Source organism: Streptomyces sp. NPDC001502 (assembly GCF_042894785.1).
Lineage (GTDB): Bacteria > Actinomycetota > Actinomycetes > Streptomycetales > Streptomycetaceae > Streptomyces > Streptomyces kutzneri.
Genome location: NZ_JBIAVW010000022.1, coordinates 1 through 53,616 on the forward strand (window position 1 = coordinate 1; position 53,616 = coordinate 53,616).

Here is a 53,616-nt window from a genome sequence, read left to right on the forward strand (position 1 = left end):
CGCACCGCGGAGTACGAGCCCGCGAACCCGATCCCCGCGATGACCACGGCACCCGCGACCACCACGCCTATGAGAATCCGGTGCGTACGAGTCAGTTGCATCGCGGCCACCCGCGATCCCCTCCCCTTGTCGAGCACATACCGAGCGCAGCGTGCTGGTGCTCAGTACTGGGTACTTACCGCGCCTTTACCGAGCTGCGGCAGGCACAGCGTACGGGTGACTCGATGTCAGCGCCCCAGGAGGCCCCGCCCCGCACCCGTCCCTGCCGGCCCCCGCGCCCATCCCTACTGGGGCTGCGGGGACTGCGGCTGCTCCGCCGGCGCCTTGTTGGCCGCGTCCACCGAGGTCACAGCCTCCTTGGCCGCCGCGATCGCGTCCTGGAGCAGCTTCCCGTGGTCCGGCGCACCGGCCCCCTCGTACGCGGCACCGTTGTAGTCGAGCCGGATGACCACGTTCTGGGCGCGCGCCACGATCGAGGTGTTGAAGGAGTCGACATCCTTCTTCGCCTTGTAGATCACCGACGTCGCCTGGTCGCCGATCCCGGCCACCGCCTCCGTCTGCGGGTCCTGCGCGCCCTCCTCGGTCTTCGCCGTCCCGACCTCCTTGTTGTACTGCTCCTCCGCACGCTTGTTGGCGTCACCGAGGGTGGCGTGGGAGTCGTAGCGGAAGAAGGAGAGCGAGAGCCAGCGGTACTGCGAGCCCTTCAGACCGTCCTCGTCCAGACCGTTCCAGGAACAGCTGGCACGGGTGGCCAGGTCGTTCGACTTCGTCGCCGTCCCGTTCTTGTCCTTCGCCTCCGGGACGAGCGTGTCTATCGTCGCCGTCGCCAGCGCCTTGCAGGGGTCCGGCAGCGTGGCGAACGCCGCCTTCTCCAGAACCTTGGAGGACTTCGGGTTGGGCTTGGCCGACGAGGACGAACCGGACTTCTTCTCGCCGTTCGAGCTCGTGTCCTTGCCCGAGTCGGACGAACACCCGGCGACGGTGAGGATCACCGGGACGGCTGCGCAGGCGAGAACGCGGGTGAGGCGCGAGGCTGATCGGTGCATGGTTCCTTCAGTACGTTTGTCGGTTGTTCTTCGGACGCGGGACCCGGGCAACGGTAGCCCGACCGGGTACCCGCCTGCTGTGCGCGCCGTCACGCGAGACCACGGCGCGCACCGCTCATTCGCTGAAACGCTCCGCCAGGGCCTGCGCCAACTGCCGCGCCTTGGCCTGGGTTTCGGTGCTCGGCGGGACCGTGCCGGGCAGTGCGGGCTGCACGCTGTACTCGATGGTGACGATGACGTTCGAGGTACGGAACACAATGCGCACGGTGCGGGACTGCGCGGCGCTGGCCCCGGCGGGACTGAGCTTGTCCTCCAGGAAGGCGTCGCTGGCGAGGTCCTCCAGGACGCGCGATCCGAGCTCGACCGGCGCCGACGGGCTCGCTGCGGGTGACGCCGGCGTCCCGGAGGCGGGCGCGCCCTGGACCGGGGCCGCCGGGGCCGCCGGTGTCGGCGCGGCGGGGGTGGGAGCCGCCGGGGTGGGCGCTGCCGGGGTGGGGCTCGCGGTCGGGCCGGGGAAGGGCAGCTTCGCGTCGGTGAGCCGGCGTACGTAGACCTGCTTGGCCTTGTCGTCGTCGCTGGCGGTGGTCCGGTCGTACGAGACCACGCGCTCGAAGCCGACCGACAGCAGCCGCGTCTCCTCGGGGCTCTGCCCGCTCCAGCGGCAGCCGACGTGCCGGTCGCCGTCGTACGAGGCGTCCGCGACACCGGCGTACATCTGGTCGCGCTGCTCGGGGGTGAGGCTGTCCCCGGCCGGGAGCATGCCCTTGAGCTTCTTGCTGTCGGCGCCGGCCTTGCAGGGCGCGGGCAGACTGCGGTACTTCCCCGGTTGGGCGGGCGCGGCGGAGCTGCCGCCGGCCTTCGAGTCGCTGGTGCTTCGGCCTTCGCTCCCGCTGGTGCACCCGGTCAGGCCGGCCGCCCCGGCCGCGAGCGCGGTGAGCATCGCGATGCCTGGCAGGACTCGCCGCCGTACCGCCTTGCGCTGCACGTCCACTGGCTCCCTTCGACCGGCGGACCCCCGACGGTCAGGAAAATGCGTTGCCGCGACTTGGGCGCGGCTGGACACAATGTCTATCGCACACGCTGGTGCTGGCGCCGGTCCCCTGTCGTATTTGGGATCAAGAGCGAGGCTTTTGCGCATTCTGACTTTTCTGTAGTTTTCGGGGGATTGATTCCTTATGTCGTATGTAGAGGTACCCGGGGCGAAGGTCCCGATCCGGATGTGGACCGACCCGGCGTCGGTCGAGGACAGCGCGATGCAGCAGCTGCACAACGTCGCCACCCTCCCCTGGATCAAGGGCCTGGCCGTCATGCCGGACGTCCACTACGGCAAGGGAGCCACCGTCGGCTCGGTGATCGCCATGAAGGACGCGGTCTGCCCGGCGGCGGTGGGCGTGGACATCGGCTGCGGAATGTCGGCGGTGAAGACGTCCCTGACGGCGAACGACCTGCCGGGGGACCTGTCGGGGCTGCGGTCGAAGATCGAGCGGGCGATTCCGGTGGGGGCGGGCATGCACCGCGAGGCGGTGGACCCGTCGCGGCTGTACGGGTTCGGGGAGGCGGGCTTCGGGGATCTGTGGGAGCGCTTCGACTACGTCACGGATGCGGTGAAGTTCCGGCGGGACCGGGCTATGCGGCAAATGGGCAGCTTGGGCGGAGGCAATCATTTTTGGGAGCTTTGTATTGATATGTCCGATTCCGTGTGGATCATGTTGCACTCCGGATCGCGGAACATCGGCAATGAGCTGGCGGATTTCCATATCAACGTTGCTCGGGGGCTCTCGCACAACCAGAACCTTGTCGACCGTGACCTCGCGGTCTTCCTCGCGGCTACACCGGAGATGCAGGCGTACCGCAATGACCTCTTTTGGGCGCAGGAGTACGCACGGTTCAACCGCGCCGCGATGATGAGCCTCTCCCAGGAAGTCATCCGCAAGGAGTTCCGGAAGGCGAAGGTCTCCTTCGGCAGCGAGATCAGCTGCCACCACAACTACGTGGCGGAGGAGCGGTACGACGGTATGGACCTGCTGGTCACGCGTAAGGGCGCGATCCGCGCCGGCAGCGGTGACTACGGGATCATCCCGGGCTCCATGGGCACGGGCTCGTACATCGTGAAGGGACTCGGCAACGCGAAGTCCTTCAATTCGGCCTCGCACGGGGCGGGCCGCAAGATGAGCCGGACGGCGGCGAAGAAGCGGTTCTCGACGCGCGACCTGGCGGAGCAGACCAAGGGTGTCGAGTGCCGCAAGGACTCGGGCGTCGTGGACGAGATCCCGGGCGCGTACAAGTCCATCGAGCAGGTCATCGACCAGCAGGCCGACCTCGTGCAGGTCGTGGCCAAGCTCAAGCAGGTCATCTGCATCAAGGGCTGAGGCCCGGGCGCGGATGTCGGGGGAATGCGGGAGCCCGGACCGATGGCGATCGGTCCGGGCTCCCGCGTGTTGCTACTTACTGATCGTTTCAGAATGGGGTCGGGGCGGTCATTCTTCGTCGAGTCGCTGGAGGACCTGCGTGAGAGCACTGGAGTCGAGCAGGCCGACGAGCACTTGAGTCATGTTGCCGATGTCGGCGTCCCGAACGATCAGGCCGTCGGAACACCAGGGGTAGAGCCCGCCCAGCTCTTCGTCCGTTCGAGACCAACGCTTCATCAGGCGATCGACCTCAGCAAGGGTAAACACGGTCGCACTCCAGCGTGCGTCATCCGCTGTCAGCCGCACCTCGACGTCGACGTTGCGGACGGTGCCCAGATCCTCGACCGCACAGGGCAAGAACGACGCCATGAACCGGTCTGTGCGAACGCGGTACCAGGGAACGTCCCAGCCTTGCTCAGCGGTTTCGGCTCCGGTGTTGGTCATCCGGGGAGTATGTCGACCCAGCCCGGTGTGCTCAACCAGGTTCTTTGGCAAGCTTCAGCGTCGTGGCCATGAACCTTGTACCCGACGAGCTGCGGGATCGGATAGCCCCGCTGTTGCCGGTGCGGCCAACGCGCTGGCACCGCCATCCCGGACGGCTCCCGGTCCCGGACAGGGTCGCCCTGGCCGGCATCGTCTACGTCCTGCGTAAGGGCGTGGCCTGGCGCGACGTGCCACGCGAGGTCGTGGGCTGCTCCGGGGTGACGGCCTGGCGTCGGCTGCGGGACTGGACCGAAGCCGGAGTCCGGCCCCGTCTGCACGCCGCCCTGCTGACCGAGCTGCGTGGCGCGGTCCTGCTGGACTTGGACGACTGCGCCGTGGACGGTTCGCACGTCCGGGCCCTCAAAGGAGGGAATCACGTCGGCCCGTCGCCGGTCGACCGCGCCCGCCCCGGCTCCAAGCATCACCTGATCGTCGATCGTCATGGAACCCCGCTCGCGGTCACGCTCACCGGCGGAAACCGACACGACGTCACCCAGCTCGTGCCGCTGCTGGATGCGGTCCCACCGGTTCGAGGGCGCCGGGGACGTCCTCGAACCAAGCCGCGGCGCCTGTACGCCGACCGGGGCTATGACTTCGACAAGTACCGCCGTCTGCTGTGGAAGCGCGGCATCAAGCCGATGATCGCCCGCCGGGGCGTCGCCCACGGGTCTGGTCTCGGCAGGGTGCGCTGGGTGGTCGAGCGTTCGTTCGCCTGGCTGCACCAGTTCAAGCGCCTGCGGATCCGCTACGAACACCGCGCTGACCTGCATCAGGGGCTTGTGCAACTCGCGTGCTGCATCATCTGCCTGCGCCGCCTCTCCAAGGGGCGCCACCGCACCTCGCCCATCGAAGGAGAAACCAGTCAGTGACCTCCGCCGAGCCGTTCACCCATATCAAGATTCGCGTAGCCGCAGCCCTGTTCAACGGCGACGAGATCGCCCTCATCCGCCGCACGAAGAACGGCCAGGACCAGCACACCCTGCCAGGTGGCAACGTCGAACCTGGCGAACCCATCCATCAAGCCCTCGCACGTGAACTCGACGAAGAATTGGGCCTGGACCTCGCAGAGGCGAGCAGCGTTCCACAGTTGACCTGGATCCAGGACGCCATGGTCACCCGCCCCGGCAGCACCCCACCCCGCAAACTCCACCTCGTCTTCCGCGTCCACATCGACAACACCACCCGCGCTCGTCTGCGCACCATTGAGCACGATGACACTGCTGGCGCCGGCCACCTCACCTGGCACCACTACGAGGACACGGCCGACAAGGCGCTGTTCCCACCGGTCCCACTCGCCGCACTCGTTACTCCCACGGCGCCGCTCGATGCTGCCCGGGCACTGCTACCGACCATGGACGACAGCAATTACCACTGGATCTGATCCGCCGCCGTGCCCCACGCGACCCCTTTCTGAAACCACCTATTAGGCCTTGCCGGTGCGCAGGCGCCAAAGGCGCATGGAGCAGCTCTGCTCGGTGCGGTTGAGGGCGACTCCGGCCGCCGCGGGGTCGTTCAACTGCAGAAGGATCTCGTCGTCCTTCGGGGTCCAGCGCCGACGGGGCGGAGCGCCCCGCATGTCCGCCGGCCGGATCCAGCCTCGGATTTCGGCTGCCTTGGCCTTCTTGCGCTCCAGGCCCAGGCAGCCGTCGTAGTAGAGGTGCGCGGCCAGCTCCACCGCCGCTTCCTTCGTGTAGAGGATGTTGTAGATCGCGTCCCGGGCGTTGCGCTTGATGGTCCGCTGTGCCCCGGTGACCTTCTTGGTGAAGTGGCACAGGTATGCACCCACTGCCGTGCTGGCGGTGGTGAGCGAGACGAACGGAAGGCCCTTGCCCGTGTAGCCGACGGACCCGTCGGCGTCGATGACCCCTCGGAGGTAGTCGCGGCGCGAGAACTCCACGCGGGGCGGCTTGATCGTCATCGACTTGCGTCCATAGGGCATTCCGAGCCTGTTGATCGCGCTCCGGGCTTCGAGCGAGCAGAGGGTCCACGTCGCAGAAGTGTGGGACTCGGCGAAGTTAGTTGCCCTCGTGCGCTGGGTGATGGAGCTGTGGTACGGGGTGAGGGCTTGGAAGTCGCGCAGGATGTGGATGTCCCGCTCGCTGATCTCGATACTCAGGTGCCCTTTCTGCCCTGCGCCCTGTGCGAGGTGCCCGTCGGCCTGGAGGAAGCCGAACATGTAGGCGTGGCGGGGGTCGGTGAGGTCCATGAAGCGTGCGGCGGCGCTAGGGTCCTGTTCAGCCATGAGGAAGTCCTTTCTTCCCTGTTGGTGAGGCCCTCGTCCGGGACTGCGATCCCGGGCGGGGGCCGTTCGTGCTGCGGCTGAACTTAGGTGCGGAATCCTGGCGGGATTGGCCGGTCCCCCGATGATCGCTCGAACGTGTGACGGAATTTCACATTGCGCCGCGCACGTCCGTCCGCGCTCTTCGCCGTCGTGGGGCTCCAGGGATACGGGGCGCGAACTTCCGCTTGAGGCAAGGGGGTTGACCAGCGGAATGGTCTAGACCAAGGTGTGCCGCATGTGGAGATCTCGCGTGCTGACCGCCGCGCTCGCGTCGTTGTCACTCGCCCTCGGGGCCGCCGGGTCCGCCCAGGCGAGGACGGGGCTGCCGCCCGTCGTGTCGCATGTGCCGACCCGGGAGAAGGTCGTCTTCATCACCATCGACGACGGCTGGAACCACGATCCGGCCGCGGCCCGGATCCTGTTGGAGAAGCGGGTGCCCGCCTCGTTGTTCCTGCTGCCCGGGGCGGCCTCGTACGACACCGGGTACTTCACCCGGCTCACGGAGGAAGGGCGGGCCGGCGTCGAGAACCACACCGTCAACCACCCGGACCTCACGGCGCTCGACGCCGCCGGCAAGGACGCCGAGGTCTGCGGGGCGGGGGAGCGGCTCCAGGCGGCTTTCGGGCGGACGCCGAAGCTGCTGCGGCCGCCCTACGGGGCGGTGAACGACGACGTGCGGCTCGCGGCCAAGGCGTGCGGGGTGAAGGCGCTGATCACCTGGACGCACGATTTCACCAGCTGGGGCGAGACGCCGCCCACGCCGCGGCTGCAGGCCGGGGTCATCGTGCTGCTGCACTTCACGCCGACGCTGGCGGCGGACCTCCAGCGGGCCCTGGACGCGGCGAGGGCCGCCGGGCTGAAGCCGGCGGCCCTCATGCCGCACCTGAAGGCGGCGGGGGTTCTCTAGAGCTCGCGGTGGACCTTGGTGTTCGAGGCCTGGGCGCGGGGGCGGACCACCAGGAGGTCGATGTTGACGTGGCTGGGGCGGGTCACGGCCCAGGTGATGGTGTCGGCCACGTCGTCGGCGGAGAGGGGTTCGGCGACGCCCGCGTAGACCTTCTCGGCCTTCTCCGCGTCGCCGCGGAAGCGGGTCTTCGCGAACTCCTCGGTCTTGACCATGCCCGGGGCGATCTCGATGACGCGTACGGGCTGGCCGACGATCTCCAGGCGCAGGGTCTCGGCGAGGACGCGGGCGCCGTTCTTGGCGGCGACGTAGCCGGCTCCGCCCTCGTACGTGGAGTGGCCGGCGGTGGAGGAGAGGACCACGACGGTGCCGTCGCCGGAGGCGGTGAGGGCGGGGAGCAGGGCCTGGGTGATGTGGAGGGTGCCGATGACGTTGACCTCGTACATCGTGCGCCAGTCGGCGGGGTCGCCGGTGGCGACGGGCTCCGCACCGATGGCGCCGCCGGCGTTGTTCACGAGTACGTCGCAGCGGGCCAGGGAGGCGGCGAAGGCGTCGACGGCGGTGCGGTCGGTGACGTCGAGGGCGTGCGCGGTGGCCTGGTGGCCGGCTTCGGTGAGCTCGGCGGCGAGGGCTTCGATGCGGTCCTTGCGGCGGGCGGTGAGGACGACGTGGTAGCCGGCTGCGGCGAGCTGTCGGGCGGTGGCCGCGCCGATGCCGCTGCTCGCGCCGGTGACTACGGCGGTTCGGGTGGCGGCCGTGCTCATGTGCGGGCTCCTCGGTCGTTCGTACGGGCGATTACCCGCCAGCATAGGCGGGGCTCAGCGGCCGCGCGGGGCGTACATGATCACGGCCATGCCGGCGAGGCAGACCAGGGCTCCGGTGATGTCCCAGCGGTCGGGGCGGTAGCCGTCGGCGACGACGCCCCATACGAGGGATCCGGCGACGAAGACTCCGCCGTAGGCGGCGAGGACGCGGGCGAAGTCGCCCTGGGGCTGGAGGGTGGCGACGAAGCCGTAGAGCCCGAGGGCGATCATCCCGGCGCCGATCCAGGCCCAGCCCTTGTGGGCGCGGACGCCCTGCCAGACGAGCCAGGCGCCGCCGATCTCCAGGAGTGCGGCGAGGAGGAAGAGGGCGGCGGAGCGGGCCAGGAGGGTGATCGGCATGGCTCAAAGGTACGCACGGCAGATGGGGGTGGGCGCGCCCTCGTTCGTGTGATGGTCCGACCGGCCGGGGGTGCCGGTGGCTAGCCTCCGCGCGAGGAGGTGGTGTCGGTGCGCCGTGGTGCCGTACGAAGTGTGGTGGTGGCGGGTTTGCTGGCGCTCGGCGCGGGTGTTCCCGGGTCGGCGCAGGCGTCGGCGGGGGACGGGCCGGAGGCCGATGTGGCCTACCACGGCCGGGTGGCCCTGTCCGGGGCGCGGCTGCGGATCTGGCTGGTCCCGGAGAACGACGGGCCCGCCGCGCTGCCGAACGCGACGGTGCGGGTGCGGCTGTCGGCGGAGCTCGCGGACCGGCAGGAGCTGGCGGAGGGTTGTGCGCGGGCGGGTCTGCGCGAGGTGGTGTGCGAGACGGGACCGCTGCCGCTGCACGGGCGGGGGCGGCACATCGGGCTGATGCTGGAGTTGCGGGAGCGGGCGCCGGAGGTGGCGGTGCGGGTCGACACGTGGTGGAACGGTGGGGCGACGGACCGGAACCACGCCAACAACGAGCACGTGGTGCTGGCGCTGGACACGGGCGACGCCTACGCGTTCTAGGCGCGCAGGGTCCGAAGGCTCGGGCCCGGGCCGGGCCGACCGGTCCGGGCCGGCTGGCCGGCCCGCCCGCCCGGACACGGCTCAGGCGCTGCCGAATTCCACGAGGGCCTCGTCGACGATCCGTTCCAGGCGGGCGTGGTGGGCGCCGCGCCAGTAGACGCGCTCGCACTCGGTGCACTGCGCGAACACGTCGTAGGAGCGGTGCGTGCCGTGTTCCAGGCGGTCGCCGACGCTCTCCTTGTCGGCCTCGTGGAGCGGGCCGTTGCAGGCGGTGCAGCGGGTCCACGGTGCGAGGGCGGGCGCGAACCGGCCCAGTACGTCGCGCAGTTGCTCGTCGGGGTTGTCGCTGTAGACGTACGCGCCGGCGAACAGCTCGCGGCGGCGCAGCAGTCCGCGGTCGCGGGAGAGCAGGACGCGCCGTTCGGCCGCGGAGCGGGTGGCGAGGGCGGGGTCGCCGATGTCCTCGTTCTCGTAGGCGGCGTCGACGCCGAGCAGGCGCAGGCGGCGGGCGAGGGTGCCGAGGTGGACGTCGAGGAGGAAGCGGAGCGGGGCGCCGGGGACCTGTTGGGGCCGCTCGACGCCGTACACCTCGACGTTCTGGCCGTCCTGGGGCACGTAGGAGACGGGTACCTCGTGGCCGTCGACGAGGAGGCGGCCGACTTCGGTGAGCGGGACGCCGGCCGATTCGACGACGTGGCCGAGGCTGGAGGCGCCGTCGGTGGTGGTCGGTACGCGTTCGGCGCGCCGGCTGGGCGGGGCGAAGAGGCGCAGTTCGGGGGCGAGGGTGAGCTGAATGCCGGGTCCGTTCACCTGCTCAGCATGCCATTTCCGGGGCGGTGGCCGCGGCCGAATTATGACGTCGTGGTGGCCTGGTCGTAGGTGGTGCGGTGGGTGCTGACCTCGTCGAAGTGGTTTTCGGCCCAGAGCTTCACGGAGGACAGGAGGCAGCCGAGGCTGCTGCCGAGGTCGGTGAGCCGGTAGTCGACGCGGGCGGGGACGGTGGGGGTGACGGTGCGGGTGACGAGGCCGTCGCGTTCGAGGGAGCGGAGGGTCTGGGTGAGCATCTTCTGGCTGACGCCGGGGATCTTGCGGCCGAGGTCGCTGTAGCGCATGGAGCGGTTCTCGGCCTGGCCGAGGGCGCTGACGATGAGGCCGACCCACTTGTCGCTGATGCGGGCCAGGAGCTGGCCGGTGGGGCACTCCTTGAGGAAGGCGTCGTAGGCGAAACGGGCTTCCTCGCGGCGGGCCGCGGCGGTGCTGGTGGCCATGGGTGCCCCACTTCCGGGTTGGGTACGCACCTTCGAGTGCGTACTTACGAAAAGAGAGTACCTCTCCCTAAGTTAGTGCTCATCGGAAGCGCGCGAACACGTGAACACGCGAACGAATGAGCGGGCGAACGAGCGCATCGGCGAACGGGAGAGATGAAGATGAGCGAGCAGACGATGCTGGCGGCCGTGGTGACCGGGTTCGGTGGCCCGGAGCAGGTCGAACTGGCCGAGGTCCCGGTGCCCCGCCCCGCGGCCGGCCAGGTCCGTGTCAAGGTCACCGCCGCCGGGCTCAACCCGGTGGACGGCGCGGTCCGTGCCGGGATCTTCGGCGGCGCCGGGCAGCGGCTCGGCCTCGGCTGGGACGTGTCGGGGGAGATCGACGAGATCGGCGCCGGCGTGACCGGCCTGCGCACCGGCGACCGGGTCGTGGGCCTGCACTACGGGCAGGTGAAGCCGCTGGGCACGCACGCGCAGTACGTGGTGCTCGACGCCGCCGCCGTCGCGTCCGCCCCGGTCGCCGTGGACGCGGTGGCCGCGGCCGGGCTCCCGCTGGCCGGCCTCACCGCCGCCCGCGCCGTGGACCTGCTGGGGCTCGCCCCCGGTTCCTCGGTGCTGATCACCGGAGCCGCGGGCGTCGTCGGCGGCCTGGCCGTCCAGCTCGCCGTGCGGGCGGGCCTGGCGGTGACGGCCCTGGCGGGCGCCGAGGACGAGGAGTTCGTACGGTCCCTGGGCGCCACCGGGTTCGTCCCGCGCGGCGAGGTTCCGGCCGGGCCCGTGGACGGGGTCCTGGACGCGGCGGTGCTGGGCGGGGCCGTGCTGGGCTCCGTACGCGACGGCGGGGTCTACGTGGGCCTGATCCCGAACCACGCCCCGGCGGCGGAGCGCGGCGTCCGGGTCGTGGAGCAGGAGGTCGCGGCGGACGGAGCGCACCTGGCCCGCCTGGTGGCCCTGGTCGACGCGGGTGCGCTGACCCTGCGGGTCGCGGACACCTTCCCGCTCGGCGAGGTCGCGAAGGCGCACGCCCACCTCGGCACGCCCGGGGTCCGCGGCCGCATCATCCTGACGGCGTGAGGCCGCCCTGCGGACGCCCCACCCGGTAGCGCCAGTCGCAGCTCGGGTGGGGCACACCGGGCGGGTACTCGAAGTCGACGTCGCCCAGGTACTCGAAGCCGGCCCGCCGGCACACCGCGTTGGACGCCGGGTGGTCGGTGCCGGGGAAGGCGTGGACGCTGCCGCGGGAGCCGTGGGCGCGGACGTACGCCAGGAGTTCCGTGAGGGCCGCCGCGGCCAGTCCGTGGCCCTGGAACTCGGGCAGGATGCCCCAGCCGGACTCGTAGACCGGCTCGCCCTGCCACTCCCGCTCCCAGAAGCCGACGGATCCGACGCTCTCGGTGCGTCCGCCGGCGGCGGGGCCCTCCCCGTCCGGGGTCCACACGACGCGGAACATCCGGCCTGCGGCCGGCTCCCGCGCGCTCAGGGCCTCGTAGCGCCGCTGTCGGTCGACGAGCTTCGCGGCCGGCTCGGGGCCGCCCAGGAAACGGGTCATGGCCGGCTCGTTTTTGCGCTCCAGCAGCCAGAAGTCTCCGGCGGACCAGGGCTCCAGCCGTACGTGCGTCTCCATCGGGCCACCCTACGGAGGGGGCGCGTGGCCACTCCACGGGTTTCGGCCTTCCGGGCGTGCCGCGGGTCGTGAACGCGTCGATTTTCAGGGCGTGTTCGAGGTTTTCCGGACCGTGTGCATCCGGGTGGGGCGGCTCCGTCGCCGCGCCGCCGCCCCGGCCCGGTGCCCGTGGGGCTGACCTGCGCAGTCCCCATTTTCCGCAGGGGGTGGCGGTGCGCCGGAATGTTGGATTCGCACCGTGGGAATCGATCGGTGAATGATCAATTCCAATCATCAACAGCCTCTTGGGTAAAGCGAATTGACCTTTTGTTTCCAGTGGGTGTGGCCTAGCCTGATCTCAGCCGACCGGGGGGAAGGGCTTCGGCTGCCCTGCCCTCTCACTGCATCAGTCACCACCCGACAAGGGGGAGTCACGAGTGCTCAGTAAGAGGATTTCGGCCGGATTCATCGCGATGGCGGCCGTGGCGGGCGTCATCGCCGCGGCACCGTCCGCAGCGGCCGTGGACCGTGCGTGTTACGACGGCAACTTCTGCATCTACAAGGACAGCAACTACAGCACGGACAACTCGATGTACCGGACGAAGTACGAGTCCGCCCGCTGGGACATCGACATGCCGGCCATCTACGAGGCCGACAGCTCCTGGTGGAACCGCCGCGGTCAGTCGTCCAAGACCTACGGCGGTCGCTGGATGTCGTGGGGCGTGGAGATCTGCCTCGTCCCCGGCGGTTCCGTGAACTACTACTGGGACGCCAACGACGACGGCGCGAGCAACACCCTGAACGACGGCAACGGCTGCTGATCACCGCCTGAAGGCCGGGTCGCCCCGCGTCGCGAGGCGGCCCGGCCGCACCTTCAAGAGGACACGGACATTGAAGAAGCGCACCCGGGGTATGACGGCGATCGCGGTGACGGTGCTGCTGGGCGCAGCCGCCTCTGCCTGCTCGGAGGAGGCCCCGCAGGACATGGAGACGGCCCGCAGGGCGCAGACGGCCCTCGACAGCGCCAACGCGGCGCTGGACCAGGAGCGTGACGCGGAGTCCAAACTGATCCGCAAGTGCATGAACGACAAGGGTTTCAAGGTCTTCCCGGCGAGCGGATCTGCCACCAACACCGGCAAGAAGCGCAGCGAGGACCTCTCGCCGTCGGCCGAGACCGCGCGCACCGTGGGCTACGGGGCGGACCCGCGCAGGTCGGACAACCAGAAGGCCCAGGAGGGCCCGGACGACTTCGACGCGCTGCCCGAGGACGTCAAGCGGGCGCACAGCATGGCCATGGACGGGTACGTCGACAAGCCCGAGGGCGGTGTGGAGTTCGACTTCGGAGGCGGCAAGGTCATGGTGCCGTCGAAGGGCTGCCGCGGTGAAACCCTCAAGGCCGTGTACGGGGACGTGAAGGAATACCTCCGGCTCAACTGGACGGTCTACAACAGCGTCAAGCAGAACGGCGCGCATATCCTCGCCGACGACGACGGATATCAGAAAGCGCTCTCCGAGTGGGCCTCCTGCATGAAGTCCGGCGGCTATCCGGAAATAGCGACTCCGGAGAAGGCGCGGGAATCGGCGCTCACGCATTACGCGAATATTCCCGACGGTGACACCGCGGCGCTGGACAACGCGCAGCGTGCCGAGATCAAGCAGGCCACCACCGATGCCGGGTGCGCCACGCAGGTCGGTCTCAACACGAAGGCGCGGGAGGCCAAGAGCAAGGCCTCGGCCGCTTCGCTGGTGAAGCACGAAGCGGAGATCACGGCGTGGCTGGAACTCATCACGAAGGCCAAGGGCAAGGCCCAGGATCTACTGCGAGAGACGTCCTAATACTGTCATGAGCCTCGAACACCCCGATGAGACACAGGTGGCGGCCGAGCCGTCCGGTGCGGTCGCGACGGTCGCGACGAGTGTGCGGCAGAGGTCCAGGCGGGGCCTGGTGGTCGCCGCCGTCGTCGTCGTGCTTTTCGGCAGCTCCGGTTCCGTCTGGTGGATCGCCTCCCAGGCCAGGACCCCGGAGCAGCGTGCCTCGAACGCTGCCGCGCCCCCGCCCTCCCAGATCACGGGGAAGGTCTCCGACCAGCAGCTCGTCGAGCGGCTGGAGCTGACCGGGAAGGTCGAGACGGCCTCCCGCACCACCATTACCGGCGTCCAGCCGCAGGGCACCAGCCGCGCGGTCGTGACGGCCCTGCCCGCGGCCGCGGGCAAGAGCCTCAAGGCCGGGGCGGTCGTCGCGGAGGTGTCGGGCCGGCCGGTCCTGCTGCTCCCGGGGCGCTTCCCCGCGTACCGGGACCTGAAGGCGGGCGACAAGGGGCCGGACGTGCAGCAACTGCAGCGCGCGCTGCAGCCGTTGTACGGGACGGCGGTGAACGGCACGTACGGCCCGGCCACCGTCGAGGCGGTGCGCAAGCTGTACGTGGCGGCCGGGTACGAGGCGCCCGCAGGGCAGGGGCAGAGCACCACCGGCGGCAGCGGTTCCACCTCCGGCACGGCCCGTGGAGGCGGGGCGTCCCCGGGAGGCGGCACGGCTCCCCGGGGCGGCGCGGAGACCGACGGCGGCACCGGAGCGGCCCCCGGCGCGAACGGCACGGGCGGCACGAACGGCACGGGCGGTACGGGTGGCACGGGTGGCACGGGTGGCGCGAGCGCGCCGCCCGCCCGCGGTGCGGACACGCCGCCCGCCGCCGGGCCGGCCAAGCCCGGTGAGGTGCTGCCGGCCGCGGAGGTCGCGTACGTCAGCGCCCTGCCGGCCACGGTGGTGCAGGTCACCGCGGCGGTCGGCGACGCGGCCGACAAGCCGCTCGCCGTCCTCGGCAGCGGCGGCCGCCAGGTGCGGGCCGCCCTCAGCGCGGACCAGCGCACGCAGCTGCGCGATCTGCCGGCCGACGCGGTCATCCGCTTCGGCACCGGCCCGTACGAGGGCCGGGAAGGCACCCTGGGCTCCCTCAACAGCCCCTCGGACGGCAAGAGCGGCGACCAGCAGGGCAAGAGCGGGGGACAGGACGGCGCGGCCGCGGCCGGGACGGCGGGAGCGGCGGCGGGAGCGGGAGCGGGTAACGGTGCGGGTGCCGGCAACGGCAACGGCTCCGGCACCGCGGGCGGCCAGCACGAGGCCCTGTTCGTACCCACCGGCGCGGAGGCCAAGGAGGGCTCGACCCAGCAGATCAGCGTCGAACTCCGGCGCAGCCCCAAGGGCGCGCTGACCGTCCCGGTGTCGGCCGTCTGGACCGACCTCGGCGGCTCGTCGACGGTCACCGTCACCGAGGGCGGCAAGGAGCGGAACATCCCGGTCGAGGTGCTGTTCACCCATGAGGGCCTCAGCGCGGTCCACGCGCTCGACGAGAACCTCGCCGCCGGCCAGACGGTCGTCCTCGTCCGCCGCGGAAACGCTGCGGGCGGCGGCTCCGGCGGCGCCTCGGGAGGTACCGATGACTGAGGACGATCCGGCCCCCGTCATCGAGATGACCGGCATCGCGAAGACGTATCCGGGACCGCCGCCCGTGCACGCGCTGGCCGACGTCACGCTCGACATCCGGCCCGGCCGGCTCGCGGCCATCGTCGGCCCCTCGGGTTCCGGGAAGTCCACGCTGCTGAGCGTGCTCGGACTGCTCGACGTCCCGACCCGCGGCCGGTACCTGCTGCAGGGCAACGACACCACCGCCCTGTCCGAACGGGCCCGCACCGCCCTGCGGGCCTCGACGCTCGGCTTCGTCTTCCAGGCCTTCCACCTGGTCCCGCACCTGACCTGCGTGCAGAACGTGGCCCTGCCCCTGGTGCACCTGGGCGTGCCGCGCGCCCAGCGGCGGCCGCAGGCCGTGCGGGCGCTGGAGTCCGTGGGCCTCGGGCACCGGCTCGACGTCAAGCCCACCACCCTCTCCGGCGGAGAGCGGCAGCGGGTCGCGGTCGCGCGGGCCATCGTCCACCGGCCCGCGGTCGTCCTGTGCGACGAGCCGACCGGCAACCTGGACACCGCCAACTCGGCCCGCGTCATGGATCTGCTGGCCGGACTGGTCGCGCAGGACCGGGCCGTGGTCGTGGTCACGCACGAACCGGACGTCGCGGCCAGGGCCGACCACGTCTTCAAGGTGGTGGACGGCCGTGTCGCGTAGGCGTGCGGCGGGCCGGCCGCCCGGGCGCCCCCGTACGTCGGCGGCGGATCTGCTCGTCCAGGCGTTCCTCGCGCTGTTCGGCCGCCGGTTCCGCACGCTGCTCACCATGGTGGGGATCTCCGTGGGGCTGGCCGCCGCCCTCGCCACGCTCGGCATCACGGCCAGTGCGGCCGGCGCCGTCTCCGACCAGTTCGACGCCCTCAAGGCGACGCGGGTGACGGTCAAGTATCCGTCGGAGGCCGTGGCCGGGGTCCGGCCGCGGCCCGACGGCGCCGACACCCAGCGGGTGCGCGACCTCAACGGTGTCCGCAGCGCCGGTCTGGTCAGCAGGGCCGGCGAGCAGCCGGCCGTCTCGCGGCTGCCCGGCGGCAAGGTGAACGACCTGCCCGAGAGCACGGTCATGGCCGCGCAGCCCGAAGCGCTGCTCGCCATGTCGGCCGAGCTCACGCAGGGCCGCTGGTTCGACACGGGGCACGACGCCCGGCGCGAACGGGTGGCGCTGATCGATACGGCCGCCGCGTCCCGGCTGACCGTGGACGGCGGGGCGGGCAACTCGGTGATCCACGTCAACGGGGTCGCCTTCACCGTGCTCGGTGTCTTCCGCGCCCCCACCGGCGACACGAACCTCACCGGCTCGGTGGTCATCCCGTACTGGGCCGCACTGCAGGACCCGGCGGGACTGAGCTTCGCCCCCGCGGAAATGATCATTCGTACGGATCTGGGCGCCGCCGACCAGGTCGGCGACGAGGCTCCCTTCGCCCTGGCCCCGGGCGCCCCGGACAAGCTCGTCGCGCTGGTGCCGCCCGACCCCCGGTCCCTGCGCCGGGGTGTCGAGTCGCAGACCCGGGCCCTGTTCCTGGGCCTGGCCGCCGTCTCCCTCGGTGTGGGCGCGCTCGGCGTCAGCAACACCGCCTACGTGTCCGTGCTGGAGCGGCGCTCCGAGATCGGCCTGCGCCGGGCCCTGGGCGCCTCGCGGCGGGCGGTCGCCGGTCAGTTCTGCATCGAGAGCGGCCTGGTCGGGCTGGCCGGCGGTGTGGTGGGCACGGTGCTCGGCATCCAGATCACCGCGGTGACGTGCCTGGCCAAGAACTGGCTGGTGGTCCTCGACCCCGCCCTCACCACCGCGGGCCCGCTGGTCGGCCTCGTGGTGGGCCTGGCCGCAGGCCTCTACCCGGCCCTGGCGGCCGCCCGCATCCTGCCCGCCGAAACCCTGCGCGCGGGCGTCTAGTGCTGTGACCGGAAAGGTTCACCGGGTCACGACGCCCGGTACGGCGCCTCATCCCCCAGACTCCGTCCGGGGGGACCCCCAGGTTGTCGGACCGCGCAAGTACGTCCCGTACGAGCCGCGGCCCTCCGCCTTGCGATGCTTCCCCCAGGCTCTGCGGGCCTGGGGAGACCCCATGCACCGGACGACGCAACCCGGCAAACCTTCCCGGCCACAGCACTAGTAGGAGGTGGCTGGTCGGTCAGGGCCAGACGAGGCAGTACGGCTGGTGTCCGGCCTCGTGGAGGCGGTGGCCGGCGGCGCTTGGGCCGGGGTGTGAACGCCGGTCTGGATGCGGAGGGAGTCCTCGATGCCGACCGAGCTGAGGGCCTGGACTGGATCACCCGGACCACCCGCCAAGCCTTCGGCACTCCGTCAGCCAGTGACGTGGGCCGATCGCTCGCGGAGCTCCTGGGCCTCCGGAACCCCGCTGTACCGCCGCAGGCGGACGCGCATGTCTTGCAGGGCGGCCTGGACCTTCACCGAGCGGATGCCGTCGGCGCAGTCGAGGAAATCGCGCCAGGTCGCCATGGCGCCGTCCACGTCGCCTTGGCGCAGTCGTACGCCGCCGAGGTCGGCGAGGACGATGGCGCGGGTGCGGCGGCGGTCGAGGCCGTGGATGTCGAGGGCGAGGTGGAGGTGTTCTCCGGCGGCGTCGAGGTCGCCGAGACGGGAGAGGATCATGCCGGACTCGTGGGCCCAGCGGCCGGGGGAGTAGTGGGCTGCCCAGGAGTCGCCGCCCGCGGTTGCCGGTTTGCCGATGGCGGTCTCGGACATGGCGAGGTGTTTGGTGGCCATGCGACGGTCGTCGTCTTGCGCGGCGGCGTTGGCGAGGGTGGCTTCGTAGTAGGCGACGGCACGCGGGTTGGGGAGGTGTCGGCCGTACTCCACACAGGCCTCGCCGAGCTGGACGGCCTCGGCTCGGTAACCCAGCTCGATGCACTGGACGGCGAGCCCTCGCAGAGCGGTGGCTGACAGTTCCGGATCGCCGGCCTCGGCGGCCAGCCGGAAGGAGTGGGCGTAGTAGCCCTGGGCGAGCCCGCGCAGTTCGGGGGTGTCGCCTTCGTCCTGCGCCATCCAGCCAGCGAGGTGGACGAGCTGGGATGCCGCGGCGAACAGCTCGCGTCCGGTGGCTTCGGTGAAGCGGCCTTCCAGCCAGGGGGCGACGTCCTGGATGAGGTAGCGAACGGCCAGGTGGCGGGCGTGGCCGCCGCCGAGTTCGGAGGCTGAGTCGCCGAGGGCCTTCACCATGTGGCCTACTGCGGCCACCTCGCCCCGGCCGACGCGGACAGCTCCCGGATGGACGGACTTGGTCCTGCGGGTGATGCTGTCCATGTCGGGCAGCCCGAGGGCAGACAGGGCGTATCCGCTGGACGCGATGATGAAGTTCCGGCGGTCCACGTCGCTCCTTCCCAGGTGTAGGACTGATGCCACGGTATCGGCGTGGAGCGCCACCGGCATGGCCTCTGGAAGGTTGATCACCTCGGCATCCAGCCCCAACACCTGGGCGATGTAGGGCCACCAGTGATCCGGTGTCCGCTCGCCCTCGATCCAACGGCGCGCGTGCTGGCGCTGCAGACGACGCGGATCACCACTCTCCGCCAGGCCTAAAGCACGCGCGAGGTCGGAAGGACCCCAGCCCCGCGCCTCACACGCCCGCCTGATCAGTTCCGCGACGGCCGGGTTCTTCGGCACCCCGTCACCCTCCCCACCTGGATTACGCGGGATTACGCAGGACTACATCGTGGGCTCTGTCCCAGTACTGCGAACGGCCGTTGACTGAACGTCACCCGCACCAACCTCGATTGGCTCGAATCGGCCCAGTTCAGGGCCTGTTCGTGATGCCCGGATGCGAAAGGACATCAACGGTGGCCATGAAGTCCGCTCTGAACCCCAATGCCTGCGAGGCCGCACTGCCGTCGGCGGGCGAAGAGGCGTCGCACACCGCCTCCGCCGACGAGGTGCCGCAGGCCGCCCTCCGCGGTCAGGCGCCTGGAGGTGCTGCTCCGTTCGTCGCCCACGTCGTCCCGGCCGACCGGGACCTGCTCTACGACCGCGTCTCGGGGGAGTTGCTGCTGCCTGTGGAGGTCGTGCTTCGCGACGGGTCCACCGAGCCGTCCGTGTTGCGGGTTGGGCCCGGCCGGGTGGAGCTGCTGAGCATCCAGCTGGAGCAGGCCATCGACCAGCGGCAGGCGGCTCTGAACAACCGGTCGGCGGCATGAGCCGCCCCGGGTTACCGGAACCCCTGGAGACGGTCTTGTCGTGGCTGTGTGCGCTCGGGACCGCCACCGGACTCACCATTGCTCGGCATCCTCGCCCACAGCGAGTTCAGCACCGCCGCCGGCCTCATGGCGGGTCCCTCGCTCAGCACTGACGACACCGGCTTCGCCGAGGACGGCGTGTAGACCGCTCCGGCACCCGGCTTGCCGCATATGCGCCGGGTGCTGGAGCCCAAGTCCCACTTCGCTCGCTTCCCGTACCCCTCACCTGGGAGGTTTCCGTGCGACACATCACCGCTCCCCCCGACGCCGAGACGACGGACATCCGGCTCACCACGGGCTACTACCTCGACCCCGATGGCCTGGGCGGCTACGTCACTGGCCTGCTCGCCCGCTGCACGACCGTCTTCGACGTCAAGCCGCTGCTGACCGCCGACCTGGACGACCCCGCCGCGTCCGGCCTGAACACCGACCGGGGCGGCCACATCTCGCCCGGTGCCCTCGTCGAGGGCGACGTCATCGTGCAGGCAGGCGCCCGCATCGAGAAGGGCGCCATGGTCACAGGGCCCGTCCTCATCTGTACTGGCTCCGTGATCTCCGCCGGCGCCCTGATCCGCGGGCATGCGGTGATCGGGCCCGGCTGCCGCATCGGCTTCAACGCGGAGATCACCCGCAGCCTGCTGGCCGGGCACATCTTCGCCAAGCACGCCTGCTTCGTCGGGGACTCCGTAGTCGGCCGCTGCGTCAACCTCGGTGCGTTCTGCTCCACCACCGGTATGCGTTGTGACGGCGGCCCGGTCGCCGAACCGGCTATCGAGGAGATCACGATCAACCTCGGCGGTCGGCGGATCGGCACCGGTCAGACGAAGTTCGGAGCCGTCATCGGCGACGAGGTCGCCCTCCCGGCCGGGACCACGCTCTCCCCGGGAACCCTCATCGGCCCCGGCACCAGCCTCTACCCCCGCAACCAGATCGGCGGCTTTCTCCCCGCCGGCTCCCGGGCCAGGTGACCGCCATGACCCCGGACTCCCTGGTCAAGGTCACCGGTGGCACCCCGCTGTCGGGCCGCTATCCGGTGCAGGGCAGTAAGAACATCGCCCTCCACCTGTATGCGGCGGCCATGCTCGCCGACGCCGCCGTCACCCTGCACAACGCGCCCGCCGTCGTGGACACCGGCGTGTGCGCCCGGATCCTCCAGCACACCGGCATGGGCGCTGACTTTGACGGCGCCACCTTCACTACCGAGCCAACCGCTCAGATGTGCTCGGTCATCCACCCCATCATCGGCCACCATGTCCGCACCACGGCCGTTCTCGCCGCCGCCGTCTTGGCCCGCACCGGCATCGTCTCCTTCCCCTACCCCGGCGGCGACGCCTTCTGCCCCCGGCTCATCGACAGGCATCTGGCCGCGATGCAGGCCGCCGGAGCCGACGTCATCACCTCCGACACCGGAGTCCGCGCGTTCACCGGCACCCATGGTGTCCGCCCCTTCACCGTGGACGTGAACACGCCGTACGGGCCCTCGCTCGGCGCCACCGTCACCGCCATGCTGCTGGCCGCCCGCGCCGAGGGCACTTCGCTCATCACCAGCCCGAGCATCGAACCCGAGGTCACCGAGACGGCCCGCTTCCTGTCCGAGCGCGGCGTCGGCATCGCCTTCGACGCGGACAGCCTCACGGTCACCGGCACCGACTTCATCCCCGGCGGAACCTTCACCATCGCCGGGGACCGCATCGAGGCCGCCACCGTCGCCATGGCCGCCGCCGCGACCGGCGGCACCGTAACCCTCGACGGCATCGCTCTCGCCGACCTGCCCGATGGGCTGACCGTCCCGCTCGGAAAGGCCGGCCTCATCCTCACCCGGGCCGCCGCACACCCGCACCAGCCGGGCCGACAGGGGCGTTCGGCCGTGGGCGTGAGCTCCGGGCCGCTGACGGCCATCGAAACCCAGACCGGACCGCACCCCGGCCTGCCTACCGACACCGCGCCCCAGCTCGCCGCAATGGTCACCCAAGCCCAGGGCACCTCCCTCATCCGGGAACGCATCTACCCCCAGCGCGACACTCACATCGAGCCGCTACGGGCCTTCGGCGCGAGCATCCACTCAACCGGCAACCTCATCCGTATCCAGGGCGGTAGGCCTCTGCGGGCGGCCGAGGTGGAAGCTGCCGACATCCGCGCGGTCACCGCCCTGCTGATCGCCGCCCTGGCCGTCGACGGCACCTCTACGATCCGGGGTCTGCACCATCTCCGGCGTGGCTACGGCCACTTGCTCGGCGGCCTCGCCACGCTGGGGGCAGTGATCAGCACCGAACCGGAGGACTAGAACATGCGCCAGGCCCTACCGTTCACCACCGCCGACACCGGCCTCCTACACGGCGGCCTGCGCCAGGCCATCGCCGACGGCGCGAGCCCCGGGGGTGTCGTGGTGTGCGGTACGGCCGGCCGGGACCGCACCGTCCTGTCCGCCGGCGTGGTCTCCCCGGAGACCAGCGGTCAGGCCCCGGACGGAGGCACGGTCTACGACATCGCCTCGCTGACGAAAGTCGTCGCGACCTGGCCGCTGGTCGGCCGCGCCCTGGACGCGGGCCTCATCCACCTGGACACCCCGGTGCGGGAGTTCCTCCCCACGATGGACGGTCCGGCGCCGAGCTCCGCCGCGACCGTCCGCGAGCTGCTGTCCCACACCTCCGGCCTGCGAGCCGCGACCCGGCTCGACCTCTACGCCGGCGCCGACCGGCCGCTGCACGAACTGATCGCACGCGAGCCGATCGAATCCGCCCCCGGCGCCCACCAGTACATCAACCGCGGATTCATCCTCCTCGGGTACGCACTCGCACACGTCTACCAGCGGCACCTGAACCTCCTGGCCGCGGACCTGTGGGAGAAGCTGGGCATGGAGGACACCGAGTACGGTCCGCTGCCGTCCACGCAGAGGATCGCTCCCACCGAACAGCGGCCGGGAGCAGCCCGCCTGTGGGGGACCGTCCACGACGAGAACGCGGCCACCATGGGCGGGACCGCCGGGCACGCCGGGGCCTTCTCCACTGCCGACGATCTGGCCACCTACGCCGACGCCCTCCTCGACCCCCGGCCGGACAACCCCCTCGGTACCTGGCTGCGGGCCAGTATGACCCCCCACGCCGAGATCGAGCCGGGCCTGCACCGTGGCCTGGGGTGGATCCTCGCCGGCGGCGACACGATCGCCTACCACCACGGTTTCACCGGTACGAGCCTCTACCTCGCCCCCGCCACCGGCCGGTACGTCGTCCTCTCCACCAATGCCGTGCACAACGGCACCGCCCGCACGAGGCTCGCGCCCTTGCGTGAACTCATCCTCAAGACGATCGCCACGAGCTGACCGGAGGCCCCGCCGTGGGTGCGTCCTATGCCGTCTGAAATTACGTGGAGTAAGGATTCATCCCAGAGGCGCGAAGGACGCGTCGGGCGCGATGCGGACGCGGGCGCCTGCTGCCGGGCAGGACACAGGCCTCGCCACAGAGATTCAGGGCACAGCCGAGGGACATTCCTCAGCCGTCTGTCCTCGATGTGCCCTGGCAGCCTGACCGGCGACTTCCGAGCCAGGCCGGGCAGGCCCGGCAATGAGCCGCCCGTGGATACCGAAAGACCAGGTCAGGGCCAGACGAGGCAGTACGGCTGGTGTCCGGCCTCGTGGAGGCGGTGGCTGAAATCCTGCCACTCGTGGAGCAGCTGGTAGACGTTGAAGGCGTCGCTCGGGCCGCCGCGGTCCGGGACCGTGGACCAGATGAAGGCCGCCGCGCCCACCGATTCCTCGCCGATTCCGCGCAGCGGGTCGACCACGGTCATCGGAAGCTTGACCACCGCGTAGTCGGGGTGGAGGACGACCAGTTCCAGCGGGGGCACCTTGTGGAGGGGTATGCCTTCGATGCCGGTGAGGACCATCGCGGCCACCGTTTCCGGCTTGATCTTGGTGAAGAGGCCGCCCATGCCGAGCTCGTCGCCGCCGAGCTCTTCCGGCCGCATCGTGACCGGGACCCGGGCCGCCGTGGCTCCGTCGGGGGCGCCGAAGTACTTGTACGTCACTCCCATGCCGCGGCCCTTGGGCAGGTTCTCGGACGGGGTCGCCGGCCCGGGGACGGCGTCGGCCGCCTCCATGCCGTGGCGGCGGTGCTTGCCCCGGCGGCGGGCCTCGCGGGCGCGCTGCGGATCGAGGCCGTCCGTTCCCTCGCCCGGTCCACCACCGCGTTGCATATCTCCACCCGACTGGTCTTGCTCGCCCCGGCCCCGCGGCCCCCGCCACGCAGCCTGATCATCATGGCAGTGACCTCCCCCGCGGCGACGCGGTGAAACGCCCGTCCGCAAGTCTGTCGCGGCCTCTGAGACCATGGCTGGTGTGAGCTACCCGTACCCGTATGAAGCCCCAGTTTCGCAGACGCTCTTCGAGCGCGCCTCCCTCGTGACCCCCGGCGGCGTGAACTCTCCCGTGCGCGCCTTCCGCGCCGTGGGCGGTACGCCCCGGTTCATGGTGTCCGGGACCGGTCCGTACCTCACCGACGCCGACGGTCGTGAGTACGTCGACCTCGTGTGCTCGTGGGGGCCGATGATCCTCGGCCATTCGCACCCCGAGGTGATCGAGGCCGTCCAGGCGGCCGTCGCCCGCGGTACCTCCTTCGGTACGCCCGGTGAGGGCGAGGTGGCGCTCGCCGAGGAGATCGTCGCGCGCATCGAACCCGTGGAGCAGGTCCGCCTGGTCTCCTCCGGCACCGAGGCGACCATGTCGGCGATCCGGCTGGCCCGCGGCTTCACCGGTCGCGCCAAGGTCGTGAAGTTCGCCGGCTGCTACCACGGTCACGTGGACGCGCTGCTGGCCGCCGCCGGTTCCGGTCTGGCGACTTTCGCGCTTCCGGACACCCCCGGTGTGACGGGCGCGCAGGCCGGCGACACGATCGTCCTCCCCTACAACGACCTCGAAGCGGTACGGGCGGCCTTCGCCGCGCACCCCGGAGAGATCGCCTGCGTGATCACCGAGGCCGCGCCCGGCAACATGGGTGTGGTGACCCCCGCCGAGGGCTTCAACCAGGGGCTCGCGGACCTCTGCCGGGAGAACGGCGCGCTGTACGTCTCCGACGAGGTCATGACCGGCTTCCGGACCTCCCGCGCCGGCTGGTACGGCGTCGACGGGGTCAAGCCCGACCTGATGACCTTCGGCAAGGTCATGGGCGGCGGCTTCCCCGCCGCGGCCTTCGGCGGCCGCGCCGACGTCATGGGCCACCTCGCCCCCGCCGGTCCCGTCTACCAGGCCGGCACGCTCTCCGGTAACCCCATCGCCACCGCCGCCGGTCTCGCGCAGCTGCGGCTGCTGGACGCGGCCGCGTACGAGAAGGTCGACGCGGTCTCGAAGGAGATCCAGGGCCTGGTCACCGGCGCGCTCACCAAGGAGGGCGTGGCGCACCGGCTGCAGACCGCGTCCAACATGTTCTCCGTCTTCTTCACCGAGGACGAGGTGCGCAACTACGACGACGCCAAGAAGCAGGAGAGCTTCCGTTTCAACGGGTTCTTCCACTCGATGCTGGCGCAGGGTGTCTACCTGCCGCCCTCCGCCTTCGAGTCCTGGTTCGTCTCCACCGCCCACGACGAGAAGGCGATCGAGCGCATCGCGGCGGCGCTGCCGGCCGCCGCCCGAGCCGCCGCGGAGGCCACCGCATGAGCAGCAGCGCCACGCCCGCCACGCCCGCCACCCCGGAGCTCACCGTCGTGCACCTGGTGCGCCACGGTGAGGTGCACAACCCCGAGGGTGTGCTCTACGGGCGCCGTGACGGCTACCACCTCTCCGAGCTGGGCCGGCAGATGGCGGACCGGGTCGCCGAGCACCTCAAGGGCCGGGACATCGCGTATGTGGTGTCCTCCCCGCTGGAGCGCGCGCAGGAGACGGCGGAGCCGATCGCCAAGGTCCACGGCCTGGACCTGGCGACCGACGCGCGGCTGCTGGAGGCGGAGAACGTCTTCGAGGGCAAGACCTTCGGCGTCGGTGACGGCGCGCTGCGCAAGCCCGGCAACTGGAAGCACCTGACGAACCCGTTCAAGCCGTCCTGGGGCGAGCCGTACGTCGAGCAGGTGGTCCGGATGATGAGCGCGCTGGAGGCGGCGCGCGACGCGGCCCGCGGCCGTGAGGCGGTGGCGGTCAGCCACCAGCTGCCGATCTGGATCGTGCGCAGCTTCGCGGAGAAGCGCCGGCTGTGGCACGACCCGCGGCGCCGGCAGTGCACGCTCGCCTCGATGACCTCCTTCACCTTCCAGGGCGACAAGCTGGTGTCGGTGGGCTACAGCGAGCCGGCCCGGGACCTGGTCCCGGCCCATCTGCTGGCCGGGGCCAAGCCGGTGAAGGGTGCGTCCAAGGCGTTCGGCGCCTGAGCCGGCCGGGTCTCGTTCCCCTGATCGGGTCTTGATCGACCGACTGTTACAGGCCGTTACGGTTCGGCCCAACTAAAGACAAGTCGCGCGGGAATCACCGTGTCAGCTCGCATGTCCGATCTGATTGTCCGTTTATATGGACTTCGGGTCGGTATGGGTGGTCGACAGTGGGGACGGTGACATGCGCGACATCAGGGGAGTCAGTCGGAGGGGGTTGCTGGGACTGGGACTTGGTGCGGCCGCCGCGATGGGAATCGCGGGCTGCGGCTCACCGGACACGTCCGGTCCCGGCGCTCCCGGACCCGCCAGGAACCCGAAGAACCCGAAGCCCGGCGAGAAGCCGGCGGCCAGGCCCATCGGTGACGGCTCCACCGCCGACACCGGCCCGCAGCCGAACCAGCCGGACGCGCCCGTGCCGCTGCAGCCGGGCGAGACCCCGCCGCAGTTCGTCGTCTTCAGCTGGGACGGCGCGGGGGAGATCGGCAACGGTCTCTTCCCGCGCTTCCTCAAGCTCGCCAAGGACCACGGCGCGGCCATGACCTTCTTCCTCTCGGGCCTCTATCTGCTGCCCGAGTCGAAGCGGCACCTCTACCGGCCGCCGAACAACCCCGTCGGGGCCTCGGACATCGGCTACCTCAAGGACGAGAACGTCCGCTCCACCCTGACGCACGTGCGCCAGGCCTGGCTCGACGGGCACGAGATGGGCACCCACTTCAACGGCCACTTCTGCGCCGGCTCCGGCTCGGTCGGCAGGTGGACGCCGGACGACTGGCGCAGCGAGATCGACCAGGCCGTGTCCTTCGTCACCAACTGGCGCACGAACACCGGATTCGCCGACCTGGAACCCCTGCCCTTCGACTACGCCAAGGAACTGAAGGGCGCCCGCACCCCCTGCCTCCTCGGCCGGGACGGCCTGCTGCCGACGGCCGAGCGGCTGGGCTGGCGCTACGACTCCAGCTCACCCGGCGGCCTCCAGGTCTGGCCGGTGCGCAGGTCCGGCATCTGGGACCTGCCGCTGCAGTCCCTGCCGTTCCCCGGGCACTCCTTCGAGGTCCTCTCGATGGACTACAACATCCTCGCCAACCAGTCGAAGAGCACGACGAGGGGCGTGCCCGCCAACTACCCGGGCTGGCGCACCCAGGCCACGGCCACCTACCTGGGCGGCTTCCGGCGGGCGTACGAGACCAACCGCGCGCCCCTGTTCATCGGCAACCACTTCGAGGAGTGGAACGGCGGCATCTACATGGATGCCGTCGAGGAGGCACTCAAGGGCATGGCGGACAAAAGGGACGTACGGCTCGTGTCCTTCCGGCAGTTCACCGACTGGCTGGAGGTCCAGGACCCCAAGGTGCTCGCCCGGCTCCGGGGCCTCGGCCCGGGCCAGTCACCGGCCGGCGGCTGGAGTGCGTACATGACCGCCGCCTGACGGGACGGCGAAGCAGCGCCTGACCAGGGCGCGGACATCGCTCCGGGGGGTGCGGAAGATCCGCGAATTGCTCATGCGAAACTTTTCACATGAGCCTTAGCCGCGCGCGTATCCGTCGTAGTAGCCGCCGCTCGACCGGCGGCCGTGCCACCCTGCTGGCCGTGGCGACCCTGGCCGGTGCCCTCGCGCTGTCGGCGTGCGGTGGTCCTGACGGCGGCAAGCCGGTCAGCGGGTCCGGCGGCAACTACGTCACGGGTGCGAGCGGCATCTCCACCGTGTCCAAGGAGGAGCGGGCCGAGGCGCCCAAGCTCGACGGCGAGACCGTCGACGACGGGACCCTCGACACCACCACGCTCAAGGGCAAGGTCGTGGTCCTCAACGTGTGGGGATCCTGGTGCCCGCCGTGCCGCGCCGAGGCCGGCCACTTCGCGACGGTCTCCAAGGAGTACGCGGACGCCGGCAAGGACGTCGCGTTCGTCGGGATCAACACCCGCGACAACAGCAAACAGAACGCGATCGCCTTCGAAGAGACCTACGGGATCACCTACCCGAGCCTCTACGACCCCGCCGGGAAGCTGATGCTGCGCTTCCCCAAGGGCACGCTGAACCCCAACGCCATCCCCTCCACGATCGTCCTCGACAAGGACGGCAAGATCGCCGCCCGCACCCTGGCCCCGGTCAACGACGAGCAGCTGCGGTCGATGGTCGACCCGGTCCTCGCGGAGAAGTGACCTCGTGGGTGATGCGGAAGTTCCGCATCACAGGTTCGTGGGACAGCATCGTCAGCGACAGGCAGAGCGGGACCCAAGGCTTCACGGTGGGGATCTGAGGACTAAAGGCACATGAGTACGACAGACAAAGCGAGCACCGACACGTCCGCCGAGGCGGACTCCACCGACGCCGCGGCCGGTGCCCAGCTCTCCACCGCCCCGCTGGAGGACAGCCCCACCGGGCCGGCCGCCGGCATCGGCGTGACCGGCTGGGCCCGCTGGTTCTGGCGGCAGCTCACCTCCATGCGGGTGGCGCTGATCCTGCTCTTCCTGCTGTCCCTGGGCGCCATCCCGGGTTCGATCATCCCGCAGAACAACGTCGACGCGATGAAGGTCGTCGACTGGAAGCGGGACAACCCCTCCTGGGTGACGGTCGCCGAGAAGCTCCAGCTCTTCGACGTCTACAGCTCGGTGTGGTTCTCCGCGATCTACCTGCTGCTGTTCATCTCGCTCATCGGCTGCATCGTGCCGCGCTCCTGGCAGTTCGTCGGCCAGCTCCGCGGCCGCCCGCCGGCCGCCCCCCGGCGCCTCGACAGGCTGCCCGCCCACACCACCTGGCGCACCGGCAAGACCCCGGACGAGGTCCTCTCGTACGCGCGCACGGTGCTCCGCGGCAGCCGCTTCCGCACCGAGGCCGGCGAGGGCCACGTCGCGGCGGAGAAGGGCTACCTCCGCGAGGCCGGGAACCTGATCTTCCACGTTGCGCTGATCGTGATGCTCGTGTCCTTCGCCTGGGGCCAGTACTTCAAGTCCGAGGGCGGCAAGCTGGTCCTGCGCGGCACCGGCTTCTCGAACACGCTCACCCAGTACGACGACTTCAAGTCCGGCACCCTCTTCGACCCGGACGACCTGCCGCCGTTCAGCTTCACGCTGGACCGGTTCGACGCGACGTACGAGATGACCGGCCCGCAGCGGGGCACCCCGCGCGACTTCAAGGCGTACGTCACCTTCTCGGACGGCGCCCACGGCGCTCCGCAGAAGCGCGAGATCCAGGTCAACAAGCCCCTGGAGGTCGACGGCTCCAAGGTCTACCTGCTCGGCCACGGCTACGCGCCGATCGTCTCGGTGACCGACTCCACCGGCAAGGTGATCTTCAAGGACGCCGTGCCGATGCTCCCGCAGGATGCCAACCTCACCTCCACCGGAGCCGTCAAGGTCACCGACGGCTACAAGGACAAGGACGGGAAGAAGGAGCAGCTCGGCTTCAACGCCGTCTTCGTGCCGAGCTTCGCCGGTGAGGGCATGGGCACGATGTTCTCGCAGTTCCCCGCCCTCCTGAACCCGCAGCTCATGCTCAACGCCTGGCACGGCAGCCTCGGCGTGGACTCGGGTCTGCCGCAGAACGTCTACCGGCTCACCACCACCAAGATGGAGCCCTTCAAGGACGAGTCGGGCCAGCAGTTCAAGCAGAAGCTGGCGCCCGGCGACACGATGACCCTGCCCGGTGGCGCGGGCACCGTGAAGTTCGAGGGCATCGAGCGGTGGGCCACCTTCTCCGTCACCCACCAGCCCGGCAGCGGCCTCGCCCTCACGGGTGCGATCGCCGCCATCGCGGGCCTGGCCGGATCGCTGTTCATCCAGCGCCGGCGGATCTGGGTCCGCGCGGTGACCGGCAAGGACGGCGTGACCGTCGTCGAGATGGCGGGCCTGGGCCGCAGCGAGTCCACCAGGCTCCCGCAGGAGCTGGCGGAGCTCGCCGCCCAGCTGCACCGGCAGGCGCCCACCGCGCCTGCTGCAATGGCCGAACCACGTGTAGAAGAAACCCCTGAAGGAGAGCGCGGATGACGCCGCTCGCAGCCGCAGCCAACGAGAACCTGGCTGAGATCAGCAACTACCTGATCTATTCGTCGATGGCGGTCTACATGCTCGCCTTCTTCGCGCACATCGCCGAGTGGACCTTCGGCAGCCGCAGCAAGGTGGGCCGTACGGCCGCCGCGCTGACCGGCGCCAAGGAAGCAGCGTCGGCGCGGGCGGCCGCGGCCGCCCCCGCCGTGCAGGTCCGCGGCAAGGCCGGGGCCACCGCCGTCCTCGAACAGCCCAAGGTCACCACCCGCTCCGCCGCCGGCACCCGCGACGTCCCGGACGGCCCCGGCGCCGCCGGCGGCACCGTGCAGGGCGACCTGTACGGGCGGATCGCGGTCTCGCTGACCGCGCTCGCCTTCCTCGTCGAGGCGGCCGGGGTGGTCGCCCGCGCCCTGTCGGTGGAGCGGGCCCCCTGGGGCAACATGTACGAGTTCTCGATCACCTTCTCCACGGTGGCCGTCGGCGTCTACCTGGTGCTGCTCGCCCTGAAGAAGAACGTCGGCTGGCTCGGCCTGATCCTGGTCACCACCGTCCTGCTGGACCTCGGCATCGCGGTCACCTGGCTCTACACCGACAGCGACCAGCTCGTTCCGGCCCTGCACTCGTACTGGCTGTGGATCCACGTCTCCACGGCGATCTTCTGCGGCGCGGTCTTCTACATCGGCGCCGCGGGCGCGGTCCTCTACCTCTTCCGGGACTCCTACGAGAGCCAGCTGGAGGCGGGCCGCACGCCGGGCAGGTTCCGCAGTTCGGTGCTGGAGCGGCTGCCCTCGGCGGCCTCCCTCGACAAGTTCTCGTACCGCATCAACGCGGCCGTCTTCCCGCTGTGGACCTTCACGATCATCGCGGGTGCGATCTGGGCCGGCGACGCCTGGGGCCGCTACTGGAACTGGGACCCCAAGGAGGTCTGGTCCTTCGTCACCTGGGTGGCCTACGCCTGCTACCTGCACGCCCGTGCCACCGCCGGCTGGAAGGGCCGCAAGGCCGCGTACCTCGCACTCTTCGCCTTCGCCTGCTGGATCTGGAACTACTACGGCGTGAACATCCTGCTCAGCGGCAAGCACTCGTACGCAGGCGTCTGACCGGCGGGAGTGGGACGCTGGTGGCATGACGCTCGTGAGCCATGCCACCAGCGAGCAGCGCGGCGAGAACCACTGGCTGCTCCGCTTCGAGCTGCACCTGCCGTACGCCTACGCGGCCCTGTGGCCCGCCGTGACCACGCCGGACGGGCTGCGCGGCTGGCTGGCGGCGGCGGACGTCCTGGAGCGCAGGCTCGGCGGGGCGGTCACGCTGCGCTGGCTGAACACCGGGACCGTGGCGACCGGGCGGGTCACCGCCTGGGACGTGGAGCGGGTCGCCGAGTACACGGTCACCGAGCACGGGCGGATCCGCTTCCACCTGGAGCCCGTCGGGACCGATTCGACCGTGATCCGGTTCGTGAACGAGCGGGGCGGGCCCGAGGACGAGCGCCTGGACTGCCTGGCGGGCTGGCACGAGCACTTCGAGCTGCTGGACTCCGCCCTGGCCGGGCAGCCGGCGGACTGGTCCGCCTGGACGGACACCCGCTGGACGGCCCTGCGCGAGGCCTACGCCTCCCTCGCCCGCGCCTGAGGCCCCGCTCTCACCACACCGGGCGCAGCGGCGGCAGTCCGCCGTCCCCGTGGAAGGTGCGCACGACCTGCCCGAGCCCCTCGCGCAGGGCGGTGAGGTCGGTGCCGCGGCCCAGTTCGGCCTCCAGCTCGTGCAGGATCCGGCCCGCGACGGCGAGGTGGTCACGGGCCGCCGGGGTCAGGACCACCAGCTTGCGGCGGCCGCCCCCGGGGTGCGGCTCGCGGCGCACGTAGCCGCGCTTCTCCAGGTCGTCGACGATCTGTCCGGCGGCCTGTTTGGTCACCCCGAGCCGCTCGGCGAGCTCGGTGGCGGTGGCGCCGTCGCCCTGGAGGGCCTGGAAGGTCATGCCGTGCACCGGCCGCAGGTCCGGGTAGCCGGCCTCGGCGACGCGCCGGGTGAACTCCCCCAGCAGCATCTGGAAGCCCAGGCCGAGCAGGAACAGCAGCTCGACGCCCTCGTTCTCGTCTCTCGTCACGCAAATATGGTGACACGGGTGAGTCAAGCTGCTTTACTCACTCGAAGTAAAGGAGCTTTACTCGCATGCGATGAGAAGACGAGGACCCGCCTTGCACGTGATCAGCGCTTCCCCCGAGAACGTCACCACCACCCCCAACGCCACCATGACCGGCTTCGCCGCCCCCAGCCGCGGCAGCTCCGAGCTCAGCAGCTGGCACGTGGCCATGCCCGCCGGCAGCACCGGCCCCGAGCACTCCGTCAGCCGCGAGCAGGTGTGGACCCTGACCGCCGGCTCCCTGGAGGTCACCAGCGCCGGCCGCACCGAGAAGGTCGCCGCCGGCCAGACCCTCGTCCTGCCTCCGGACACGCTGCGCCGCATCCACGCCGCCGAGGCCTTCGAGGCCCACGTCGTGATGCGCGCGGACGGCGTGGTCTCGGTCCCGGGTGAGGAGGGCGCCCGCGTGCTGCCCTGGGCGTGCTAGCGCTGTGACGGAAGCGCTACCTCCGCGTCCGGACTCCGTCACGGAGCCCCGGCGCGGGGTCCGGTGTGCTGGCCGGTCAGACACGCTGGGCTGCGTGATCGACGACAACGCGATGAAGGCCGGCGGCCCGCCGAAGTGGGTCCCGTACGCTGGATTGACCGGGCTGGGGATCGTGCCCCTGCTCGTCGGAGTGGGGCTGCTCCTCGGCCCCGTCGCGAACGCGACGGCCTCGACGCGCGCCTACGACGCGGCGACCCCCTGTGCCCGGGAACAGGCGCGGGACTGCCTGAGCGAGGCTTCCGCCACCGTGGTGCGGATCCCGGAAGAGGGAAGTCTCCGGCACGCCGACATCGAGGTCAGGACAGCCGACGGTGCCGTGCGGCGGATCCACCTGGCCGACGGCGTCTACACCGCGCCCGTCCGGGCGGGCGACCCCGTCAGGCTGGTGAGCTGGCAGGGCGGCATCCGTGACGTCGCCTACGGCGGCGCCGACACCGGCAGGGCCGCGGACAGCGTCAGGACCGGGGCGAATCCGCACATCGCCCATCAGGAGCCGCTCGGTGCCGCCCTCTTCCTGATCCCGTTCGGCGTGGGAGCGCTGTGCCTGGCTGCCTTGCTGGCCTGGTTCTCCTCACGCTCCCGGCGCGCCGCGCCCGAATGGATAGCCACCCCGTTCGTCGGGCTGACCCTGGTGGCGGTCTTCGGCGGAGCCACGGGCGCGATGAGCGCAAGCGCCGCGGAAGCCCTGCGCCCGACGGCGCTCGCCGGCGGGCTCACGTTGCTCGCCGCGACCGTGTTCTGCCTGGTCCAGGCGGTGCGGGGCAGGCGGGACCTTGCGGAGACGCCTTAGCCCTGGTCCTTGTCCTGGTCCTTGTCCTTCTTCTCCTGCTCGTCGCGCAGCGACTTCAGGAACTCCGGGTTGTCGTCGGGCGCCACCCACTGCGTCCGGCGCGCCCGGCCTCCGCCCGAGGCGACCCGGTCCTTGCCCGCGAACAGCCACACGACCGGCCCCACGATGGAGAAGAGCAGGATGATGATCACCCAGACCACCTTGGGCAGGTGCTTGACCTCCGCCTCCGGAGTGTTCAGGCAGTCGATGAAGGCGTAGATGGTCAGCGCGAGGATCAGCAGGAACGGCAGATAGCGCAGCACGGTGTGGGACCGACTCCCAGTCAGTGACGGGGGGCCCGCGTCAGGGCCCCGGTGACGCCTCCAGGGTAGTTGGTGACGGATACTGACCCCTATGGCTTACGACGATCTCCGCTCGCTGCTCCGGGCTCTGGAGCGGGAGGGCGACCTCAAGCGCATCAAGGCCGAAGTCGACCCGTACCTGGAGGTCGGGGAGATCGTCGACAGAGTGAACAAGGCGGGGGGCCCGGCGCTCCTCTTCGAGAACGTCAGGGGCTCGGCGATGCCGCTGGCCATGAACGTCTTCGGCACCGACCGCCGCCTCCTGAAGGCCCTCGGCCTCAAGTCGTACGGCGAGATCAGCGAGAAGATCGGCGGCCTGCTGAAGCCGGAGCTGCCGCAGGGCTTCATCGGCGTCCGCGAGGCCTTCGGCAAGCTCGGCTCGATGGTGCACGTGCCGCCGAAGAAGGTGAAGGGCGACTCCGCGCCCGTCCAGGAGGTCGTCCTCACCGGCGACGACGTGGACCTCGACCAGCTCCCGGCCCTCTTCACCTGGCCCAAGGACGGCGGCGACTTCTTCAACCTCGGCCTGACCCACACCAAGCACCCCGAGACCGGCGTCCGCAACCTCGGCCTCTACCGGCTCCAGCGCCACGACAAGCGCACCATCGGCATGCACTGGCAGATCCACAAGGACAGCCGCAACCACTACGCCGTCGCCGCGGCGAAGGGCGAGCGGCTGCCGGTCGCCATCGCGTTCGGCTGCCCGCCCGCGGTGACGTACGCGTCCACCGCGCCGCTGCCGGGCGACATCGACGAGTACCTCTTCGCCGGCTTCGTCGCGGGCAAGCGGATCGAGATGGTCGACTGCAAGACGGTCCCGCTCCAGGTCCCGGCCAACGCGGAGGTCGTGATCGAGGGCTGGCTGGAGCCCGGCGAGATGCTCCCGGAGGGCCCCTTCGGCGACCACACCGGCTTCTACACCCCGCAGGAACCCTTCCCGGCCCTGAAGATCGACTGCGTGACGATGCGCAGGCGTCCGCTCATCCAGTCGATCGTCGTCGGCCGGCCGCCGACCGAGGACGGCCCGCTCGGCCGCGCGACGGAGCGGTTCTTCCTGCCCCTGCTCAAGATCATCGTGCCGGACATCGTGGACTACCACCTCCCGGAATCGGGCGGCTTCCACAACTGCGCGATCGTCTCGATCGACAAGAAGTACCCGAAGCACGCCCAGAAGGTCATGCACGCCATCTGGGGCGCGCACATGATGTCGCTGACCAAGCTGATCATCGTGGTCGACAAGGACTGCGACGTGCACGACCTGCACGAGGTCTCCTGGCGAGCCCTCGGCAACACCGACTACTCGCGCGACCTCACCGTCGTCGAGGGACCGGTGGACCACCTGGACCACGCCTCCTACCAGCAGTTCTGGGGAGGCAAGGCGGGTATCGACGCCACCAAGAAGCTGCCCGAGGAGGGCTACACCCGCGACGGCGGCTGGCCCGACATGGTCGAGTCCGACCCGGCCACCGCTGCCCTGGTGGACCGCCGCTGGAAGGAGTACGGCCTGTGAGTTCCGACTTTGGCGGACCTGAGCTGTTCATCGGCGAGGACACGACGTTCATGCTCCTCATGCGCCCGCGGCTCGACCCGGCGGACCCGGGGGTCCGGGCTGCCGCCGAGCAGGCGGGCGTCTCCGCCGAGGAGTTCGCGGGCCCGGGCAACGTGTGGACCCTGGTGCTGGACGACAGCTTCGAGTGTGACGGCGGCTTCGAGCTGCCCGGCCTGCGCGACGCCGAGGCCGACGACTTCGCGGAGCGGCTGCAGGCCGCGCTGGGCACCGGTGAGGCGTTCACCGTCGAGGCCGGCGCGGTGCTGCGGCTCGACGGCCGCCCGAACACCGACCCCCGCACGGGCGAGGGCTACGTGTTCACGGTGCACGCCACCCCGCCCGAGCCCGAGGGGGCGCCCACGGTCTCCCTGGAGACGGGCACGATCTCCCGGGCGAGCCTGCTGGCCGACCTCGAAGAATTCCGGAGAGCCCTCGCATGATGACGACCGCCGACGAGGTGATCGGGCGGGACCCGGCGCCGCAGCCGACCGGGAAGGTCAAGGCGTTCCTGAGACTCGTGCTGATCGAGCACTCGGTCTTCGCCCTGCCCTTCGCCTACATCGCGGCGTTCACCGCCATGTTCCAGCTCGACCGCCGCATCCACTGGGGCGTCCTGCTGCTCGTCACCATCTGCATGGTGGGGCTGCGGACCTTCGCGATGGCCGCCAACCGGATCATCGACCGCGAGATCGACGCCCGTAACCCGCGCACGGCCGGCCGCGAGCTGGTCACCGGCGCGGTGTCGGTCCGCGCGGCCTGGACCGGAGCCGGCATCGCGCTCCTGGTCTTCCTCGGCTCGGCGGCCCTGCTGAACCCGCTGTGCCTGATGCTGGCGCCCGTCGCGGTGATCCCGATGGTGGTCTATCCGTACGGCAAGCGGTTCACGAACTTCCCGCACGCCATTCTGGGCCTGGCCCAGGCCATAGGGCCGATCGGGGCCTGGCTGGCCGTCACCGGCGAGTGGTCGTGGGACGCGGTGATCCTGGGCCTGGCGGTGGGCGTGTGGATCGGCGGCTTCGACCTGATCTTCGCCTCCCAGGACGTGGCCTCGGACCGCGCGGACGGCGTCAAGTCCGTCCCGGCCCGCTTCGGTGTCCCGGCCGCCCTGTGGGGCGCGCGCGGCGCGCACGCCGTGACCACGGCCCTGCTGGCCTGGTACGCGCTGGCCGCCGACGCGGGCGCGCTGTTCTGGGTGGGCCTGGCGGTCGTCGTCGTCGCCTTCTTCTACGAGCACACCATCGTGACCCCGCACGACCTGTCCCGCCTGAACCGCGCCTTCTTCACCGTCAACGGCTTCATCGGGATTGCCCTGTTCGTATGCGCCCTGGCCGATCTGGCCGCGCGGGGTCTGACCTTCTAGCCACGGTGCGGCCCCGTCGAGTGCATGGACATGACGAGTCCGTCGAAGCCGCACCACGGCCGGACCATTCGTCGGTTGTGGAACGACCTGGAAGCCCGGTTGGGGCCGGAGTGGGGCTTCCTCACAGACGTTGCGATCCCCTTCGACAAAGAGAACGAGTTCTGTCCCGACCTGGCCGTGGATCCCTCCGCCGTCAGCCGGTGAGGGCGGGCTGCCGGCGGGCCGGGCGGCGGAAGTACAGGGCCGTCACGATGCCCGTCACCAGGCCGCACAGGTGGCCCTGCCAGCTGACGCCCGTGTTCGTCGGGAGGACGCCGACGAAGAACGAGGTGCCCCAGACGGCGGTGACGCCCACGGCCACCGCCACGCCCAGCACCTTGCGCTCGACGAAGCCGCGCACGAGCAGGTAGCCGAAGAGACCGAAGACGACACCGGAGGCGCCCAGCGTCAGGGTGCCGGACGGGGATATCAGCCAGGTGCCGAGGCCGTCGCCCAGCACGATCAGGCCGCACACCGCGAGGAAGCGGCGGATCCCGGACAGGGCCGCCATGAAGCCGAGGACCAGCAGCGGGACGCTGTTGGAGGCGACGTGGTCGAAGCCGAAGTGGAGGAAGGCCGCGGAGACGACGCCGGTCAGGCTGCCGGGGTCGCGGGCGACGATCCCGTACTGGTCGAGGGCGTGGCCGGTGGCGTAATCGACGGCCTCCAGGGCCCACAGCAGGGCCACCCAGCCCAGCATCAGCTTGGCCGCCGCCTTGGCCCGGTCGGTCTGGGTCCAGCCCGGTTCCACCGTCGTGCTCATCTTCGCCCCCTCGTCGCGTCCCGTCACGGGAACGTCCCGACACCTTACTGAGTGCCCATCGGTGGTGGCCGGATAGTCTCGGAGGTATGACTGAGCGCAAGCGCACCCCGTGGGTGGTCGGGGTTTCCGGAGCGTCCGGGACGCCGTACGCGGCGGCGGTGCTCCGCGGGCTGCTGGCCGCGGGGGAGAGTGTCGACCTGGTGGTGAGCCGCGCCTCCCGACTCACCCTGCTGGACGAGACCGGGATCGCCTTCCGTGACGCGCACTGGCGCGAGGACCTGGGGGAGTGGCTGGGGCGTGGGGCCGACGGGAAGCCCGAGACCTTCGCACGGCCGGAGCTGGACGACGTCCGGTACTGGGGTGCGGGGGACCTGGCGGCGGGCCCGAGTTCGGGCTCGTATCCGGTCAAGGGGATGCTCATCGTCCCCGCGTCCACGGCCTGTGTGGCGGGCGTGGCGCTCGGACTGTCGAAGGACCTGCTCCAGCGCGTGGCGAGCGTGACGCTCAAGGAGCGGCGCCGACTGGTGGTCGCCGTGCGGGAGACCCCGCTGAACGGGCAGACGCTGCGCCATCTGGTGGCGCTGGACGAGGCGGGCGCGATCGTGCTGCCCGCCTCTCCGGCGTTCTATACGGGTGCGACGCACATCCAGGATCTGGTGGACTTCGTCGCGGGGCGGGTGCTGGACGCGGCAGGTGTGCCGCACCAGCTGTACCGCCGTTGGGAGGGGGAGCTGGGAGGCTCCCGTACTCCCCGGGAGGCAAGCGCCGGTGACTAGGCCTTCTTCTTGCGGCCAAGCGGCTTGCGGGCCTTGTCGACGCGGTAGGCCGCGGCGGGCTGGTGGGCACGGGATCGGTTGGCCAGCTCCTGGAGCTCCCGCATGTGTGCGTAGGCCATCTCGATCGTGAACACGGTGAACCACTCCTGAAGATCGTCATTGATCAGCTGAAAGATTTCACAGGGTGTTGACCCTGTGTGCCTTAGATTCTATACCTAGACTTGCAGGATCGCCGAATAATGGAAGGCTCCACGTAAATGGACACGGTGGACAGGCAGCTCATCCAGGCACTCCGGGAGAACGGTCGTGCCTCGTACGCGGAGCTGGGCCGTCTCGTGGGCCTCTCCGGCCCCAGCGTCACCGACCGCATCAACCGTCTGGAGACGGCCGGCGTCATCACGGGCTACCGCGCGACGGTGGACTCGCGTTCGCTCGGCCTCGGCGTCACGGCGCTGATCGGACTCTCCATGTCCGACGCCGCGGACCACGAGGACGTGGCCCGGCGGCTGCGCGACCTCGCCGAGATCGAGGACTGCTGGTTCATCGCGGGCGACGACTCCTTCATGCTGAAGGTGCGCGCCAACGACGTGGACGGCCTGGAGAAGATCATTCGCAGGCTCTCCGGCACCAAGGGCGTATCGCGTACCCGCACCACCATCGTGCTCTCCACCAAGTGGGAGAACCGGGTCGGGGAACTTCCCGAGGAAGCCTGAGAGTACGGTTGGCCAGGGTTCGCAGGACAGGCAGAGGCATCTAGAGGAGGCGACCGGCACATGGACGCTGGGCTCAAGCGTGAGCTGGAGGAGAAGGTCCGCTCCGGCGAGCGGCTGACCCGTGAGGACGGTATCGCCCTCTACGAGTCGGACGACCTGGCCTGGCTCGGTGGCCTCGCCCACGAGGTGCGCACGCGCAAGAACGGTGACGTCGTCCACTTCAACGTCAACCGGCACCTCAACATGACGAACGTGTGCACCGCCTCGTGCGCGTACTGCTCGTTCCAGCGCAAGCCGGGCGAGAAGGACGCGTACACGATGCGCATCGAGGAGGCCGTGCGCCTGGCCAAGGCCATGGAGAACGACAGCCTCACCGAGCTGCACATCGTCAACGGCCTGCACCCGAACCTGCCGTGGCGCTACTACCCGCGCTCGCTCTCCGAGCTGAAGAAGGCGCTGCCGAACGTCTCGCTGAAGGCGTTCACGGCGACCGAGATCCACCACTTCGAGACGATCTCGGGAATGTCGGCCTCCGACATCCTCGACGAGCTGATCGAGGCCGGCCTGGAGTCGCTCACGGGCGGCGGCGCGGAGATCTTCGACTGGGAGGTCCGGCAGCACATCGTCGACCACCGCACCCACTGGGAAGACTGGTCGCGCATCCACCGGCTCGCGCACGAGAAGGGTCTCAAGACCCCCTCGACCATGCTCTACGGGCACATCGAGGAGCCGCGCCACCGCGTGGACCACGTGCTGCGCCTGCGCGAGCTCCAGGACGAGACCGGCGGTTTCCAGGTCTTCATCCCGCTGCGGTACCAGCACGACTTCGTGGACATGCAGGACGGCAAGGTGCGCAACAAGCTCCAGGCGCGTACGACGATGGCGACCGGCGCCGAGGCGCTGAAGACCTTCGCCGTCTCGCGGCTGCTCTTCGACAACGTGCCGCACGTCAAGGTCTTCTGGGTGATGCACGGTGTGCAGACCGCCCAGCTCGCGCTGCAGCACGGCGCGGACGACATGGACGGCTCGGTCGTCGAGTACAAGATCACGCACGACGCGGACAACTACGGCACCCCGAACAAGCTGGGCCGTGACGATCTGCTGGAGCTGATCCGGGAAGCGGGCTTCCGCCCGGTCGAGCGCAACACGCGCTACGAGATCATCCGCGAGTACCCCGGTCCGGACGCGAGCCTGCGCGAGACCCCGCAGGCGATGCGCGTCTGACGCCTCGTCCGACCGCTTCTCGGTGAGTTGAACCCCGGCCCGTGGGCCGGGGTTCGGCTTTTCTGGACGGGCCGATTAGGTAATGGGTAATCTTCTGCAGTGACTCTTACTTTCGTCCTGGATCCGGTCGTCGACCCTCCCCTCCGTGAGGGGATCCTGGCGCTGTGGGCCGACGTCTCCAACGCGGGCGGCGCCGTGGGCTTCGTGCCCCCGGTCACCCCCGACGACATCCGCCCCTCGCTCGACAGCCACCTCGCCGGCGTCGCCGACGGGAGCTGCCGACCGGTCCTCGGGTACGACGGGGACGGGACGGTCGCCGCGGCCGCCTTCCTCACCCACAACGCGCACCGGCTCCAGCTCCACTGGCTGTGGGCCTACACGGTGATGGTCCACCCGCGCCATCAGGGCAAGGGGTACGGGCGCGCGCTGATGGCCGCCACCGAGGCTGCGGCCCGCTCCGTCGGGAACATCGACGCCATCCGCCTCAGCTGCCGCGGCGGTCACGGCCTGGAGCACTTCTACGCCTCCTGCGGCTACAAAGAGGTCGGCCGCGTGCCCGGCGCCATCCGGGTGGCCCCGGGCGACGACCGCGACGACATCACGATGCTGCTGCCGCTGTACTGACACGCGGTCCTGCCCGCGGCCGGACCCCGGAGGGCCGCGGCCGCACCCCGGCGTGCTTCACTTGACGGGCACCGGGCACCGGCCGCCGCAGACCACGACGAGAGAGAAGGGGTCACCGTGTCCCTCAAGACCAGCGCAACGATCCGCTACACCGCGATGCGCCTGGGCGTCTTCGTCGGATGCCTCGTCGCCGTCGCGGGCCTCGTCCGGCTCGGCTGGGTGCCCGCAGGGCTCGGGGAGGCCAATGCCGCCTGGGTCGTGCTGCTCGCCATCGTGATCTCCGCCCCGCTCTCCTTCGTCCTTCTGCGCAAGCAGCGCGACGCGATGTCCACGCAGATCTCCGGGCGCGTCGCGGGTGCGAAGGAGCGGCTCGCCGCGAACCGCAGCCAGGAGGACCAGGCGGACGACGCGGCGCGGGTGGCCTCATAACGCCCCAGTTGGCTTCATCACACATCGAACCGCCCCAGCACCGGGTATACCGCCCGTAACGCTGGGGCGGTGGTGTTTTCCGGGCCTCCGCAAGGGGGCCTCGTGCGCCGTTGTCTCAAAGCGCCCCTTTGAGATTCCCAAAGAGGAAGTGTTAGCGTGTTCAACATGTTGACCACAGTTGCGCACCCCATGATCACGAGCCTTCCGCTCGCGATGCGCCTGCACGTCGACCTCTGCCGCCGCGCGTCCGCGGCCTGTTGCTGTTGAGCTGAATCGATACAGCAGCCGTCCCGGCCGGCCCTTCTGGCTGCTGCCGCACCGCTTCACCACCGCAGTACTTCCCCCCTGTCTTCGTGCGCCACCTCCGGAGAGTGTCCGTGTCCGCGACCCCCCAGGCCCCTGCCAAGGCCTCGTTCAAGTTCCCCTTCTGGGCCCAGATCGTCGCCGGTCTCGCCCTCGGTGTCCTCTTCGGCTGGATAGCCCGCAGCCAGGACATCAGCTGGCTCGGAACCACCCTGGAGAAGACCGGCGACATCTTCGTCCAGCTGCTGAAGCTGGCCATCGCCCCGCTCGTCTTCTTCGCGATCCTGGTGTCGATCACCAACCTGCGGAAGGTGAACAACGCGGCGCGACTCGCCTCCCGCACCCTCCTCTGGTTCATGATCACCTCGCTGATCGCGGTCGGCATCGGCATCGCCATCGGCCTGCTGACCGACCCCGGTTCCGGCACCGGCCTCACCGCGGCCGACGGCAAGGACCCGAAGAAGACCGGCTCCTGGATCGACTTCCTCACCGGGATCGTGCCGACGGACATCGTCACGCCGTTCACCGAGCTGAAGGTCCTTCAGATCGTCTTCCTGGCCGTCGTCGCCGGAATCGCCGCCCTCCAGATCGGCGCCAAGGCCAAGCCGGTCCTCGACCTCGCCGAGTCCGCCCTGGAGCTGCTCCAGAAGGCCCTGTGGTGGGTCATCCGCCTCGCCCCGATCGGCACCATCGGCCTCATCGGCACCGCGATCGCCACGTACGGCTGGGACCTGATCGGCAAGTACGCGACCTTCACCGCCGACGTCTACATCGGCTGCGCCCTCGTGATGTTCGGCGTCTACCCGCTGCTGCTCGCGACGGTCGCCAAGGTCAGCCCGCTCCAGTTCTTCAAGGGCGCCTGGCCCGCCATCCAGCTGGCCTTCGTCTCCCGCTCCTCGGTCGGCACCATGCCGGTCACCCAGAAGGTCACCGAGCGCCTCGGCGTCCCGAAGGAGTACGCCTCCTTCGCCGTCCCGTTCGGCGCCACCACCAAGATGGACGGCTGCGCCGCGATCTACCCGGCCCTCGCCGCCATCTTCATCGCGCAGATCTTCGACGTGCAGCTCGGCATCAAGGAGTACCTGCTCATCGTCTTCGTCTCGGTCATCGGCTCCGCCGCCACGGCCGGTCTGACGGGCGCCACCGTCATGCTGACGCTGACCCTGTCCACGCTGGGCCTGCCCCTCGCGGGCGTCGGCCTGCTGCTGGCGATCGACCCGATCCTGGACATGATGCGCACCGCCACCAACGTGGCCGGCCAGGCCCTGGTCCCGGTCATCGTCGCGGCCCGCGAGGGGATCCTGGACAAGGAGGCCTACGCCTCCGCCTCGGCCTCTTCGCTGGACGAGCCCGCCCCGGCCGCCGAGCCGGTCGCGGTCGCGGCCTGACCGCCGCACCGCACCGCACACCACCTGCCGCAGCCCCTGCCCCCGACCGGGCGGGGGCTGCGGCGTTCGCGCCGCCCGCGCCGGGCACCACGGAGCACTGTCAGCGGCGGATGGCAGCATCGGGAGCATGACGAAGAAGGATGCGACACCGTTCGACTGGCGCCCGTTCCTGCTCCGTTGGAGCGGGGAGTGGTCCGATTCCCTGTCCGACGACGCCGGGCGAAGCGAGGAGGACGAAGCCGCCCGGCGGGACCGGTGGCTGGGGTTCCCGCCCGCGTCCGAAGAGCGGATCGCGGCCATGGAGGAGCGCCTCGGCCGGCGGATGCCCCCGTCGTACCGGGAGTTCCTCGAAGTCAGCGACGGGTGGCGGCACGCCGGCGGGTTCATCTGGCTGCTGGCGGGGACCACGGACGCGCACTGGCACGACAACGAGTCCGGGCTCGCGGACGTGTTCGAGGAGTACCTGGACGACGATGCCGGACCCGACGAGCGGCGGGCCGCGGACCTCTGGCGGCGCGGGCTCCAGCTCGACGTCGAGTCCGACATCACCCACGTCCTCCTGGATCCCGAGGATGTGGACGAGGACGGCGAGTGGGCCGTGTACACGTGGGCGAGCTGGCGGGCCGAGGCACCCGAGCGGCACCCGAACTTCGCCGAGTTCATGCGGGCCGTGTACCGGGAGTTCCACAGCCTGCACGCGCGCCCGGGCGACGGGGAGCCGGAGTTCGCCAACGACACGACGCGGGAGCTGGACGCCCTGATGGAGCAGGCCCGGCTGGAGGCGCTGCGCGGCGAGTGGGAGCGCGCCGGGCACCAGCTGGACGAGGCGAAGCAGTACGGCAGACCGCGGGCCGGCGGACTGGGCGACCAGATAAGCCGCCTGCTGGGACAGACCTACATGGTGTACTTCGAGGACGTGGTGATCGACCCGCGGTACGCGCCCGAGCTGCTGCCGGTGCTGGTCGCCGACCATGCGGCCCAGTCGTACAGGGACGACTCCACGCTGAAGTACCACCTGCGGGGCGCCGGTGAGGACGTGGTGTCGCTGGCCTACGCGATGCTGGAGCAGGTGCGCGGCGGCACGTACCGGTACACGGCGGCCGGGCCGTTCGGGGAAGCGGTCGAGCGGGCACGGGAGCTGGCGCGCTGGGGCGACACCGACGGGGCATGGCGGACGCTGATGGACGCCCTGCCGGTATGGCAGCCGCTGGGCCCCGACCATCTGGCGCCGCTGGGGTGGGTGGCCGACCCCCTGCTGGGAACCCTGCTGACCCCGGAACGGGGCCGCGAGCTGCTGTCCACCCCCAGGGGCGGGCACCCGGGCGGGACACCGGACGCGACGGCCGGCCTCGACCCGGACGGCCTGGCGTGGCTCGCGGACCCGGGCCCCGGCCGCGACCTCACGTCCTACCGGTTCGTCCTGGTCGAAGACGTGGAGCCGGAGGACCTTCCCGGACGCCTCGCGGACGGTGACGAGGCAGCGCTCCGCGTTCCCATGACTTCTGCCGAAGTACGCCGGAGACTGCTCGACGGACAGCGGGAGTTCTCGTCCTACGACGACAAGGCCCTCATGGCGGTCGGCCGGGCCGGCCCCCGGTGGAGCTTCGCCTTCGACGGTGACCCCGCACATTTCCACCCGCAGAGGTTCGTCTCCCCGGCCGCGGCCGCCGGCGCGGGCACCCGCGCGGTGGTCGTGTGGAGCGGTCTGCGGAACTGGCGCGGGGAACCCTTCTTCCACCTGTCCGTGGCGCAGGACGGAGCCGAGCAGTACGCCTTCACGTACGCGGGCGGGGAGATCGGCCGGACCGGGGAGATACCGGAGGCGCTGGACCCGGACCGGTTCTTCGGCTCCCCGGAGGAGCACGCCGGGGCGCACCGGTCCCTGCTGGAGGCCGTGACCGGCGAGTTCGGTGTCCGGCTGCCGCGCCACGCGCTCCTGAACGGGCGGCTGCACACCTTCACCACCCGCTCGTGGACGCGGCCCCCGGGAGACGGGGAGGTCTACGCCGTGGTCAGCATCGGGTGAGACTCCGCGTGCCGACGGGCGGGGACCTCCGGCCCTCCTCCGGTCAGACCGTCTGCGCGCGGACGTAGGCGACCGTCGCCAGCAGGAACGGCAGGGCGAACCACCACCGGCCCATGGTCCGCCGGAACAGCGGGGTGATGGTGATCAGCAGCCCTGTGAGGCACAGCACCAGGCAGCAGCCGGTCAGGAAGCGGACGTCCTCGCGCACCAGGTCGTCGTCGGGCTCCGACCCGATCGACAGGGCGACGTAGCAGGTGAACACCGCGGGGATGTAGGAGAGGGCGAGCGGTATCCCGAGGACCCACTGCAGGCAGCCGCGGTCCTCGGGCAGGTCGATGTTCTCGCGCGGGAGCCTCATCCGCGCCTCAGCCGAGTGTCGCGCCGCGGATGAACGCGGTCAGCCCGAGGAGGAGGGGCGGGGCGAGCCACCACGGGCCCATGGCCCGGCGCACGCTCGGTATCGCGGTGATGAGCAGGCCCAGCACGCTCAGGGACACGGAGACCAGGCACAGCGCGCCGACGTTCTCGTAGCCCTGGTCGTCCCACTCGCCCCGGGGCCCGGCGAACAGGGCCCCGAACACGGCGGCGGCGTTCAGCAGGTGGATGATCCCGAGCGGAACGCCCAGTACCCACCGCAGACAGCCCTGGTCCCGGGGCAGGTCGATGCTCTCGCGGGGGTACGTCATCGCATTGCGTCCTTCGCTTGGGCGAGGTTCCCGACGAACCGGTCACCGTAGCCCTGGGCCTTGGGAAGATCCCAGTAGGGACCTCCGTTGTAGCGGGCGGCGATCTCCCGCATCTGGGCCTCCGTCATCTGATCGGCCGGGACGTCGGCGAGACCGCTCTCCGCCTTGATCTGGGCCAGGAAGCCGGCCGCTATGAAGGCATTCTGCTTGGGGTCCTGGAGCGCCTCCTCCACCAGGGTCCGCTGGTGGTCGGTGAGGTTCGCCGGGTCGTAGCCGAGCACTTCGGCGCCGCGCCGGAGCTGGATGGCGATCGGCCCGTACGAGGTCTCGTCCAGCTTCCCGCCGAGCCGCCACGGCAGGTTCTCGGGGGTGACCGGGCTCAGGCCCCAGGGGGCGGCGGCCTGTTCGCGGATCGTGCCGGTCACGTCGTCCAGCAGTCCGGGCTGGTAGCCGCCGATCTCCTGCCAGGCCACGCCCGCGACCAGCTCTTCCGGCAGCCCCGCGTTCTTGGCCGCCGCCCGCAGGACCTCCTTGTTCTGGGAGATCCAGTCCGCGTGCATGCCGTCGGTGACCAGGGGGATCCAGTAGTTGTCGGCGGCATCGCCCGGCAGCCCGGCGACCTGCATCCGGATGGCGCGCAGCTGCGGGGAGACCGGGGTGTCCGGCCCGACCGGGCCGGTCATGTCCTTCTTCGGGCCGCTGCCCGGCAGATGGGTCAGGGGGTTGGCGCGGGCCTCCGCCGCCTCGCGGCGGATGTCGGCCATGGCCGCGTAGAGGTCGGCCCCGCCCGCACCGCCCTTCAGCCTGAACTCGGGCAGCAGCTCGTACGCCTGCTTCAGCGCGTGGACGCAAGAGCTGCGCGCTTCCTGTTCGGTGGTCTTCGCCAGCTGGAAGTTGCCGCCCGCGTCGTCGTGGAGGCGGTTGGCCTCGTCGCGGATGTCGTCGACGTCCATCGTGAGCTCGGCGAGTCCGTCGAGGAATCCGGTCGTCGCCCGCATGTCCTCCCACTGGCACATCGGCTCCGCTTCCTGAGCCGTGCGGGTGATCGCGGTGCCCTTCGTGGCGATCAGGGCTGCGAGCTTGCGCTCGGAGCCCTTGCCGTTCGCATAGTGGGACTTGGCGGTCGTCAGGGCCGCCGCGTACGCGTGCAGGGCACTGGCGGCCTTGTCGTACCCCTCGGCGATGTGCTGCACGAGCTGCCGTGCCTCGGACAGGCGCGAGGTGTAGGCGTGGCTGTTCTCGCTGTGCCACTCCGTACCGGTCTCGGCGCGCCGGGCGGGCTCCTCGGCCTGCACGAGCAGATCGCGCAGGCGCTTGAACTCGGCGGCGTTGCGCTCGACCAGCGCCGGGTTGCACTCCTCCAGGAACTGGACGTCCTTGCGATGGCTGAGCCCGCTCACTTGGCCTCCGGCTTCACGTACTGCCCCGATTCGAGGAGGCCCGCGAGGAAGGAGCGGGCGGTGTCGTCGTCCACCTGGGCGAAGTCGGTGCCGGTCGTCTTCAGGCGGGTGGCCAGGGCGGCGAACAGGCCGATCGTGTCCTTGAACTGGTCGTCGGCGAACTGGGCGAAGCGCAGGACCTGTGCCGAGACGTCGCCGTGGGCGCGCGGCGCGCGGGCCATCGTGCCGGCGTCGCCGTCGGGCCGGCCCTCGTGGAGGAGGGCGGCGATCTCGATCAGCAGGTTGGCGTTGCCGTTGATGGATGCGGCCCCGGCCACCAGGCTCCCGGCGGGGCTTCCCGGCGCGCTGCCGTCCGCCGGCGCGTGGTTGAGGCGCATCACGGGTGACTGCTGTGCGAGGACGGCGGCCTTGTGCTGGGCCCATTCCGCGTCGAACGACATGTATCCCCTGGATAGTTGATAACTGGACATGGCCAGAATCAGCTGGTCATGTCCATGCTAATACGGGGATTTCCGCCTACGGAACCTCGCGGCGCCGATATGGACCGGAGACGCGGTAGCGGGCCGTCCGGTTCCGCGACGGACCGGCGGGGCGGGCCTGTGGTCGCCCCTCGGCGATCAACTGACCTCGGCGGGAGGCCTGATGGCGGTATCGGCCCCGGGCGGCCGGGCGGCCGGGTGCTCGGGGCGGAAGGCCGCGGACGGCGGGCAGCGGCATCGGTGCACGTCTGCACCCGCGCGACGTGGCGATCTCGCTCCTTGACCTTTGAATGATCTTCATAGCAGCATGGCGTGCTGCCGACCGGACACACCGTTCCGTCACCGATGGGGCGGGATCCCTCATGCGCTCGCGAGCGAAGTTCCCGTTGACATCGGGTGCGTCGGCCACTGCCCTTCTGGGCGCTCCGGCGCCCGCCGCGCATGCGGCGTACGGCTACAGCAGGTGAAGCGCGCACGATGACCGTCCTTTCCTGTCGCGATGTGACCAAGAGATTCCGAAAGCACTCCGTGCTGGACGGCGTCAGCCTGAGCCTGGAGGCCGGTGAGATCGTCGGCCTCCTGGGCCTCAACGGCGCCGGCAAGACCACGCTCATGCGTCTGATCACCGGGCTCGCGCTGCCCAGCTCCGGTGACATCCGCCTGTTCGGCGAGCCGCTGCCGATGCGACCCGCGCAGCTCGCCCGGATCGGCGCCGCGCTCGACGCGCCGTCCTTCCCCCGCTGGCTCACGGGCCGTGCGGTCCTGCGCATGCTGCTCGAAAGCACGGGACGCCCGGACGGCGGCCGGACCCGAGCCGTGCTCGAACGCGTGGGTCTCACCCACGCGGCCGACAAGCGGGTCGGGACCTACTCCCAGGGAATGCGGCAGCGGCTCGCTCTCGCCTCGGCCCTGCTGAAGAAGCCGGACCTCCTCATCCTCGACGAACCCACCAACGGCCTCGACCCGGAGGGCCTGCGAATGGTCCGTCGCGTCATCGCCGAGGAATCCGCCCGCGGCGCCACCGTTCTGGTCTCCAGCCACCAACTGGACGAGATCCAGCGCATCTGCCACCGCGTGATCATGGTGGCGGACGGTCAAGTGGCTGCCGCCGGAACCCTGGAACAGCTCGGCTACGACCCCGCCCGCGGACCCGACGCCTTCGAGGACTGGTTCTTCGGGCTGGTCGGTCACCGCGGCGGAGGCGCCCGATGAGACCCTTGATCCTCGGGGAGTACCGCCGGCTGTGCCGCCACCCCCTGGCGATGACGCTCGCCGTCCTCTTCGCACTGGGATCCCTCTACTGCGCTCTCGGCAGCCAGCGTGCCGCGTCGGAAAGCCTCGCGAACGTCCGCTACAACATCGAGGAAGTTGCCCAGGGGTGCGAGACGACCCTGAACACTCCCGCGCAGAAGGCCGCCTGCCTCAAGACCGTTCCCTACGAACTCAAGACCCTGCGGCGGTACGAGGCGTCCTTCACCGCGAACGGCCGCCGCGCGGCCAACGCACAGCACCCCGTGGCCGCTCTGACCTGGACCACGAAGCTCGCGACGTCCGTCCCGGGACTGGTGCTGGTCGTCCTGGTGGCGGCGTTCTTCGTCGCGGGTGAATGGAGCCGGGGCAGCATCGTCGCCCGCCTCCTCCACGAGGCCCGGCTCGGCCGCCTGCTGACCGCCAAAGCGGTCGCGGTCTGGATGTGGATGCTCACCCTGGTGGCCGCCTCGTCGGCCGTGACGGCGACCGTCGGCGTGCTCTACACCCGCTCCGCGTTCCCGCTGCCGTCCCCCGGACCGCTCGGCCGGGTCCTGGTCGAGACGGCCACCGTCCTGCTCGCGGGCGCCGCGGTCCTGGCGGGCGCCGCGGCCACCGCCGTGGTCCTGGGGGCACTCATCCGCCTGCCCTTGCGTACCGCTCTCGTGGGCATCGTGCTCCTGCTGCTCGTGCTGCAGACCTCCCAAATCCCCGGAGTGGGCGCGTGGCTGCCCGGTGGCGCCCTCTCCGACCTGGTCGGATTCGGCGGAGTCGACAACGTGTGGGATCACCTGTGGACGTCCACCGACCCGTCGACGGCCCCCGCCCTGCTGCGGGCCGTGCCGACGGTCGTGGGCATCGTCCTGCTGTGCGCCTTCCTGCAGCACCGCTCCCGGACACGGGACCTGGTGTGAGCGGGACCGTCGCGGGAAGGCGCCCGCGATATCGGAGGGGAATCGTCTGGAAGGGCGAGTCCCGGGTCCTCCTGGTGCCTCCGGTGTACCTGACCGCCGCCCTGCTGATCGCGGCCACCGCAGCCGCAGGCGCCCTGAAATGGTGGGGAGGTGCGGCGTTCGGCGCCCAGCACCCCACGGTGGGGGCCCTCGTCGAACCCGCGTCCGCGCTGCGCGCCGCGGCCTGGCAGTCGTCCACCTTCGGCGGGCTCCTCCTCGCCACGGTGATCGTGACGATCGGAGGGGCCCAGCTCATCGAGAGCGGAACATGGGGGGTGCTCCGGCTGTACGAGAACCGGAGCCACGTCCTCTTCGCGCGCAGGCTCTGCGCGGCCGTCGTGTTCCTCGCCGCGGTGCAGCTGGTGAACGGCCTGACCCTGTGGATCGTCATGCGGGGGATGGCGGTCCTCCGGCCGACCCCGACCCGGCCACCGACCGCCTTCGACACCGGTACGCCCGCCCTCGGCGTGGCCGACGCCGGATCGGCCGGCTGGGCCGAGGCGCTCACCGCCACGGGCGGAGCCCTGCTGACGCAGACGCTGTACCTCTCCCTCGGGTGGTGTGCCGCGGCGCTGCTCCGCAACTCCATCGGAGCCCTGGCGCTGGGCATCGGCCCCTGGCTCGTGACCGCCCCGCTGCTGCTCCTCCCGGTCGGCCCGTTCGTCCCCCACGCGTGGATCGCCAGTCTGATGTCCCTGCCGGGTGAGGCGCAGTACCGCCTCTACTTCTGGGTCCAGGCGGCACCGGAACCCTCGCCGGGGGTCGCCGCGGCCCTGGCGGCCGGCTGCACCGCGGCCGCCGCCTTCCTCGCCCAGCTCCTGCTCCGCTCGGAGCGCGTGCTCCGCCCCATCGACTGACTTCCGGCTGCTCGGACCGCGTCGCGGGGGTCCGCGACGCGGCCCGGGGCGATGTCGGCGACCGCGCCTTCCGCGCCCCCCACCCCGGCCGCTGCCGGGACTGCCCGCCGGAGGAGAGCGCGGCGGCGTGAGCGGGTCCGGCCCCGCCGGCGTCCTCGGCCGGCGTTCTCGGCCGGCGGGGCCGTGACGGTCAGGAGCCGGCGGCGCGGACCGAGCCGGTGGTCGGGCCGCTGGGGTCGCCCACGAAGCAGGTGACCTCACGGTCACCGAGGAGCCAGCTGGCGGCCTGAGGGTAGTAGTAGTAGATCTCCAGCTTCTCCGAGACCTTGGGGTTGTCGCCCACGTACGAGGTGAGCGCGGTGCCGCTGCACTTCTCCTCGGCGCTCTTGGTGACCTTCTCCGTGCCCGGGTACGTTCCGGCGTCCAGGTTGAAGACCGCGTACGCCTCGCCCTTGTGCGGCTGGGTGCAGGGCACGATGCTCACCGAGCGGGCGGCCTGGGTGCCATCCTCGTCGCCGTACTGGGCCAGATCGTCCTTCGTGTTGAAGCAGTCGCCCTTGCGGATCTCGGTCAGGCCGCTGGAGGCCGGGTTGGTCGCGGCCGGGCCGGTCGCGCCCGGGCCGCTGGAGACCGGGCCGGTGACCTGGCCGCCGGTGTCGCGCTTCTCCTTGGCGATGTCATCCAGCGCTCCGGAGAGGCCGAGGGCCACGAAGACGCCCCACATCACGATGACCAGGCTGTGGACGACGATCGCCGCGATGGCCAGGCCCTTGCCCTTCTCGCCACGGGACTTGATCTGGGAGAGGGCGACGATGCCGAGGATGATCGGGACCAGCGGGATCCCGCAGACGATCGCCATGACGAGCGCGACGATGGCCAGCGTGTTGGTCTTCTGCGGCTGCGGCGGGTACCAGCCCTGCGGTCCGGCGCCGTGCGGCAGGGGACCGGGCTGCCCCGGCTGTCCGTAGGGTCCGGGCTGTCCGGGCTGTCCGGGCTGTCCGTACGGGCCGGGGGACGTCGGAGGCTGCGGTGGTATGGACATGCGTGTGGAGCTCCTTGCTCAAAGGGTGAGACGCATCAAACGGTCCGGCAGTCGCAACGCACCGACGCATGCCTGCCCGTGGTCTTTACGCCGCCCCTACGCTACCTCCCGCCGCCGACAGCCCACGGGGCGCCCGCCCCTCCCGTCATCCCGTCATCCCGCGCTCCTGCCCGGCCCGTCGGCGGCCGCCCTCGCCCGGTGCCGGCCGGGGCGGGTTCCGCGGACGCGCCGGAAGGTCGCGCTCAGGCCGAACGCGCTGCCGTAGCCGACCTGGTGGGCGATCGACTCCACCGCGCGAACGCCGCCCGCGAGACCCCGGCTTCCTCGGCGAGGCCCGCCACCGTCCACGGCCGTTCGGGCCGGTCGTGGATCGGCCGCAGCGCCCGGCCCGTGACGGGGTCGCCGAGCGCCCGGTACCACCCAGGCGGATCGGCAGCCGCTCGGAGACCGGGCCGCCCGCCTGGTAGCTGCCGGTGAGCAGGACGCTCGGGCCGTCCGTGGTGTTCCCGCAGGTGCGAAGGCCCAGCAGGACCTCTTCGCCGATCTCCACGAAGTCGGCGGTCGTGCAGCGGTCGGGCCCGTGCACCACCCACAGCGGCGGCGTCCGCACGTCCCCGTCGGCGGTGTCCGCGAGGGTGAACGGCCGCGCCCCCCGTCACGATGGCCACGTCGCCCTCGCCGAGCGCGACGGGTTCCCCGCCGGCGGGGACGATCCAGCCCGTGCCGCGCAGCATGGTGGCCAGGGCGATCGGTGTCGGGCCGGCGATGCGGTCGACCACGGCGGGGGAAGGACGTTCCGGCGGAACAGGGCGCCGTCGGAACGTACTTCGTACGGCAGGCTCGCGAGCGCATCCATGCGACCACCTCTGGACGCTCGGACATGTATCTGAGCGGGACGACCATTCTCCGTCCGGGCGCCGCCGGATTGACTGGTCACATGACGACGACGAAGAACGACACGACGGCGAACAACACGGCGAACGACACGACGGCCAAGCCGATCCTGGTGCTGGGCAGCACCGGCAAGACGGGAAGCCGCGTGGCCGCGCAGCTGCGGCAGCGCGGTCACGAGGTCCGGGGCGCCTCCCGGAAGGGGCCGGTCGCCTTCGACTGGACCGACGAGAACACCTGGGAGCGGACGCTGCAGGGGGCCGGTGCGGCGTACCTGGTCGACTCGCAGCTCCCCGACGCCGCCGAGTCGATGCGCTCCTTCGCCAAGCTGGCCGTGGCCTCCGGTGTCGAGCGGCTGGTGCTGCTGTCCGCCCGCGACTGGGTGGTGCCGGAGGGCGAGGAGAAGCTCCCCTGCGAGCGCGCGGTCCGCGAGTCCGGCGCGCAGTGGACCATCATCAAGCCGTCCTGGTTCTTCCAGAACTTCAGCGAGGACCCGTTCATCGGGGGGCAGATCCAGGGCGGCGAGCTCGTGATGTCGACAGGCGGCGGCGTCGAGCCGTTCATCGACGCCGAGGACATCGCCGAGGTCGCCGTGGCCGCCCTCACCCAGGAGGGGCACGGCGGGCAGGCCTACGAGCTGTCCGGCCCGCGGCTGCTGAGCCTGGGCTCCGTGGTCGACGAGATCGCCCGGGCCACCGGCCGGGTGATCACCTACCGTCCGCTCCCGGCGGACGAGTTCGCCGCCTACGCCATGGGGCAGGGCGTGCCGCAGGAGTTCGTCGGCCTGCTGAACCTGCTCTACGGCTGGATCGCCGAGGGCCGCTTCGCCATCCTCGCCGACGGTGTGCAGCGGGTGCTCGGCCGGGAACCCCGTGACTTCGCCGACTACGTGCGGGCCACCGCCGTGTCCGGGGTGTGGGGCGGTGGCGGTGGCGTGGAGCGTCCGTGAAGAACGGCTCCAAGGGCTGGTCGGAGGGGTTACCGCTACGTAAATTACCGGCGGTAACACTCGTGCCGAGCCAAGGAGTGCGCCGTGGGAGCCGAGCTGAGGCCGGTCCGGGCCGTAGAACCGGTCGAACCCGTCAAGACCGTGATCGACGGAGTGGTCCGCGAGGTACGGGTGCCCGCGCTGGCGGGCCCTCCGGACCGCGGATCCCTCGGGGACCTCCCCTTCACCAACGCCTGGGAGGCCCCCGGGGAGCCGGTGCTCGCCCGCAAGGACCAGGACGGCGTCTGGCACGACGTCTCGGCCGCACAGTTCGCGGCCGAGGTGCTCGCCGTGGCCAAGGGGCTGATCGCCGAAGGGCTCCGGGAGGGCGACCGGCTCGCCATCATGGCCCGTACGACCTACGAGTGGACCCTGCTCGACTTCGCCGGCTGGGCCGCAGGCCTGGT

General features: G+C 70.8%; 60 protein-coding genes (1 of these 60 only partly in view). 39 read left to right on the top strand and 21 right to left on the bottom strand.

The window, feature by feature from the left end:
• Nucleotides 1-284 precede the first annotated feature (284 nt).
• Nucleotides 285-1,046, bottom strand: a complete 762-nt coding sequence (locus ACFY0D_RS30970) for a DUF3558 family protein (RefSeq protein ID WP_390801287.1) — start codon at nucleotides 1,044-1,046, stop codon at nucleotides 285-287.
• Between the two features lie 115 nt (nucleotides 1,047-1,161).
• Nucleotides 1,162-2,031, bottom strand: a complete 870-nt coding sequence (locus tag ACFY0D_RS30975) for a DUF3558 domain-containing protein (RefSeq protein WP_390801288.1) — start codon at nucleotides 2,029-2,031, stop codon at nucleotides 1,162-1,164.
• Nucleotides 2,032-2,221: 190 nt separating this feature from the next.
• On the opposite strand from ACFY0D_RS30975, the gene ACFY0D_RS30980 reads away from it, so the two are divergent.
• Complete coding sequence (locus ACFY0D_RS30980) at nucleotides 2,222-3,415, top strand: RtcB family protein (RefSeq protein WP_390801289.1); 1,194 nt, start codon at nucleotides 2,222-2,224, stop codon at nucleotides 3,413-3,415.
• Nucleotides 3,416-3,523: 108 nt separating this feature from the next.
• Here ACFY0D_RS30980 and ACFY0D_RS30985 read toward each other — a convergent pair whose 3' ends face one another.
• Nucleotides 3,524-3,898: a hypothetical protein gene (locus ACFY0D_RS30985; protein ID WP_390801290.1), complete on the bottom strand. Its 375-nt coding sequence runs from the start codon at nucleotides 3,896-3,898 to the stop codon at nucleotides 3,524-3,526.
• A gap of 68 nt (nucleotides 3,899-3,966) precedes the next feature.
• Here ACFY0D_RS30985 and ACFY0D_RS30990 point away from each other — a divergent pair, with 68 nt between their 5' ends.
• On the top strand, nucleotides 3,967-4,806 hold the full coding sequence (locus ACFY0D_RS30990; protein ID WP_390801291.1) for an IS5 family transposase: 840 nt from the start codon (nucleotides 3,967-3,969) through the stop codon (nucleotides 4,804-4,806).
• Complete coding sequence (locus ACFY0D_RS30995; protein WP_390801292.1) at nucleotides 4,803-5,318, top strand: NUDIX hydrolase; 516 nt, start codon at nucleotides 4,803-4,805, stop codon at nucleotides 5,316-5,318. Before ACFY0D_RS30990 ends, ACFY0D_RS30995 begins: the two co-directional genes overlap by 4 nt.
• Nucleotides 5,319-5,360: 42 nt before the next feature.
• On the opposite strand, the gene ACFY0D_RS31000 is transcribed toward ACFY0D_RS30995, so the two are convergent.
• A complete protein-coding gene (locus ACFY0D_RS31000; RefSeq protein WP_390801293.1) occupies nucleotides 5,361-6,179 on the bottom strand; it encodes a hypothetical protein in 819 nt (272 codons plus the stop codon).
• 274 nt (nucleotides 6,180-6,453) lie between these two features.
• Between ACFY0D_RS31000 and ACFY0D_RS31005 the strand changes: the two genes are divergently transcribed.
• Nucleotides 6,454-7,125: a polysaccharide deacetylase family protein gene (locus tag ACFY0D_RS31005; protein ID WP_390801294.1), complete on the top strand. Its 672-nt coding sequence runs from the start codon at nucleotides 6,454-6,456 to the stop codon at nucleotides 7,123-7,125.
• On the opposite strand, the gene ACFY0D_RS31010 is transcribed toward ACFY0D_RS31005, so the two are convergent.
• The gene (locus tag ACFY0D_RS31010; protein WP_390801295.1) at nucleotides 7,122-7,886 is read right to left on the bottom strand and encodes an SDR family NAD(P)-dependent oxidoreductase; all 765 of its coding nucleotides are present in this window, start codon (nucleotides 7,884-7,886) and stop codon (nucleotides 7,122-7,124) included. The two genes, ACFY0D_RS31005 and ACFY0D_RS31010, sit on opposite strands and share 4 nt — an antisense overlap.
• 54 nt (nucleotides 7,887-7,940) lie before the next feature.
• Nucleotides 7,941-8,285 (bottom strand): YnfA family protein, encoded by a 345-nt coding sequence (locus ACFY0D_RS31015; RefSeq protein ID WP_390801296.1) that lies wholly within the window; start codon nucleotides 8,283-8,285, stop codon nucleotides 7,941-7,943.
• A 138-nt stretch (nucleotides 8,286-8,423) separates the two neighbouring features.
• Between ACFY0D_RS31015 and ACFY0D_RS31020 the strand changes: the two genes are divergently transcribed.
• On the top strand, nucleotides 8,424-8,873 hold the full coding sequence (locus ACFY0D_RS31020) for a hypothetical protein (protein ID WP_390801297.1): 450 nt from the start codon (nucleotides 8,424-8,426) through the stop codon (nucleotides 8,871-8,873).
• Nucleotides 8,874-8,954: 81 nt separating this feature from the next.
• On the opposite strand, the gene ACFY0D_RS31025 is transcribed toward ACFY0D_RS31020, so the two are convergent.
• Nucleotides 8,955-9,683 (bottom strand): Mut7-C RNAse domain-containing protein, encoded by a 729-nt coding sequence (locus ACFY0D_RS31025; RefSeq protein ID WP_390801298.1) that lies wholly within the window; start codon nucleotides 9,681-9,683, stop codon nucleotides 8,955-8,957.
• 41 nt (nucleotides 9,684-9,724) lie between these two features.
• Nucleotides 9,725-10,141, bottom strand: a complete 417-nt coding sequence (locus tag ACFY0D_RS31030; protein ID WP_390801299.1) for a winged helix-turn-helix transcriptional regulator — start codon at nucleotides 10,139-10,141, stop codon at nucleotides 9,725-9,727.
• Between the two features lie 174 nt (nucleotides 10,142-10,315).
• Here ACFY0D_RS31030 and ACFY0D_RS31035 point away from each other — a divergent pair, with 174 nt between their 5' ends.
• Nucleotides 10,316-11,212 carry an NADP-dependent oxidoreductase gene (locus tag ACFY0D_RS31035; protein ID WP_390801398.1) on the top strand — a complete coding sequence of 299 codons (897 nt, stop codon included), beginning with the start codon at nucleotides 10,316-10,318 and terminating at the stop codon, nucleotides 11,210-11,212.
• On the opposite strand, the gene ACFY0D_RS31040 is transcribed toward ACFY0D_RS31035, so the two are convergent.
• Nucleotides 11,196-11,762, bottom strand: a complete 567-nt coding sequence (locus ACFY0D_RS31040) for a GNAT family N-acetyltransferase (RefSeq protein WP_390801300.1) — start codon at nucleotides 11,760-11,762, stop codon at nucleotides 11,196-11,198. The genes ACFY0D_RS31035 and ACFY0D_RS31040 overlap by 17 nt on opposite strands.
• A 416-nt stretch (nucleotides 11,763-12,178) precedes the next feature.
• Between ACFY0D_RS31040 and ACFY0D_RS31045 the strand changes: the two genes are divergently transcribed.
• The 5 genes from ACFY0D_RS31045 to ACFY0D_RS31065 all read left to right on the top strand — a co-directional run bounded on the left by ACFY0D_RS31045 (nucleotide 12,179) and on the right by ACFY0D_RS31065 (nucleotide 17,084).
• Nucleotides 12,179-12,562, top strand: a complete 384-nt coding sequence (locus tag ACFY0D_RS31045) for a peptidase inhibitor family I36 protein (RefSeq protein ID WP_390801301.1) — start codon at nucleotides 12,179-12,181, stop codon at nucleotides 12,560-12,562.
• Between the two features lie 91 nt (nucleotides 12,563-12,653).
• Nucleotides 12,654-13,577, top strand: coding sequence for a hypothetical protein (locus ACFY0D_RS31050; RefSeq protein ID WP_390801302.1), 924 nt, complete (start codon nucleotides 12,654-12,656; stop codon nucleotides 13,575-13,577).
• A gap of 7 nt (nucleotides 13,578-13,584) precedes the next feature.
• Nucleotides 13,585-15,183: a peptidoglycan-binding protein gene (locus ACFY0D_RS31055; RefSeq protein WP_390801303.1), complete on the top strand. Its 1,599-nt coding sequence runs from the start codon at nucleotides 13,585-13,587 to the stop codon at nucleotides 15,181-15,183.
• Nucleotides 15,176-15,856, top strand: a complete 681-nt coding sequence (locus ACFY0D_RS31060) for an ABC transporter ATP-binding protein (RefSeq protein WP_390801304.1) — start codon at nucleotides 15,176-15,178, stop codon at nucleotides 15,854-15,856. Before ACFY0D_RS31055 ends, ACFY0D_RS31060 begins: the two co-directional genes overlap by 8 nt.
• Complete coding sequence (locus ACFY0D_RS31065) at nucleotides 15,846-17,084, top strand: ABC transporter permease (protein ID WP_390801305.1); 1,239 nt, start codon at nucleotides 15,846-15,848, stop codon at nucleotides 17,082-17,084. Before ACFY0D_RS31060 ends, ACFY0D_RS31065 begins: the two co-directional genes overlap by 11 nt.
• Nucleotides 17,085-17,495: 411 nt before the next feature.
• Here the strand turns inward: ACFY0D_RS31065 and ACFY0D_RS31070 are convergent, their stop codons facing one another.
• Complete coding sequence (locus ACFY0D_RS31070; protein WP_390801306.1) at nucleotides 17,496-18,521, bottom strand: tetratricopeptide repeat protein; 1,026 nt, start codon at nucleotides 18,519-18,521, stop codon at nucleotides 17,496-17,498.
• 473 nt (nucleotides 18,522-18,994) lie between these two features.
• Here ACFY0D_RS31070 and ACFY0D_RS31075 point away from each other — a divergent pair, with 473 nt between their 5' ends.
• The 4 genes from ACFY0D_RS31075 to ACFY0D_RS31090 all read left to right on the top strand — a co-directional run bounded on the left by ACFY0D_RS31075 (nucleotide 18,995) and on the right by ACFY0D_RS31090 (nucleotide 22,700).
• Nucleotides 18,995-19,342, top strand: a complete 348-nt coding sequence (locus ACFY0D_RS31075) for a hypothetical protein (protein WP_390801307.1) — start codon at nucleotides 18,995-18,997, stop codon at nucleotides 19,340-19,342.
• A 278-nt stretch (nucleotides 19,343-19,620) separates the two neighbouring features.
• Nucleotides 19,621-20,349: a hypothetical protein gene (locus ACFY0D_RS31080; RefSeq protein WP_390801308.1), complete on the top strand. Its 729-nt coding sequence runs from the start codon at nucleotides 19,621-19,623 to the stop codon at nucleotides 20,347-20,349.
• Nucleotides 20,350-20,354: 5 nt separating this feature from the next.
• The gene (locus tag ACFY0D_RS31085) at nucleotides 20,355-21,665 is read left to right on the top strand and encodes a hypothetical protein (RefSeq protein ID WP_390801309.1); all 1,311 of its coding nucleotides are present in this window, start codon (nucleotides 20,355-20,357) and stop codon (nucleotides 21,663-21,665) included.
• A 3-nt stretch (nucleotides 21,666-21,668) separates the two neighbouring features.
• Nucleotides 21,669-22,700 carry a serine hydrolase domain-containing protein gene (locus tag ACFY0D_RS31090; protein ID WP_390801310.1) on the top strand — a complete coding sequence of 344 codons (1,032 nt, stop codon included), beginning with the start codon at nucleotides 21,669-21,671 and terminating at the stop codon, nucleotides 22,698-22,700.
• A gap of 272 nt (nucleotides 22,701-22,972) precedes the next feature.
• Here ACFY0D_RS31090 and ACFY0D_RS31095 read toward each other — a convergent pair whose 3' ends face one another.
• Nucleotides 22,973-23,572 (bottom strand): hypothetical protein, encoded by a 600-nt coding sequence (locus tag ACFY0D_RS31095; protein ID WP_390801311.1) that lies wholly within the window; start codon nucleotides 23,570-23,572, stop codon nucleotides 22,973-22,975.
• Nucleotides 23,573-23,705: 133 nt separating this feature from the next.
• Here ACFY0D_RS31095 and hemL point away from each other — a divergent pair, with 133 nt between their 5' ends.
• The 7 genes from hemL to ACFY0D_RS31130 all read left to right on the top strand — a co-directional run bounded on the left by hemL (nucleotide 23,706) and on the right by ACFY0D_RS31130 (nucleotide 31,342).
• Entirely contained in the window at nucleotides 23,706-25,028 is a 1,323-nt protein-coding gene (gene hemL / locus ACFY0D_RS31100; RefSeq protein ID WP_390801312.1) for a glutamate-1-semialdehyde 2,1-aminomutase, read from the top strand.
• Nucleotides 25,025-25,732 carry a histidine phosphatase family protein gene (locus ACFY0D_RS31105; protein ID WP_390801313.1) on the top strand — a complete coding sequence of 236 codons (708 nt, stop codon included), beginning with the start codon at nucleotides 25,025-25,027 and terminating at the stop codon, nucleotides 25,730-25,732. The genes hemL and ACFY0D_RS31105 overlap by 4 nt, the downstream gene beginning before the upstream one ends.
• Nucleotides 25,733-25,922: 190 nt before the next feature.
• Nucleotides 25,923-27,158, top strand: a complete 1,236-nt coding sequence (locus ACFY0D_RS31110; RefSeq protein ID WP_390801399.1) for a hypothetical protein — start codon at nucleotides 25,923-25,925, stop codon at nucleotides 27,156-27,158.
• Nucleotides 27,159-27,247: 89 nt separating this feature from the next.
• Nucleotides 27,248-27,889: a TlpA family protein disulfide reductase gene (locus tag ACFY0D_RS31115; RefSeq protein WP_390801314.1), complete on the top strand. Its 642-nt coding sequence runs from the start codon at nucleotides 27,248-27,250 to the stop codon at nucleotides 27,887-27,889.
• Between the two features lie 111 nt (nucleotides 27,890-28,000).
• The gene (locus ACFY0D_RS31120; protein WP_390801315.1) at nucleotides 28,001-29,713 is read left to right on the top strand and encodes a cytochrome c biogenesis protein ResB; all 1,713 of its coding nucleotides are present in this window, start codon (nucleotides 28,001-28,003) and stop codon (nucleotides 29,711-29,713) included.
• Nucleotides 29,710-30,813, top strand: coding sequence for a c-type cytochrome biogenesis protein CcsB (gene ccsB, locus ACFY0D_RS31125; RefSeq protein WP_390801316.1), 1,104 nt, complete (start codon nucleotides 29,710-29,712; stop codon nucleotides 30,811-30,813). Before ACFY0D_RS31120 ends, ccsB begins: the two co-directional genes overlap by 4 nt.
• A 25-nt stretch (nucleotides 30,814-30,838) precedes the next feature.
• The gene (locus ACFY0D_RS31130) at nucleotides 30,839-31,342 is read left to right on the top strand and encodes an SRPBCC domain-containing protein (protein ID WP_390801317.1); all 504 of its coding nucleotides are present in this window, start codon (nucleotides 30,839-30,841) and stop codon (nucleotides 31,340-31,342) included.
• 10 nt (nucleotides 31,343-31,352) lie between these two features.
• Here ACFY0D_RS31130 and ACFY0D_RS31135 read toward each other — a convergent pair whose 3' ends face one another.
• The gene (locus tag ACFY0D_RS31135) at nucleotides 31,353-31,817 is read right to left on the bottom strand and encodes a MarR family winged helix-turn-helix transcriptional regulator (protein WP_390801318.1); all 465 of its coding nucleotides are present in this window, start codon (nucleotides 31,815-31,817) and stop codon (nucleotides 31,353-31,355) included.
• A gap of 97 nt (nucleotides 31,818-31,914) precedes the next feature.
• Here ACFY0D_RS31135 and ACFY0D_RS31140 point away from each other — a divergent pair, with 97 nt between their 5' ends.
• Nucleotides 31,915-32,280, top strand: coding sequence for a cupin domain-containing protein (locus ACFY0D_RS31140; protein WP_390801319.1), 366 nt, complete (start codon nucleotides 31,915-31,917; stop codon nucleotides 32,278-32,280).
• 94 nt (nucleotides 32,281-32,374) lie between these two features.
• Nucleotides 32,375-33,130, top strand: a complete 756-nt coding sequence (locus tag ACFY0D_RS31145) for a hypothetical protein (protein ID WP_390801320.1) — start codon at nucleotides 32,375-32,377, stop codon at nucleotides 33,128-33,130.
• Here the strand turns inward: ACFY0D_RS31145 and ACFY0D_RS31150 are convergent.
• A complete protein-coding gene (locus ACFY0D_RS31150) occupies nucleotides 33,127-33,432 on the bottom strand; it encodes a PLD nuclease N-terminal domain-containing protein (RefSeq protein ID WP_373038206.1) in 306 nt (101 codons plus the stop codon). The genes ACFY0D_RS31145 and ACFY0D_RS31150 overlap by 4 nt on opposite strands.
• A 91-nt stretch (nucleotides 33,433-33,523) precedes the next feature.
• Between ACFY0D_RS31150 and ACFY0D_RS31155 the strand changes: the two genes are divergently transcribed.
• From ACFY0D_RS31155 to mqnP, 3 genes are read left to right on the top strand one after another with little or no spacing between them, the layout of a single operon-like run.
• On the top strand, nucleotides 33,524-34,981 hold the full coding sequence (locus tag ACFY0D_RS31155) for a menaquinone biosynthesis decarboxylase (RefSeq protein WP_301368058.1): 1,458 nt from the start codon (nucleotides 33,524-33,526) through the stop codon (nucleotides 34,979-34,981).
• Nucleotides 34,978-35,460, top strand: coding sequence for a hypothetical protein (locus ACFY0D_RS31160; RefSeq protein ID WP_390801321.1), 483 nt, complete (start codon nucleotides 34,978-34,980; stop codon nucleotides 35,458-35,460). Before ACFY0D_RS31155 ends, ACFY0D_RS31160 begins: the two co-directional genes overlap by 4 nt.
• The gene (gene mqnP, locus ACFY0D_RS31165; RefSeq protein ID WP_390801322.1) at nucleotides 35,457-36,380 is read left to right on the top strand and encodes a menaquinone biosynthesis prenyltransferase MqnP; all 924 of its coding nucleotides are present in this window, start codon (nucleotides 35,457-35,459) and stop codon (nucleotides 36,378-36,380) included. The genes ACFY0D_RS31160 and mqnP overlap by 4 nt, the downstream gene beginning before the upstream one ends.
• A 193-nt stretch (nucleotides 36,381-36,573) precedes the next feature.
• Here the strand turns inward: mqnP and ACFY0D_RS31170 are convergent, their stop codons facing one another.
• Complete coding sequence (locus ACFY0D_RS31170) at nucleotides 36,574-37,182, bottom strand: rhomboid family intramembrane serine protease (RefSeq protein ID WP_390801323.1); 609 nt, start codon at nucleotides 37,180-37,182, stop codon at nucleotides 36,574-36,576.
• Nucleotides 37,183-37,268: 86 nt separating this feature from the next.
• On the opposite strand from ACFY0D_RS31170, the gene ACFY0D_RS31175 reads away from it, so the two are divergent.
• Nucleotides 37,269-37,958, top strand: a complete 690-nt coding sequence (locus tag ACFY0D_RS31175; RefSeq protein WP_373038216.1) for a UbiX family flavin prenyltransferase — start codon at nucleotides 37,269-37,271, stop codon at nucleotides 37,956-37,958.
• Here ACFY0D_RS31175 and ACFY0D_RS31180 read toward each other — a convergent pair.
• On the bottom strand, nucleotides 37,955-38,092 hold the full coding sequence (locus ACFY0D_RS31180; protein WP_390801407.1) for a hypothetical protein: 138 nt from the start codon (nucleotides 38,090-38,092) through the stop codon (nucleotides 37,955-37,957). The genes ACFY0D_RS31175 and ACFY0D_RS31180 overlap by 4 nt on opposite strands.
• A gap of 123 nt (nucleotides 38,093-38,215) precedes the next feature.
• Here ACFY0D_RS31180 and ACFY0D_RS31185 point away from each other — a divergent pair, with 123 nt between their 5' ends.
• The 6 genes from ACFY0D_RS31185 to ACFY0D_RS31210 all read left to right on the top strand — a co-directional run bounded on the left by ACFY0D_RS31185 (nucleotide 38,216) and on the right by ACFY0D_RS31210 (nucleotide 44,665).
• Nucleotides 38,216-38,671: an Lrp/AsnC family transcriptional regulator gene (locus ACFY0D_RS31185; RefSeq protein WP_030388096.1), complete on the top strand. Its 456-nt coding sequence runs from the start codon at nucleotides 38,216-38,218 to the stop codon at nucleotides 38,669-38,671.
• A gap of 60 nt (nucleotides 38,672-38,731) precedes the next feature.
• Complete coding sequence (gene mqnE / locus ACFY0D_RS31190) at nucleotides 38,732-39,895, top strand: aminofutalosine synthase MqnE (protein ID WP_351157939.1); 1,164 nt, start codon at nucleotides 38,732-38,734, stop codon at nucleotides 39,893-39,895.
• A 99-nt stretch (nucleotides 39,896-39,994) separates the two neighbouring features.
• Complete coding sequence (locus tag ACFY0D_RS31195) at nucleotides 39,995-40,519, top strand: GNAT family N-acetyltransferase (RefSeq protein WP_390801324.1); 525 nt, start codon at nucleotides 39,995-39,997, stop codon at nucleotides 40,517-40,519.
• Nucleotides 40,520-40,675: 156 nt separating this feature from the next.
• The gene (locus tag ACFY0D_RS31200) at nucleotides 40,676-40,948 is read left to right on the top strand and encodes a DUF4229 domain-containing protein (RefSeq protein WP_390801400.1); all 273 of its coding nucleotides are present in this window, start codon (nucleotides 40,676-40,678) and stop codon (nucleotides 40,946-40,948) included.
• Nucleotides 40,949-41,319: 371 nt separating this feature from the next.
• A complete protein-coding gene (locus ACFY0D_RS31205; protein WP_390801325.1) occupies nucleotides 41,320-42,639 on the top strand; it encodes a dicarboxylate/amino acid:cation symporter in 1,320 nt (439 codons plus the stop codon).
• Between the two features lie 127 nt (nucleotides 42,640-42,766).
• Nucleotides 42,767-44,665 carry an SMI1/KNR4 family protein gene (locus ACFY0D_RS31210; RefSeq protein ID WP_390801326.1) on the top strand — a complete coding sequence of 633 codons (1,899 nt, stop codon included), beginning with the start codon at nucleotides 42,767-42,769 and terminating at the stop codon, nucleotides 44,663-44,665.
• 43 nt (nucleotides 44,666-44,708) lie between these two features.
• Here ACFY0D_RS31210 and ACFY0D_RS31215 read toward each other — a convergent pair whose 3' ends face one another.
• The 4 genes from ACFY0D_RS31215 to ACFY0D_RS31230 are packed head-to-tail and all read right to left on the bottom strand — an operon-like array spanning nucleotide 44,709 to nucleotide 47,191.
• The gene (locus ACFY0D_RS31215; protein ID WP_390801327.1) at nucleotides 44,709-45,023 is read right to left on the bottom strand and encodes a hypothetical protein; all 315 of its coding nucleotides are present in this window, start codon (nucleotides 45,021-45,023) and stop codon (nucleotides 44,709-44,711) included.
• A 7-nt stretch (nucleotides 45,024-45,030) separates the two neighbouring features.
• Entirely contained in the window at nucleotides 45,031-45,351 is a 321-nt protein-coding gene (locus ACFY0D_RS31220) for a hypothetical protein (RefSeq protein ID WP_390801328.1), read from the bottom strand.
• Entirely contained in the window at nucleotides 45,348-46,751 is a 1,404-nt protein-coding gene (locus ACFY0D_RS31225; protein WP_390801329.1) for a hypothetical protein, read from the bottom strand. Before ACFY0D_RS31225 ends, ACFY0D_RS31220 begins: the two co-directional genes overlap by 4 nt.
• Nucleotides 46,748-47,191: a hypothetical protein gene (locus tag ACFY0D_RS31230; RefSeq protein ID WP_390801330.1), complete on the bottom strand. Its 444-nt coding sequence runs from the start codon at nucleotides 47,189-47,191 to the stop codon at nucleotides 46,748-46,750. The genes ACFY0D_RS31225 and ACFY0D_RS31230 overlap by 4 nt, the downstream gene beginning before the upstream one ends.
• A 540-nt stretch (nucleotides 47,192-47,731) precedes the next feature.
• Here ACFY0D_RS31230 and ACFY0D_RS31235 point away from each other — a divergent pair.
• The 3 genes from ACFY0D_RS31235 (at nucleotide 47,732) to ACFY0D_RS31245 (ending at nucleotide 50,288) form a co-directional block, all read left to right on the top strand.
• Nucleotides 47,732-48,442, top strand: coding sequence for an ABC transporter ATP-binding protein (locus ACFY0D_RS31235; protein ID WP_390801331.1), 711 nt, complete (start codon nucleotides 47,732-47,734; stop codon nucleotides 48,440-48,442).
• On the top strand, nucleotides 48,439-49,392 hold the full coding sequence (locus ACFY0D_RS31240) for a hypothetical protein (RefSeq protein WP_390801332.1): 954 nt from the start codon (nucleotides 48,439-48,441) through the stop codon (nucleotides 49,390-49,392). Before ACFY0D_RS31235 ends, ACFY0D_RS31240 begins: the two co-directional genes overlap by 4 nt.
• Before the next feature lie 83 nt (nucleotides 49,393-49,475).
• Nucleotides 49,476-50,288 carry a hypothetical protein gene (locus ACFY0D_RS31245; RefSeq protein ID WP_390801333.1) on the top strand — a complete coding sequence of 271 codons (813 nt, stop codon included), beginning with the start codon at nucleotides 49,476-49,478 and terminating at the stop codon, nucleotides 50,286-50,288.
• 190 nt (nucleotides 50,289-50,478) lie between these two features.
• Here the strand turns inward: ACFY0D_RS31245 and ACFY0D_RS31250 are convergent, their stop codons facing one another.
• Complete coding sequence (locus ACFY0D_RS31250) at nucleotides 50,479-51,330, bottom strand: DUF4190 domain-containing protein (RefSeq protein WP_390801334.1); 852 nt, start codon at nucleotides 51,328-51,330, stop codon at nucleotides 50,479-50,481.
• A 242-nt stretch (nucleotides 51,331-51,572) separates the two neighbouring features.
• On the bottom strand, nucleotides 51,573-52,064 hold the full coding sequence (locus tag ACFY0D_RS31255; protein WP_390801401.1) for a hypothetical protein: 492 nt from the start codon (nucleotides 52,062-52,064) through the stop codon (nucleotides 51,573-51,575).
• Between the two features lie 203 nt (nucleotides 52,065-52,267).
• On the opposite strand from ACFY0D_RS31255, the gene ACFY0D_RS31260 reads away from it, so the two are divergent.
• The gene (locus ACFY0D_RS31260; protein ID WP_390801335.1) at nucleotides 52,268-53,170 is read left to right on the top strand and encodes an NAD(P)H-binding protein; all 903 of its coding nucleotides are present in this window, start codon (nucleotides 52,268-52,270) and stop codon (nucleotides 53,168-53,170) included.
• A 96-nt stretch (nucleotides 53,171-53,266) separates the two neighbouring features.
• On the top strand, nucleotides 53,267-53,616 hold the beginning of the coding sequence (locus tag ACFY0D_RS31265; protein ID WP_390801402.1) for an AMP-dependent synthetase/ligase. 1,522 nt of this gene lie beyond the right edge of the window; 350 of the gene's 1,872 nt are visible here — the first part of the coding sequence; the start codon lies at nucleotides 53,267-53,269; the stop codon falls past the right edge of the window.

Excerpts from the sequence above, each read along its gene's own strand:
- ACFY0D_RS31040 (WP_390801300.1), bottom strand. The coding sequence starts at position 11,762 with ATGGAGACGCACGTACGGCTGGAGCCCTGGTCCGCCGGAGACTTCTGG.
- ACFY0D_RS30990 (WP_390801291.1), top strand. The coding sequence starts at position 3,967 with ATGAACCTTGTACCCGACGAGCTGCGGGATCGGATAGCCCCGCTGTTG.
- ACFY0D_RS31260 (WP_390801335.1), top strand. The coding sequence starts at position 52,268 with ATGACGACGACGAAGAACGACACGACGGCGAACAACACGGCGAACGAC.
- ACFY0D_RS31090 (WP_390801310.1), top strand. The coding sequence starts at position 21,669 with ATGCGCCAGGCCCTACCGTTCACCACCGCCGACACCGGCCTCCTACAC.
- ACFY0D_RS31015 (WP_390801296.1), bottom strand. The coding sequence starts at position 8,285 with ATGCCGATCACCCTCCTGGCCCGCTCCGCCGCCCTCTTCCTCCTCGCC.
- ACFY0D_RS31000 (WP_390801293.1), bottom strand. The coding sequence starts at position 6,179 with ATGGCTGAACAGGACCCTAGCGCCGCCGCACGCTTCATGGACCTCACC.
- ACFY0D_RS31255 (WP_390801401.1), bottom strand. The coding sequence starts at position 52,064 with ATGCTGCGCGGCACGGGCTGGATCGTCCCCGCCGGCGGGGAACCCGTC.
- mqnE (WP_351157939.1), top strand. The coding sequence starts at position 38,732 with ATGGACGCTGGGCTCAAGCGTGAGCTGGAGGAGAAGGTCCGCTCCGGC.
- ACFY0D_RS31210 (WP_390801326.1), top strand. The coding sequence starts at position 42,767 with ATGACGAAGAAGGATGCGACACCGTTCGACTGGCGCCCGTTCCTGCTC.
- ACFY0D_RS31220 (WP_390801328.1), bottom strand. The coding sequence starts at position 45,351 with ATGACGTACCCCCGCGAGAGCATCGACCTGCCCCGGGACCAGGGCTGT.
- ACFY0D_RS31185 (WP_030388096.1), top strand. The coding sequence starts at position 38,216 with ATGGACACGGTGGACAGGCAGCTCATCCAGGCACTCCGGGAGAACGGT.
- ACFY0D_RS31030 (WP_390801299.1), bottom strand. The coding sequence starts at position 10,141 with ATGGCCACCAGCACCGCCGCGGCCCGCCGCGAGGAAGCCCGTTTCGCC.
- ACFY0D_RS30970 (WP_390801287.1), bottom strand. The coding sequence starts at position 1,046 with ATGCACCGATCAGCCTCGCGCCTCACCCGCGTTCTCGCCTGCGCAGCC.
- hemL (WP_390801312.1), top strand. The coding sequence starts at position 23,706 with ATGGCTGGTGTGAGCTACCCGTACCCGTATGAAGCCCCAGTTTCGCAG.
- ACFY0D_RS31035 (WP_390801398.1), top strand. The coding sequence starts at position 10,316 with ATGCTGGCGGCCGTGGTGACCGGGTTCGGTGGCCCGGAGCAGGTCGAA.
- ACFY0D_RS31175 (WP_373038216.1), top strand. The coding sequence starts at position 37,269 with ATGACTGAGCGCAAGCGCACCCCGTGGGTGGTCGGGGTTTCCGGAGCG.
- ACFY0D_RS31155 (WP_301368058.1), top strand. The coding sequence starts at position 33,524 with ATGGCTTACGACGATCTCCGCTCGCTGCTCCGGGCTCTGGAGCGGGAG.
- ACFY0D_RS31075 (WP_390801307.1), top strand. The coding sequence starts at position 18,995 with ATGAAGTCCGCTCTGAACCCCAATGCCTGCGAGGCCGCACTGCCGTCG.
- ACFY0D_RS31120 (WP_390801315.1), top strand. The coding sequence starts at position 28,001 with ATGAGTACGACAGACAAAGCGAGCACCGACACGTCCGCCGAGGCGGAC.
- ACFY0D_RS30980 (WP_390801289.1), top strand. The coding sequence starts at position 2,222 with ATGTCGTATGTAGAGGTACCCGGGGCGAAGGTCCCGATCCGGATGTGG.
- ACFY0D_RS31230 (WP_390801330.1), bottom strand. The coding sequence starts at position 47,191 with ATGTCGTTCGACGCGGAATGGGCCCAGCACAAGGCCGCCGTCCTCGCA.
- ACFY0D_RS30985 (WP_390801290.1), bottom strand. The coding sequence starts at position 3,898 with ATGACCAACACCGGAGCCGAAACCGCTGAGCAAGGCTGGGACGTTCCC.
- ACFY0D_RS31005 (WP_390801294.1), top strand. The coding sequence starts at position 6,454 with ATGTGGAGATCTCGCGTGCTGACCGCCGCGCTCGCGTCGTTGTCACTC.
- mqnP (WP_390801322.1), top strand. The coding sequence starts at position 35,457 with ATGATGACGACCGCCGACGAGGTGATCGGGCGGGACCCGGCGCCGCAG.
- ACFY0D_RS31130 (WP_390801317.1), top strand. The coding sequence starts at position 30,839 with ATGACGCTCGTGAGCCATGCCACCAGCGAGCAGCGCGGCGAGAACCAC.
- ACFY0D_RS31050 (WP_390801302.1), top strand. The coding sequence starts at position 12,654 with ATGACGGCGATCGCGGTGACGGTGCTGCTGGGCGCAGCCGCCTCTGCC.
- ACFY0D_RS31085 (WP_390801309.1), top strand. The coding sequence starts at position 20,355 with ATGACCCCGGACTCCCTGGTCAAGGTCACCGGTGGCACCCCGCTGTCG.
- ACFY0D_RS31095 (WP_390801311.1), bottom strand. The coding sequence starts at position 23,572 with ATGCAACGCGGTGGTGGACCGGGCGAGGGAACGGACGGCCTCGATCCG.
- ACFY0D_RS31105 (WP_390801313.1), top strand. The coding sequence starts at position 25,025 with ATGAGCAGCAGCGCCACGCCCGCCACGCCCGCCACCCCGGAGCTCACC.
- ACFY0D_RS31200 (WP_390801400.1), top strand. The coding sequence starts at position 40,676 with ATGCGCCTGGGCGTCTTCGTCGGATGCCTCGTCGCCGTCGCGGGCCTC.
- ACFY0D_RS31240 (WP_390801332.1), top strand. The coding sequence starts at position 48,439 with ATGAGACCCTTGATCCTCGGGGAGTACCGCCGGCTGTGCCGCCACCCC.
- ccsB (WP_390801316.1), top strand. The coding sequence starts at position 29,710 with ATGACGCCGCTCGCAGCCGCAGCCAACGAGAACCTGGCTGAGATCAGC.
- ACFY0D_RS31250 (WP_390801334.1), bottom strand. The coding sequence starts at position 51,330 with ATGTCCATACCACCGCAGCCTCCGACGTCCCCCGGCCCGTACGGACAG.
- ACFY0D_RS31115 (WP_390801314.1), top strand. The coding sequence starts at position 27,248 with ATGAGCCTTAGCCGCGCGCGTATCCGTCGTAGTAGCCGCCGCTCGACC.
- ACFY0D_RS31055 (WP_390801303.1), top strand. The coding sequence starts at position 13,585 with ATGAGCCTCGAACACCCCGATGAGACACAGGTGGCGGCCGAGCCGTCC.
- ACFY0D_RS31215 (WP_390801327.1), bottom strand. The coding sequence starts at position 45,023 with ATGAGGCTCCCGCGCGAGAACATCGACCTGCCCGAGGACCGCGGCTGC.
- ACFY0D_RS31010 (WP_390801295.1), bottom strand. The coding sequence starts at position 7,886 with ATGAGCACGGCCGCCACCCGAACCGCCGTAGTCACCGGCGCGAGCAGC.
- ACFY0D_RS31170 (WP_390801323.1), bottom strand. The coding sequence starts at position 37,182 with ATGAGCACGACGGTGGAACCGGGCTGGACCCAGACCGACCGGGCCAAG.
- ACFY0D_RS31060 (WP_390801304.1), top strand. The coding sequence starts at position 15,176 with ATGACTGAGGACGATCCGGCCCCCGTCATCGAGATGACCGGCATCGCG.